We start from the raw sequence: 55,527 nt of genomic DNA on the forward strand, positions 1-55,527 counted from the left end.
CGGGCCTGCACCTGGCCGACGTGGACCAGTTGCTGGCGCTGCTCGACCGGCTGGTGGACGCCGGCAACACGGTCATCGTCATCGAGCACCACCAGGCGGTGATGGCGCACGCGGACTGGCTGATCGACCTGGGGCCGGGCGCCGGTCACGACGGCGGACGGGTCGTGTTCACCGGCACCCCCGCCGACCTGGTCGCACACGGCGACACCCTCACCGCCCGGCACCTGCGCGAGTACGTGGCCCGCTGACGGACGTGCCCCGCCCGGCACCGTCGCATCGCGCGGGTGTCGGGCGGGGCACCCCGATCAGTGTCGTCGGCGGGGTGTCAGGTCAGGCGACGCAGCCAGCGACGTTGCCAGGGAGTCTCGACCGCGCGGGGCCGGTAGGCCGCCCGGACCCAGTCCACCGCCTGCTCGGCGGGCAACCCGTCGAGGATCGCCAACGCGGCCAACGCGGTGCCGGTCCGACCCGTACCACCCCGGCAGGCCACCTCCACCCGCTCGCCCGCGTATCCCCGGCGCAACGCCTCCCGCAGGGCCTCCAGGGCGTCGGCGCGGTCCACCGGTATCCAGAAGTCGGGCCAGCGCACCCGACGGTGCGCCCATGCGGGCGTCGGGCCGGGAGCCAGCAGCAGGCTGAAGTCGGCCGGGGTGGCCGGGTCGGCGATGCGTCGCCCCCGCACCCGTACGCCGCCGGGCAGCGTGACCACCCCGGTCTGCGCGGCCCAGTCCTGCGGCTCGGCGCTCACCACCGGTGTCCCGACTGGTCCGGACGCCCCTGGTCCGGCACGGGCCGGTCGTCAGCCCAGGTGCGCTGGTCGGTCCCGGGCCGGTCGTCTGCCCACCCGGGGTGCTGGTCCGCCATGGGCCGATTATCTCCCCAGGCGTGGTGCTGGTCCATCACCGGCTGGTTCTCGGCCCACCCACGCTGCTCTGCCACCGGCCGGTCCCCCCAGACACTGTGCTGGTCCGCCGCAGGCCGGTTGTCGGCCCACCCACGCTGGTCCGCCACGGGCCCGTCGTCCGGCCGGACGCGCTGGTCGGTCACGGGCCGGTCGTCAGCCCAGGCGCTGCGGTAGATGGTGCCCCGTCCCTCCGGGTCGGGGGTCCCGGTCGGCGCGGTCTCGGCCACCGCGGACGCGGTGTCGTTGGCGCGGAGCCCGCCGGTCCGCCGGGAGCGCCGCAACCGGGTGACCACGAACCACACCAGCCCGGCGAGGCAGGCCACGATGACCACTTTCTGGAGGATGCCGGCGTACCCCTCGACCAGGTGCCAGTTGTCGCCGAGCAGGTAACCGGCCATCACGAACGTGGTGTTCCAGATCAGGCTGCCGAGCGTGGTGTAGAGCGTGAAGGTGAGCAGCGGCATCCGTTCCACGCCCGCCGGAATGGAGATCATGCTGCGGAAGATCGGGATCATGCGGCCGAAGAAGACGGCCTTGACGCCGTGCCGGAGGAACCACTCCTCGGTCCGGTCGACGTCGCTGAGCTTGACCAGCGGCAGCTTGGCCGCGATCGCCCGGGTCCGCTCCCGCCCCAGCGCCGCACCGATCCAGTAGAGCGCCAGGGCACCGACCACCGAGCCGAGCGTGGTCCAGAAGATCGCCGCGACCAGGCTCATCCGGCCCTGTGCGGCGGCGAAGCCGGCGAGCGGCAGGATCACTTCGCTGGGGATGGGCGGGAAGAGGTTCTCCAACGCCACGGCCAGCCCCGCCCCCGGGGCACCGAGTCGCTCCATCAGATCGGTGACCAGGCCGACCAGGCCGTCCTCGGGTGGTGCGGACTGGCCGACGACGTCGGCGGCAGACGGAGCGTGCGGGGCATGAATCATGGCCCACACGCTACGAACTCACGCGGGGAATCGCACAATCACCCGTCGATCCAGGACCGAGCGACCTCGGAGAGCGATCGGCACCAGGGCCGCCTCGTCCCCCACGCCCTGTCACCGGTCGCTCTAAGCTACTCGGCATGAGTGGCACTCCAGCGCGCAGCCCGCTGCGGATCGCCGTCGCCCAGCCGCCGTGCGTGGCCTATGACGTCGAGGCGAACGTGTCGGCACACGCCGCGCTGGTCCGGGCCGCGGCCTCCCGGGTGGTGGTCTTCCCCGAACTCTCGCTGACCGGGTACGAACTGGACGCGCCGGCGCTCGACCCGACCGACCCACGGCTGACACCGCTCGTCGAGGCGTGCACCCAGACGGGGACGCTGGCGCTGGCCGGCGCGCCGGTGGCCGGTGAGCACATCGCCACCCTCGCGGTGGACCACACCGGCGCGCGTGTGGCGTACCGGAAGATGTCGCTCGGCACGGTGGAGGCCCGGCGGTTCGCGCCCGGCCCGGAGCCGGTCGTGCTGACCGTCGACGGCTGGCGGCTGGGCCTGGCGATCTGCAAGGACACCGGCGTGCCGGAACACGCCGCCCGGACCTGCGCCTTCGGCGTCGACGTCTACGTCGCGTCGGTCGTCGACCACGCGGCCGACACGGCGGTCCAGGACGAGCGGGCGCTACGGATCTCCACCACGCACCGGGTGGTGGTCGCGACGGCGAGCTTCGCCGGCTCGACCGGCGGTGGCTTTGTGGAGACCGCCGGGCGCTCGGCGATCTGGGCGTCCGACGGCGCGGTGCTGGCCCGCGCGGGCACGACGCCGGGCGAGTTCGCCCGGGTCACGCTCACCTGAGGCCGGTCAGTCGTCGTCCTCGTCGTCGAGTGAGTCCTCGACCTGGTCGAGCAGCCGCTCCAGGCGGTCGGCGAAGTCGGCCGGGACGCGGCCGCGTTCCACCTCGTCGTCGAGGCGGTCACGCACCTTCTCGATACGCTTCTCGCGGTCCTTGGGCTTACCGGTGGCGAGTTCGGCCAGGTCCTTGCGTAGCCGGTCGGCGACCTTGCGGTCGATGTCGCCGGTGAACTGCCCCTCGACGAGCAGCGCGATGAGTTCGCCCGCGGTCTGCCGCAGGTTGACCGGCTCGGGTCGGCTGGTCGACGGCGTGGGGCTGGGTCGTGGGGCGGCAGACGTCGGCGGGGGCGCGGAGGTCGGCGGCGGCGCGGCCGGAGCGGTGCTGGGCGTTGCCGCCGGCACTCCGTCGCCGCCGCCACTCAGGGCGACCGCCGTACCGACGCCGACCACCAGGGCCAGACCGGTCGCGACGACCGCCCCGACCGGGCGTCGGGGACGCCGTGGGCGGCCGGGAAGGCCCCGGACCGGACTGTCCGGCGTGGACCGGGCGCCGGAGGGCGGTCGGGCCGTCGCCGACCAGGTGCCGGTCCGGTCGACGAGCGTCGACGGGTGTGCGTCGGCCGCCGTGCGGGCCCCGGTGGACGGGTCCACCGGGGCGGTGGCCTTGACGATCGGCAGCACGGTCGTGGCCGACGAGGGCGCACCGCTCGCGCCGGCGGCGAACCGCGCCGCCAGTTGGCCCGCCGTGGGGCGGCGCCCCGGATCGGGATCGAGGCAGGCCAGCATCAGGTCGGCCAGCTCGGCCGGCAGGCCGGGTACGCGCGGCGGCGGCACCGGACGGCGGTTGGCGTGCACCACCAGGGCGTCCTCCCAGCTGTGCACGGGCAGCGGGGGTTCACCGGTGACGGTGCGGTAGAGCAGCGCGCCGAGGGCGTACACGTCGCTGGCCGGGTCCGGGGCCCCGGACCCGAAGCGTTCCGGCGCGGTGTACGCGGGCGTACCCATCATCGGCTCGCCGGTCGGGCCGGGACCGGGGTGCGGTGGCCCGGCCGGCGCGGCGATGCCGAAGTCGAGCACCTTGGCGCCGGTCTCGGTGAGCATCACGTTGCCCGGCTTGATGTCGCGGTGCACCACGCCGATGCGGTGCGCGGCGGCCAGGGCGGCGGCCACCTGCGCGGCCGTGCGCAGCGCCGACGGCCAGGGCAGCGGGCCGTCGGCGAGCCGGTCGGCGAGGTTCTGCCCGTCGACGAGTTCCATGACCAGGAACGGCACCACCGTGCCACCGGCGAGGGCGGCCTCGCCGTAGTCGTAGACCTGGGTGACGTGCGGGTGGGTCAGGCGTGCCGCGGCGCGGGCCTCACGCCGGAGGACGGCCCGCAGGTCCGGGTCGACGGCGAACGAACCGGCGAGGACCTTCACGGCGACGGGACGGCCGAGGATCTCGTCGTCGGCCCACCAGACCTCGGACATCCCGCCCAGGCCGATCCGGTCGCGCAGCACGTAGCGGTCGTGCAACCGCAGGCTGGAGGTGAAGGCTGACATCGGTCTCAGTCTGCCTGGTGCACCGCCCCGCACACCACCCGAGCGGCCTGGTCGGCAACGGTCCGGGGATCGCGGACCCGCCTCGCCGCTCCCGCCCCGTCGCCGGCCGCTCCTACCGGACGCAGTTCGTCGGACTGGGCAACGCGGGCGGTTGGATCTGGTCGGCGAGCCGGCGCAGCGCCGTGGCGGCGCGGCGACGACCGGCGGCGAAACGCGCGGTGCGGGGCGGATCGGGACGGATCGGCGCGTCCGGCCGGGCGGAGTTGACGTGGCGGGTGACCGCATCGATGGCGAACACGAAGCCGGTCGGCTGTTCCATGGTTCAGCTCCTCGGGGCAGGTCCGGAACTGGTCCGGACGACCAGCGTGGTGGGCAGCAGGATCTGACGCGCACGGGCGTCCCCGGGCGGGTCGAGGAGCAGTTCGGCGGCGGTGCGGCCCTTCTGCTCGGCGGGTTGGCGCACCGTGGTCAGGCCAGCCGTGGCGGCCTCGGCGATGTCGTCGAAGCCGGTGACGGAGACCTGTCGCCCCCGCCCGCCCTGCTCGCGCAGCGCGTCGAGCGCGCCGAGGGCGAGCACGTCGGAGGCGGCCAGCACCGCAGTGGGTGGTTCGGCCAGGGCGGCCAGCGCGCGGGCGGCGGTGGCCCCGGCGTCCCGGGTGTTGTCCTGGGCGGTGAGCACAGTCAGGTCGGTCCAGGGCACGTCGGCGGTCGCGAAGGCGTCGGCGAAGCCGGCGAGTCGGTCGCGGGTGGTGGGGTGCGGCACGTCGGCCACGTCGGCGACGCGTAGCAGACCGGTGTCGGCGCGCGGCAGGACGTCGTGGCCGAGCAGCGCGACCCGTCGGTGGCCGAGGTCGACCAGGTGTGCGGCGACCGAGCGAGCGGCGGCCCGCTCGTCGATGCCGACCCACCGGTCGTCCGCGCGGGGCCGCGACGAGGTGGTGACGAAGGGAAGTCCGCGACCACGGATGGTGTCGAGAATGCCTTCCTCGCCTCCGGCGCAGTAGACGCAGAACCCGTCGGCGGCGGCGTTCTCCACCGCCCGCCGGGCACCGGCCGGGTCCGGCGGCAACGGCACCAGCAACAGGCTGCTGTCGTGACGTTCGGCCGCCTCGGCGACGCCGGTGACGAACCGGACCGCGAAGGGATCGGTGAACGCGTACGACAGCCGCGAGGTGAACAGCACGCCGATGGCGCCGACGAAGCCCCGGCGCAACGATCGTGCGGTCGGGTCGGGCCCGGGATAGCCCATCTGCCGGGCGGCTTCCAGGATGCGTGCCCGCAACTCGGTGGAGAGCTGGTCGGGACGGCTGTAGGCGTTGGAGACGGTGCTGCGCGAGACACCGACCGCCTCGGCGACGGCCCGCAGGGTCGGTTTCATGCGCCACCCCGTTCTGGATCGATTCAGTAACTGGATCGATCCAGAGATTAGCCAGCAGTTCGTCAGGTGTCAATCCACGCCGCCCCGGCGCGGATCGGTCAGCCGGGGTCGAGGTCGGCGATCATCCGTTCCAGGATCTCCGCCGTACGCTCCGGCGGCTCGGCCTCGACACAGAGCCGCTCCATCGCCACCGCGTAGAAATCGAGGTCCTCGCGCTTGTCCAGATAGATCGCGCTGGTCAACTGCTCGATGTAGACGATGTCCGGCAGGTCCTGGTCGCCGAAGCGCAGGATGGTGAACGCGCCACCGGCGGCGGCGTGCCCACCGGCGGCGAACGGGATGACCTGCACCCGGACGTTCGGCGTCCGGGTGGCCTTGAGCAGGGCCTCCAACTGGCCCCGCATCACCTGCGGGCCACCGATCGGACGGCGCAGCGCCGCCTCGTCGACCACCGCCCAGAGCCGGGGCGGCTTGGCCCGGTGCAGCACCTCCTGCCGACGCATCCGCAGGTCCACCCGGCGGTCGATCTCCGCCGGCGAGGCCTGGCCGTGCCCGAGCAGCACCACGGCGCGGGCGTACTCGCGCGTCTGCAACAGGCCCGGCACGAACTGCACCTCGTAGCTGCGGATCAGCGCCGCCGCCGCCTCCAGGCCCAGGTACGACTGGAACCACGACGGCAGCACGTCGCCGTAGCGGTGCCACCAGCCCGGGTTGTTGGCGCCCCGGGCCAGCTTGAGCAGCGCGCCGCGCTCCTGTTCGGCGGTGACGCCGTAGAGCGTGAGCAGGTCGGCGACGTCGCGTTCCTTGAACCCGACCCGACCCAGCTCCATCCGACTGATCTTCGATTCGGAGGAGCGGATCTCCCAGCCGGCCTTCTCCCGGGTGACCCCGCGCGACTCACGCAACCGCCGCAGTTGGGCACCCAGCAGCATCCGCAGCACGGTGGGGCCCGCCGCCGGACCCTCCTCCGCGGAAACCATGGTCACCTGCCGCCCTCCGCACGCCGTCGTCGTCGATCGAACCGACGGACCGGTCCGACCGACGTGTAAGCATGCCATGAACCATCAGTGAGATGAACCTCCGTCCCGCGCGCGGCGAATCCCAGCCGTGGGATGGACGGTCAGTCGATCAGATGGTCGAAATCCCCGTCCCGGGCGCCGAGCAGGAACGCGGCGATCTCGTCCACGGTGTAGATCAGCGCCGGCCCCTCCGGGTGGCGGGAGTTGCGCATGGCGATCCCCGCCCCCTCGGGCAGTTCCGCCAGCTCGACGCAGTTTCCACTGGGATTGCTGCGCTGGCTCTTCTGCCAGACGAGGGGAGGCAACTGGGCGACGGGAACGCCGTTCGGGGGCTGCTGCATGGTGGCGTCGGTTCTCTCCGGTAGGCGCCGGTGCCGTGGGAGGAGCGGTAGCGGCAAAAGGGATGGAGTCAACTCATCTGCACGTGCATCTGCTATTGCATCTGCATTGGACAGCGAGCATGATAGCGCAAGTGAGCGGTGCCCATCCGCTCACTTTCTGTCACGCGATCTCGGCCGCCACCAGGGGAAACGAGGTGTCTGGCACACACCCGTCGGCCGGACGCGGGACGTGCTCGCGGCGAAGGGAGAGGTGCGTGCCGGATCCGCTCACTGTCGCGTCCGGTATCTGCGCCGTCGGTGCCCTGCTCTCCTCCTGGCAACTCGGACGTCGGGCCGTACGCGCCGAGACGGAGATCGGCCGCCTCCAGGCAGAGCTGACCGCCGAGCGGCACGCCGCCAGCCACGATCCGCTGACCGGCCTACCGAACCGGCGTGCCTTCTACCGCCTCGCCGCCACACTGCTCACCGACAGCGCGGGCCGCCCGCTGGTCGCCGTGGTGCTGGACGTGGACGACTTCAAGCAGATCAACGACCGGTACGGACACGCCGCCGGTGACCACGTGCTGATCAGCGTCGCCGAGCGGCTGGCCACCTTCGCCGGGGACAACCTGGTCGCCCGGCTCGGCGGGGACGAGTTCGCCGGGCTGCTGGCCACCCCCACGGTGGACCGCCGCTGGATCGACCACGCCACCCGACGGCTCTGCGACATGCTCGCCGCACCGATCCCCCTGGGCACCGTCACCCTCCGGGTGACCGCCTCGGTCGGCCTCGCACCGGTGCAGGGCGCGCAGCTCAACGAGGCCCTCGACCGGGCCGACGCGGCGATGTACGAGGCCAAGGGCATCGGCGCCGGCCGGGCCCGCCGGGAACTGCGCGACAGCCCCCACCTCGCCGAGTGCTGACCTCCGTCCCGGAATCGGGGCGTGACCGTGCCGAAGGCGGGTAACGGACCGGAAACGAGGGCGACGGCGACGGCTGGCCGGACATCCGGGCGAAGCTGCGAGCCGCGCAGATCCTGGTGATCGCCACGCCGATCTGGCTGGGGCAGCCGTCCAGCGTGTGCAAGATGGTGCTGGAACGGCTGGACGCCGAACTCGCCGAGACCGACGAGCAGGGCCGGTTGCTCACCTACGGCAAGGTCGGCGCGGTGGCCGTGGTCGGCAACGAGGACGGCGCACACCACACCATCGGCCAGGTGCAACAGGCGCGAAACGAGGTCGGCTTCACCTGCCCGGCGGCCGGGGCGACGTACTGGGTCGGCGAGGCGCTGCACAAGACCGACTACCTCGACGTACGCCCGAAGCCCGACACCACCGGCCGGACGACCTCGGCGCTGGCACTCAACAGCGCCCACCTCGCGCGACTGCTCGCCGAGCAGCCGTACCCGCCGCCGGACACCCGGCACGCGGCCACCCGCCCCGAATCGGGCTGAGCGCCGGCGGGAAGGTCACTGCCAGCCGTACCCGGCGCGCAACGCCTGGCCGACCCGGTCGAACCGGGCCCGGTCCAGCACGGCGCCCTCCCGGCGGATGCCGTCCTCCCGCATGGTCAGCACCCGGTCCAGCCGTACCCAACTGGGCCGCTTCTCCCGGTCCCACTCGCCGGGCCCGAGCGCCAGCCAGTGCCGTTCGCCGTCACGGTCGCTGCGGCTGGACAGCATCAGCGCGAACAGCGTCCGGCTGTGCCGTCCGACCACCAGCACCGGGCGGTCCTTGCCCTGCCGGGGATCGTCCTCGTAGGACACCCAGGTCCAGACGATCTCGCCCGGGTCGGCCTGACCGTCCGGCTCCGGGGCGTACGACAGCACGCGGCGTTGCAACGCGGTGACCTGACGCGGTCGCGCGGTCTTCGCCGGGGTCGGCCCGCTACGCCGGGGACCCGGGATCACCGCGCCGACACGGGCCGCCATACTCCTCAACAGACCTGCCACGGCGGCAGCCTATCCGCTGCCCCCGACCGCCCCACGGGCAGGGAGACACCACCGGGCCGCCCGGCCGGGCGTGCCGGGTGGCGGCAGGTCCTCCCCCGCCCCGAGGCCGGTGCCGCGTCAGGGCAGGCGTCCGCCCGGCCCGTCGAACGGACCACCCGGCGAGGTCCGCAGGCGCGCCACCAGTTGCCGGAACTCGTCCACGGTGACCGTCTCGCGCAGCGTGGCGAAGACCGCCTCCGCCCCGGCCGAGGCAGTCGGGGCGTCCACGCCGGCCCGCTGGGCCACCCGGCGCAGGAACTCCGCCGGCCGGGTCGGACCGGATCCGGCGGGCAGTTCGCCGGTCAGCTCGTCCGGCAGGTACCCGGTCGGGTCGGCGGTCGTCGCCGCGCCCGCCATCCGCTCGACGACGGTGTCCAGCACCGCACGGGCCACGGCGGCGGCCTGCTCGGACGGCAGACCCGACCGGCGCGACACCGCGGCGACGAATAGGGGAAACCGCACGGCGCCCTCCTGTCGTCGGGGCCCCGCCGATTACCCCCGGCACCCCCCGACAAACCGCCCTGGGCGGGTAAGCAGGGGTCCCCTGCTAACGCCTGGTGTATAGCAGGGGACCCCTGCTTACCCGCGGCGCGCGCCCGACGGAGTTCAGCTTGCGGGGCGTGCCGGGCCCGGTGCGGTCGACGGCACGGGTTGTTCCGGGAAGCCGCTCTCCGGTGTCCGGGGCGAGCGGGCCTCGCGCCAGCATGCCGCCCGCCGCGCGTCCACGGTGTAGCAGAGTTCCCGTGGCGCCTCCGGCCGCCCGTCCACCCGGGCGAACGGAAGTCCCCGACCCGCGTAGTCGTAGTGCGCCTTCAACAGCCGGGTCAGTCCCGCCATCGCCCCGACGATCTTCTTGCGCGGACGGCCGGTGGCCTGGGCCAGGTCCCGCACGGTGAACAGCCGGTCGGGGGCGGCGGCGAGCGCGTCGAGCACCGCGGCCACCGTCCGGTGGGTGGCGCTGCGTCCCCGGCTGAGCCGGCGCAGGTCCTCGACCGTCCAGTCGGCGACGGGCGGGCCCGGCGGCGAGTCGATCCGCGTACGCGGCGGGCCCGCCCGCTGTCCGGCGTCGAGCTCGGCCAGCAGGCGCGCGACGTGCGGCACGTACGCCAGCGGCACCGCCACCAGGACCATCCCGTCCGGTGCCGTACCCGTCGGCGGGGCCGGCGCCCACCCGGTCGTCGGCGGGTACGGCGGCGGTGCGGGGGCGGTCACGAGGTCGGACGGATGGCCGGGGCCGCGGCGGGCACGAACCGGTAGCCCAGGCCGCGTACGGTCACGATCACCGGAGGTCGGTCGCCGTCGAGGGCGAGACGCCGACGTAGTCGCTTGATGTGCACGGTCAGCGTGTTGGAGCTGTCGTCGGGAAGCCCGCCCCACACGGCGGTGAGCAACTGCTCGCGGGTGACCGTACGCTCGGCGTGGCTCATGAAGAAGTAGAGCAGCTTGAACTCCTTCAACGGCAGGGCGATCGCCCGACCGTCCAGGCTTACCTCGAACGTCGCCGGATCCACCCGCAGCCCACCGAGTTCGATCGGCGGGTCGAGCGCGCCGGAGGTGTCCGGGCGGATGGCCCGCAGGATCGGCAGGACCTCCTCGGCCCGGTACGGACGCCGGACACCGGCGGTGGCACCCGCCTTGAGCGCGGCCACGGCCACGCCCCCGTCGTCGTCGCCCACCCCGACCACGGTCGGGATACCGGCCCGACCGGCCAGCAGCCGTACCAGGTCTGCGCTGCTCATGGTGGCCAGTCCGGCGGCGACCACGGCCGCGTCCGGTTGCAGGGCGCCGGTGGCCAGCAGCGCCTCCGCGGCATGCGGGAAGTGGTGCCCGCGTACCCGGTGGTCGGCCAACTGCGCGACCAGCGCGGCGCCGACGCTCTCGTCGTCGTCCACCACGAGCAGCACGAATCGCCCGTCGGCTCGGTGGTCACCCCTGGTGGCCTCGACGAGGATGTTCATCGCACACCGGCTCCGGTTCAGGTTCGGGCCCGGCGCGACGTCGACACGCCGCGCAGGACGGTCCGCCGCACGGCAGGACGGCGTGCGGCCCGCCGTTGCACCGTCGCTCCGGCTCAGCCGAAGCGGCCGGTGATGTAGTCCTCCGTACGCTTGTCGGCGGGGTTGGTGAACAGCTTGCCGGTCTGGCTGAACTCGACCAGGCGGCCGTGCCGCACCTGCTTGTCGTCCACCTCGGCGGTGAAGAACGCGGTGTAGTGGCTGACCCGGGCGGCCTGCTGCATGTTGTGCGTGACGATGACGATGGTGTAGTCGCTCGCCAGCTCGAACATCAGGTCCTCGATCTTGGCGGTGGCGATCGGGTCGAGTGCCGAGCAGGGCTCGTCCATGAGGATCACCTCGGGCTTGACCGCGATGGTCCGGGCGATGCAGAGCCGCTGCTGCTGGCCGCCGGAGAGCGCCAGGGCGCTCTTGCGCAGCTTGTCCTTGACCTCGTCCCAGAGCGCGGCACGGGTCAGCGCCTCCTCGACGTGGTCGTCGAGCCGGCCCTTGATGCCGTTGATCCGCAGCCCGTACGCGACGTTGTCGAAGATGGACTTGGGGAACGGGTTCGGCTTCTGGAAGACCATGCCGATGCGGCGGCGGACCTGGATCGGGTCGACCTCCTTGGCGTACAGGTTCTGGCCGTGGAAGAGGACCTCGCCTCCCACCCGGGCGCCGGGGATCGGGTCGTTCATCCGGTTGAGCGCCCGCAGCACCGTCGACTTGCCGCAGCCCGACGGCCCGATCATCGCGGTGACCTGGTTCTGCTGGATCGGCATCGAGGTGCCCCGCACGGCCTCGTAGCTGCCGTAGAAGACGCTGACGTCGTGGAGCTGCATCACCGGTGCGGTCGACGACACGGTACCCGCGGCGGTGGTGCCGGGGGCGTGCACCGCGACGGACGGCCGGGTGGTGAGGTCGGTGTCGTTACTGGCCATGTCAGCGCTCCTTGATGGCGAACCGGCTTGCGATGAGTCGGGCGATGATCGTGAAGCCGAGCACGATCACGATGAGCGTCAGGGCGGCACCCCAGGCCCGGGACTGGGCCGCCTCGAAGGGTTGGCTGGCGTTGCGGAAGATCTGCGCGGGCAGCGCGGTGTTGGTGCCGTCGAAGAGGTTCCAGTTCGGCGCGAACACGATGCCGGTGACGATGACGATCGGGGCGGTCTCACCGGCGGCCCGGGCCACCGCCAGCAGCGAGCCGCTGGTGATGCCGGAGATCGCCGCCGGCAGCACGACGGTGAGCGTGGTACGCCACTTGCGCGCGCCCAGCGCCATGCTCGCCTGCCGCAGCTCCTCGGGGACCAGCCGGAGCATCTCCTCGCTGCTGCGGATCACCACCGGCAGCATCAGGCAGGCAAGCGCCAACGAACCGGCGAAGCCGGTCTGCTTGCCGACCATCAGCACCCAGGCGATGTAGATGAACACGCCCATCACGATCGACGGCACGCCGGTCATCACGTCGGCCATCAGCCGGATGATCCGGGCCAGCGGCTTCTGCTTGCCGTACTCGTTGAGGTAGATCGCGCCGAAGACGCCGAGCGGGATGGCCATCAGTGCGGCCATGCCGGTGATGGTGAGCGTGCCGACGATCGCCGCCGACATGCCACCGCCGTCGCGGCGGTAGGAGTTCGGGATGTCCTCGGTCAGGAAGGACAGGCTCATCACCCCGGAGCCCTTGGCGACGACCTCGTAGGTCACCAGGGCCAGCGGGACGACGGCGAGCAGCACGGCGGTCCAGATGGCCCCCGTCGCGAGGTGGTTGCGAAACCGCCGACGGCCGGAGAGGGCCGCCCTGGTCAGGTCGGGCCCGCCGGCTGCGGCCCGCTGGGCCGGTGGTGCGGTGACGGTCATTACCTGCTTCCCTTCATCCGCGCCTCGGCCCGGCGGACGACCACCTGGGCGAGCACGTTGATCAGTACCGTCATCGCGAACAGCACGACACCGAGGCCGATCAGGGCGGCGGTGAAGGTGCCGGTGGACTCGCCGAACTGCTGCACGATGACCGCGGCCATGGTGTTGCCGGAGGCGAACAGGTTGGCGGTGATCTGGGTCGAACCGCCGATGACGAGGGCCACCGCGATGGTCTCCCCCATCGCCCGGCCCAGGCCGAGCATCACCGCGCCGACGATGCCGCCGAAGCTGTGCGGGAAGACCGCGCCCCGGATCATCTCCCAGCGGGTCGCGCCGAGCGCCAGGGCCGCGTCCTTGTCGGCGCGGGGAACGGTGCCGAACACCTCGCGGGTGATCGAGGTGATGATCGGCGTCACCATGATCGCCAGGATGATGCCGGCGGTCATGAAGTTCCGACCGCTGCTCACCGGGCCGAAGAGGCTGCCGAGCACCGGCACGCCGCCGAGCACGTCGTGGATCGCCTGATAGATCGGGACCAGCGCCGGTGCGACGACCAGGATGCCCCACAGGCCGAAGACCACCGACGGCACGGCGGCCAGCAGGTCGATCACGGTCACCGCCGGGGCGCGCAGCCGCCGGGGCGCCAACTCGGTGAGGAACAGCGCGATGCCGATCGAGACCGGCACCGCGAACAACAGGGCGATCAGCGACGAGACAGCCGTGCCGAACGCGAACGACAGCGCGCCGAAGATGGCGTCGCCGGTCGCCGGATTCGGGTCCCAGACCCGCTCGGTGATGAAGCGCAGCCCCATCGCGTCGAACGCCGGCCACGCCTCGGTCACGGTGGTGACGAGGATCAGCCCGAGCACGGCCAGCACGAGCAGGCCGGTGCCCAGGGTCCACCAGGAGAAGACCCGGTCGCCGAGGGCGCTGGAACCGCTTTGGGCCAGCGTCGGCCGGGGGTCGGGGGACTTGGTTGTCACGGTCATCTTCACTCCAGCTCAGGTACCCCTGGTGGGGACGGGATCGTGTCGATCCCGTCCCCGGATGGAACGCCCAGCGATCTTGATCTGATCAGCCCTGGATCTTCTCGACCTGGGCCAGCGCCTTCTCCTTGAGGGAGTCCGGCAGCGGCGCGAAGTCGATCTCCGGAGCCAGGTCCTGGCCCTCGTTGAGCAGGTAGGTGAGGAAGCCCTTGACCAGCTCGGCCTTTGCGGCGTCGCCGTACGAGGTCTTGACGATGATGAAGGTCGGTGCGGTGATCGGGTACGAGCTGGCCCCGGCGGCGTCGAGCGGGTTGTAGCTCAGGTCCGCCTCGACCGCCGCGCCCTCCAGGCCGGCGGTGGTGCCCTCGATCGACGGCGCGACGAACTGGCCGTCCTTGTTCTTGATGGCGGCGAAGGTGAGCTGGGTGGCCTTGGCGTCGCTCAGGTCGACGTAGCCCACCGCGCCGTTGGTCTGCTTGACGATCTGCGCGACACCGGTGTTCTTCTCACCGCCCTGGGTGCTGGCCGGCCAGGCCACCGTGTCACCGCTGCCGAGCTTCCAGGTGGAGCCGGCGGCAGCCGCCAGGTACTTGGTGAAGTTGTTGGTGGTGCCGGAGCCGTCCGAGCGGTGCGCGACGACGATCGGCGTGCTGGGCAGCTCGACGCCCGGGTTGTCGGCCTTGATGGCGGCGTCGTCCCAGGTCTTGATGTCGGTCTGGAAGATCTTGGCAAGCGTCTCCGGGCTGAGCTGGAGCTTCTCGACGCCCTGGAGGTTGTAGGAGATCGTGATCGGCGCCGCCACGGTCGGCACGTAGAGGAACGAGTCGGCGGCCACGCCGTCGGTCTCCTTCACCAGGCTGTCGGTGCCGGCGAAGTCGACCAGGCCCTCACCGAACTGCTTCTTGCCGGTGCCGGAGCCGGTCGCGTTGTAGGTGACCGTGACGTTGGAGGCAACGCCCTTGAACTCTTCGATGACCTCTTGGTAATACGCGTCCGGGAAGCTGGCGCCGGAGGCGTTCAACGCGCCGGAGAGGTTCGCGTAGGCGCTGTCGCCGCCGCTTCCGCCCGGCTCCGTGCCGTTGTCATTGCTTCCACAGCCGGTAAGCGCGAGCGCGGCAAGCGCGACGCCGGCGAGGACGCGCCGCGAGAGCACGTTGCGGTTCACCAGGTAAGCCTTCCTATCGGGGTGCATCAGCCCGTCCGGGCCGTACGCGAGTCAAGGTAGGAGGCGCAGGTAGCCGGACTCCCGGACCCAGGTGAACGAAAAGTGAACTTGACGGCTCGACCGGTGGCCGGACCGGAGTCGGGATGTGACGTTCCGGGGGCGACGTGCCGGATGCCCGGAATGGGACCCCGGTCAGAGCCGGATGGTGCCCGTGGCCAGGTAGACGACCTGTCGCGCCACGTTGACCGCCTGGTCGGCGTACCGCTCGTAGTAGCGGCCGACCAGCGCCAGGTCGATGGCGGACTCCACCCCGTACGGCCAGCCGGCCACGAGCTGCGACAGCAACCGCTGCTGGGCGGCGTCGACCTCGTCGTCGTCGAGCCCGAGCTGCATCGCGTCCAACCGGTCGCGGGTGGCCAGCACGACGGCGGTCTTGTCGGCGATCCGGGCCGCCGCGTCGGCCATCTCGGTCATCACCGGGACCGCCGGTGCCGGAACCACACCCACCGGATACCGCATCAGGACCACCTTGGCGACATGCACCGCGAGGTCACCCATCCGTTCCAGGGCGCCGGCGATCCGCAGGGCGCACACCACCAGCCGCAGGTCGGACGCGACCGGCTGGTGCCGGACCAGCACCTGCGGGATCATCGCCTCGACCTCGGCCCGCCGCTGGTCGAGCACCGTGTCGGCGGTGATCACCGCGTCGGCGGCGCCCCGGTCGATGTCCAGCAGGGCGGTGCTGGCACCCCGGATCGCCGCGCTGGCGTCGCGACTCATCGCGGCCAGCACGCCGGTGAGTCGGTCGAGCTGCTCGTCGTAGCTGTCCCGGCTCATCGCGCCCCTCCGTCCGTCCAGGCCGTCCCACCCGCCGGTGGCACGTCACCGCCGCGCGGGGGGCAAGGCCCGGCCCGCAAAGCTACCTGCCACGCGCATCCGTGGTGCCCGGCCCCGGCGGCGGTCAGTCGGCCAGCACGTCCAGCAGCAGTGCCGCCGTCCACCCGAAACCCGCCGAGCCGAGACCCGCGCCGGTCTCCGGGTGGAAGTACTCGTGACAACCGGCGGTCTCGACCAGCCCGATCATCGACGCCCGCAGGCCGGCGGCGAGTCGGTCCTGCCCGTGCGCCAGCAGGCCGTGCCGCACCAGCCAGTTCACGTTCATCCAGCTCGGACCGCGCCAGTAGCGCAGCGGCTCGAAGTCGGTCGCGGTGCGGTCGTGGCTGGGCAGCGGCCGATCCATCCCGGCGGCCAGACCGAAGCGCGCCGAGGTGGCCTCCGCCAGCACCGCCTCGACCTGCCGTGCCGGCAGGTCGGGCAGGATCAGCGGGGTCAGCCCGAGCACCGTCCGGGCCGGGGTCAACCGACCGGTGCGCAGGTCGCGGGCGTGGAACGTACCGGTGGCCGGGTCGTACAGCCGGTCCACCAGCGCCGCGGTGATGCGGGTCGCGTTCTCCCGGTGCGGTCCGGGGTCGGCGTCGACCTCCCCGGCGATGCGCGCCAACGCGTGCTCGGCGACGCCCATCGCGGCGTTGAACAGCGGACACTCCACCAGGAACGGATGCCGCTCGGCAAGCCCCTCGTCGCGGTAACCCGCCGCCCGGTAGGCGGTGACGACGGCGACGTACCGCGCGTAGTCCAGGTCCGTCGGCCGGTGCGCGGCGGCGGCGTGCACGGTGTCGCGCCGCCGGTACGCCCGCATGACCGACGCCTCGGCGGGTACCGCAGCCAGCGGTTCGTCCCAGGCCGGGCTGTTGTCCAGGCCGGACTCCCACGGGTGCACCACGGCGGCCAGCCCGGCCCCACCGACGTCGCGGTGGGTGGCGAGGTACCGCTGCTGCGCCACCAGCCGGGGATAGAGCCGCCGCAACGCGTCCCGGGCCTGCGGGGACGGCGCCCGCTCGTAGGCGTGCCAGGCGGCCAGCGCGTGCACCGGCGGCTGGACCAGACCCGAGGTGGCGACCGCAGGGGCACCCTCGACCTCGGTCGAGGCCCAGAAGACCGGCCCCGGGAAGTACGCGGTGGCGGGCACCGCCGGGTTGAACACGATGTGCGGCACCCGGCCGTCACGCCACTGGGCGTCGAAGAGGCTGGACAGCTCCGACCAGGCGCGCTCGGGCCGGACGTGGGCCCAGCCGATCGCGATGAACGCCGAGTCCCAACTCCACTGGTGCGGATAGAGGCTGCGCGACGGCACGGTGTGGTCGTGTTCCCAGTTGCCGTCCAGAGTGGCCCACGCCGACTGCCGGAGCGCGGCGTACCGCCCACTGGCCAGGTCGGCCGGGGCAGGGCTCGGCCCGCTCGACGGAACAGTCCGGTTAACCATGAGTCACATCCAGGTAGCGCTACGCTCCTCGCTAGGCTAGACGATCGTGGCACCAGTCACTGCGCACGGGGGCGCGCGAACGATCGACGCGAAGGAGCCCATCGATGCACCAGGGTCCCACGGGAACCGAGGGCGAGGACTACACCCACCGGTTGCAGCAGCTCAGTGGCGCCCGGTGGAAGAGACTCCTGGACGTGCAGGCGCCGTACCGGTGGAACCTGCGACGGCTCGGCCTCGGCCGTACCCTCGATGTCGGGTCCGGGTTGGGCCGCAACCTGGTCAACCTGGGCGCCGGCGCGGTCGGCGTCGACCACAACCCGACCTCGGTGGCGCACACCCGCTCGCTCGGGCTGGAGGCGTACACCACCGATGAGTTCTTCGGCAGCGCGCACGCCCGCCCGGACGCGTTCGACGCCATGCTCGCCGCGCACCTGCTCGAACACATGCCGGCCGAGCAGGCCCGCGAGGTGGTCGCGTCGTACCTGCCGTTCGTCCGTTCCGGCGGCCGGGCGGTCTTCATCACCCCGCAGGAGCGCGGGTACGACAGCGACGCGTCGCACGTCCGGTTCGTCGGCTTCGCCGAGGCGGCCGAGACCTGCCGCGAACTCGGGCTGACCGTGCTACGGCAGTACTCCTTCCCGTTCCCCCGCATCGCCGGGCGGGCGTTCACGTACAACGAGTTCGTGACCGTCGCCCGGCTGCCCTGAGGCCCGCCGGTTACGGTGGGCCCATGGGCAACCCGACCCGGTGGGCCACCGACACCGGCCCCGAGCACTCCCAGTGGTACGTCGACCGGTTCCGCCGCATGGCGGCCGACGGGATCGACCTGGCCGGGGAGGCGCGGCTGTTGGACGCGCTGGTGCCGCCGGGCTCCCGGATCCTCGACGCCGGCTGCGGCACCGGCCGGGTCGGTGCCGAGCTGGCCGCCCGGGGGCACACCGTGGTCGGCGTGGACGCCGATCCGGTCCTGGTCGAGGCGGCCCGCGCCGACCATCCGGGACCACGCTGGCTGATCGCCGACCTGACCGAGCTGGACCTCGCGGCGGCCGGCGAACCCGAGCCCTTCGACGCGGCCGTGCTGGCCGGCAACGTGATGGCCTTCGTGGCGGCCGGCACCGAGGTCGCCGTGCTGCGGCGCGTCGCCGCGCACCTGCGCCCGGACGGGGTGGCGGCGATCGGATTCGGCACCGACCGGGGCTATCCGCTGCCCGACTTCGACGCCGACGTGGTCGCCGCCGGGCTACGCCTGGAGCACCGCTTCGCGACCTGGGACCTGCGTCCGTGGCGGGACGACGCCGACTTCGCCGTCACCATCCTGCGCCGCCCCACCCCACAACTGCCCTGAGGTGTAAGGAGGGGACCCTTCCTATACACCAGGCGTTAGTAGGGGGCCCTTCCTTGCACCGGACCGGGCTCAGTCGGGGATGGCGGCCTGGCGGGCCGTCTCGGGGTCCAGGGAGGCTCCGGCGGGGACCAGGTCGACCACGCCCGCAGGCAACCGGACCGGTCGCACGTCGCCGTAGCCGAGCATGGCCGGTACGGCGGCGTCGGCTAGGACGTACCGCCGTCCGAGGTCGGTGACCAGCGAGACCGCCCCGCCGGTGGCACCGGGTGCGGCGACGGACTCGACCACCGCGCCACGTCCCGGCTCCACCACCACCTGCTCGGCCACCTGACCGGTCGGTCGGTGCGGGGCGGCGGCCGGCTCCGGCAGGGCCACGCCCAGGCGTACGTCGACGGGGCCGGTGTCGTCGCCGACCCGCGCGCAGAGCGTCGACGCGTCCTCGGTGGCCAGCGGGGGCGGCAGTTCGGGTGGCGCGCCGGCTCCGTTCGGGGCGAGGTCGTCGAGTTGCGGCAGGGCGGCGAAGCGACCGAGGCTGACCTGGTCCGGCTCGCGCTGGCCGGTCCGGGCCAGCAGCAGCGCGGCCTGCAACTCGGTGATGCCGGCCAGACCGTCGCGGAGCACCACCGCGTACTGCCGTCCGCCACCGGGGTTGCGCACCACCAGCGCGTCGCCGACCCGCGCACCGGCGACGCCGACGGAGCGGTCACCGAGGCCGGGTATCTCCAGCGGCTTCAGGTCCGTCCCGGCCGGGACGGCGTTGAGCAGGGCCGCAGCCACCGGAACGGCCCGCGCCCGGGTGACCGCCAACGCGGCCAGCACCCGTTCGGTGTCCCGGACCAGGTGCCGTCGCTGCTGCCAGAGCAGGTGCAGCGCGCCGTCGGGGGCGCGCAGCAGCAGGGCGTACGCGCCGAGCGGCCGACCGTCGTCGGCCCCGGCGCCGATCAGCAGCACCGAGCGGGGCCGCTCGGTTCCGGCCGGGGTCGCCACCGACGAGCAGACCGTCCACGGCGCGGTGGTGAGCCGCCGGGTGTCCGGTAGCGAGTCGGGTGCGTCGCCGATGCCCAGTGGTACGCCACGCGGCACCCCGTCGAGCGAGCGGCGTGACACCACCACGGTTCTCGGCTGCTCCGCACCGACGATGAGCAGCGCCGACGCGTAGTTGCGCACCGGGTGCAGGCGTTGTTCGCGATAGACGAACCGGGCACCGGACTCCTTCTCGACGATGACGGCGGCGGTGTCCCGCCACGTCGCGCCGCCCCCGGTGAACAGGCCGTAGAGGGCGAACGCGCCCAGCCCGACGACCGCCACCAGGACGCTGGCCAGCGCGGCACCGGCGAGCCGACGCATCGGTGACTGCACCGGGTCGGTCTCGCGCATCACCAGCGCCGCCACCACCCGCTGGAGGGTGAACTGGTACGAGTGGAGCTGGTCCTGCCGCGACGGCATGCGATCTCCTCCGCGCGAGACGGTCGGCGCACAGGATATGCGGCGTGTCGATGTCGCGTGGACCGTGCGTCACCACCCGTCGGCAACCGCGTAGCATCCGGCCGGTGAGCGTACGTTTCGAGGAACTGGCCTGGCGTCCGACCCCGATCGGTGAGATCAGCCTGCGCCGACGCCGGGACCTCCGTCTCGACCTCGACGTGTACGAGGTCAAACTCGACGACGAGTTCCTGATGTCGAGCCTCTTCACCGCCGGTGAGGTCGAGCTGGCCCGGTTGGGGCTGGCGCCGCTCGCCGGGACCGGTCTGGACGTGGCGGTCGGCGGTCTCGGGCTCGGGTACACGGCGCGGACCGTGCTGGCCGACGAACGGGTGGGCGCGTTGCTGGTGGTGGAGGCGCTCGAGGACGTCATCGACTGGCACCGGCGCGAGTTGTTGCCGTTCGCCGCCGGGCTGGCCACCGATCCGCGTACCCGGTTGGCCCGGGCCGACTTCTTCGCCCGGGTGGCCGGCGGGGAGGGCCTCGACCCCGACGCGCCGGGGCGTCGTTTCGACGCCATCATCCTGGACGTCGACCACTCCCCCCAGCATGTGCTGCACCCGAGCCACGCCGACTTCTACACTCCGGCGGGGCTGGGTCGCCTGGCGCGGTTGCTGCGGCCGGGCGGGGTGTTCGCGCTCTGGTCGGACGACCCGCCCGAGCCGGGGTTCGAGCGGGTGCTCGCCGAGGTCTTCCCGACCCACCACAGCCACGTGGTGCGCTTCGCGAACCCGCTGACCGGCGGCGAATCGGCCAACACGGTCTATGTGGCGCAGACCACGACCGGCCCCGACCTGGTCGGGCAGGCATGAGGCCGGGCCGGACGGGGTAGCTGACGAGGCAGGCCGCCCGGATCGTCCGGGCGACCTGTCCAGGAGGTGGAGATGCGTGCCCTGCTCTGGGTGGTCGGCGTGGTGGCCGGTGTGCTCGTCCTGCTCGGGCTGCTTCTCGAAGCGGTCCGTTGGCTGCTCATCATCGGTGTCATCGCGCTCGTCGCGGTGATCGTGCTGGCTTTCGTCAAGGGGCGGCGGTCGGCCCAGAACTATCCGAGCCGCCGTTGACCGGCGGCTCGGAAGTCGGCGGTGTCAGACGCCGGCGGCGGCCAGCGCGGGCGTCGCCGGTCGGTCGTCCGAGGTCGTCTCGGTGCGGCGGCGGCGGTTCGGCAGGGCGAGGCGGAAGACCTTGCCCCACGCGGAGAGCACCTGTCGCGGCAGGGAGCCGGTGACGTACTTCAGGCCGTACTTGTCGAAGAGCGCCCGCACCTCGGGGGCGATCTCCTGGTAGCGGTTGCTGGGCAGGTCGGGGAAGAGGTGGTGCTCGATCTGGAACGACAGGTTGCCGGTCATGATGTGCATCAGCTTGCTACCGCTGATGTTGCCCGAGCCGAGCATCTGCCGCAGGTACCACTCGCCCCGGGTCTCCCCCTCGATCGAGGTCTTCTCGAAGGTCTCCACGCCCTTCGGGAAGTGCCCGCACATGATCACCGAGTGGCTCCACACGTTGCGGACCAGGTTGGCGGTGAAGGTCGCGGCCATGGTGTGGAAGAACGACGGGCCGGACAGCAGCGGATGGACCACGTAGTCCTTGAGCGCCTGGCGGCGGATCTTGCGGCCGACCGCGCGGAGCCGGGCCCGGAACTCCGGGCTCTTGTGCTTGCCGTCCTTGAGGTTGTTGGCCAGGTCGAGGTCGTACGCGGCGACGCCGTACTCGAAGAAGCAGGCGTTGACGAAGTTGTAGACCGGCTGGCCCAGGTAGGCCGGGTGCCAGGGCTGGTCCTCGTCCACCCGCATGATGCCGTACCCGAGGTCGTTGTCCTTGCCGACCACGTTCGTGTAGCGGTGGTGCAGCTCGTTGTGCGATTCCTTCCACTGCGAGGCGGGGGTGGCGTGGTCCCACTCCCAGCTCGTCGAGTGGATCTTCGGGTCGCGCATCCAGTCCCACTGACCGTGCAGGACGTTGTGCCCGATCTCCATGTTCTCCAGGATCTTGGCCACCGACAGACCCGCGGTGCCGATGATCCAGGCCGGCGGGAACAGCGAGAACAGCAGCACCACCCGGCTGCCGACCTCCAGCTTGCGCTGCGTCGAGATGACCTTGCGGATGTACGCGGCGTCCCGCTCACCCCGGGAGTTAATCACCCGCTCCCGCAGGGCGTCGAGCTCCCGGCCGAGGTTCTCGATGTCCTCGGCGGTGAGGTGCGCGATCGGGTTGTTGGCCTTCTTCTGGATCACGGTCACGGCGGCGGTTCTCCGATTCAGATCTCGAGTTCGCAGGGCCCGGCCGCGGCCGACACGCAGGTCTGCACGCGTACGCCGTCGCCCGGCAGGGCGGTGGTGAGCTGTCCGTTGCGCAGGTCGCGGACAGCGCCCTGGCGAAGTGGCAGCACGCAGCCGAAGCAGATGCCCATCCGGCAGCCGGAGGGCATCAGCACGCCGGCGTTCTCACCGGCGTCGAGCAGCGGGGTGGTGCCGTCGGCCGCCACCGTCACCGACGAGTTGGTGAAGGTGACCGTGCCGCCGTCACCGGCGGTGATGATCGTGGGTCGGAAGCGTTCGGTGTGCAGGCGCTCGACCTGCCCACGGGCCTCCCAGTGTGCCTCGGCCGCGTCGAGCAGACCGAGCGGGCCGCACGCCCAGGTCCGGCGCTCCAGGTGGTCGGGGACGAGCGTGTCGAGTTCGGCGACGTCCAGCAGGCCCTCGACGGAGGTGTGGCGCTCCACCAGCCGCAGGGCGCCGCGTGCGGCGAGGGCACGCAGTTCCGGGCCGAAGACCACGTCGTCGGCGGTCGGCGCCGAGTGGACGAGCACCACGTCGCTGCCGTCCAGCGCGCCCGAGCGCAGCATCCCGGCGACCGGGGTGATGCCGCTACCTGCGGTGAGGAACAGCACCCGCTCCGGCGCCGGCGAGGGCAGCACGAAGTCGCCGCGTGCCTGGTCGAGCTGCACCAGCGTGCCGGGGCGCGCCCGCCGCACCAGGTGGTTGCTGACCACGCCGTCGGGGATCGCCTTGACGGTCACCGAGATCGGGTCGGTGCGGCGGCCGGGTGCCGAGGTCACCGAATAGGCCCGCCATTGGCGTACGCCGTCCACGTCGACGCCGAGGCGCACGTACTGGCCGGGGACGTGGCCACGCCAACTGCGGCCCGGCTGGATCAGCACGGTCGCCGCGTCCGCCGTCTCAGGGCGCACCTCGACGATCCGCCCGCGCAGGTCGGCGCTGGCCCGCAGCGGGGCGACCAGGTCGAGGTAGTCCCCGGGCAGTACCGGTGTGGTCACCGACTCGGCGAGTCGCCACAGACGGCGTCGAAGGGATACCTTGGCGCCGGGTCGCGGAACGGTGGCGGTCATAGAACGATGGTCGCCGTGTGCTGGGCATAAAATCTTGGCCGGCGAAGGTAAAGCGACCCATCCGTTTTGTGCGGGGAGAACAACGTGGCGGAAAGTTCCGGCACCAGCCACCGGGCGGCTCGCATCGAGTTGGACCAGCGGGTAGCCCGTGAGCTGCGCGAGCGCCTGCCGCTGGTCGCCGAACGGACCGTCACCGCGATCACGGCGGAGGTGCCCAGTTACTCCGGCACCCTGACCGGACAGATGCGGGACAAGATCGAGAACGCGGTGCAGATCGCGTTGGGCACCTTCCTGCAACTGCTCGAACGGTCCCACGGCGGCGATCCCAGCACACCGCTGGTCCCGGCGCTGGAGGCCGCGTACGCGCTGGGCAGCGGCGAGGCCCGGTCGGGTCGCAGCGTGGACGCGCTGCTGGCCGCGTACCGGATCGGCGCCCGGGTCTCCTGGCGGGAACTGGCCGCCACCACGGTGGCGATCGGGTCACCCGCCGCTGCGGTCGCCGAGTTCGCCGAGCTGATGTTCGCCTACATCGACGAACTCTCCGCGGCCAGCGTGGCCGGGCACGCCGACGAGCTGGCCAGCGTCGGGCGGGCCCGGCGGCGGAACCTGGAACGACTCACCCAGCAGTTGCTCCTCGGCGAGCCGGAGGACGTGCTGGTGCGCAGCGCGGAGCGGGCCGACTGGCCGCTGCCGCAGACGCTGACCGTCGTGCTGCTGCCGCAGACGAAGCTGCGCGGCGCACTGGCCCTGCTCGACGAGCACACCCTGGAGAGCAACGAGGAACTGCCCGCCGGGGAGTCGGGCGCGGAGACCGCCGTGCTGCTCGTACCGGACATGCACGGCGACCGGCGACGGCAGCTCGCCCGGGTGTTGCAGGGCCGACGCGCCGTGCTGGGCCCGGCCCGCTCGTGGGCCCGGGCCAGTTCGTCCTACGAGCGGGTGCTGCGGCTCAACGCCCTGGGCATCGCGCCGCCCGACGACGGGGAGCCGGTGGACACCGAGCAGCATCTGGCCGAACTGCTGCTCAGCGCCGACCTGGAGGCTCTGGCCGACCTGCGTGCCCGGGTGCTGCAACCACTGGCCGCGCTGCCCCCGGCCAGTGCCGAGCGGCTCGCCGAGACACTGCGCTCCTGGCTGCTGCACCAGGGGCGACGCGACGACGTCGCCGCCGACCTCTTCGTCCACCCGCAGACCGTCCGGTACCGGATGGGTCAGCTCCGCCAGCTCTACGGCGAGCGGCTCACCGACCCGCACTGCCTGCTGGACCTCACCGTGGCACTGGCGCTGCCGGCACCCGTCCCGCCCGACGCGACCCCCTGAGCGGCGCACCGACCCTCGCGGCGCGGTCGTGGTGATGTGTGTCGTGGTGATGTGTTAGGAAGGGTCCCCTGCTATGCACCAGGCGTTAGCAGGGGACCCTTCCTTGCATCCCTGCGTGCGTACGTGGGGCTGGTCATTCGAGCGTGCGCGGCCCGAGCAGGCGGATCTCCTCGACGTCCAGGTGCGCCTGCAACTCGCGCAGCACCACGTCGTCGATCTCCCGGGAGTCGCGCATCCGGGTGATCTCACGGCGCTTGTGGTCCAGCGCGGCCAGCCGTAGCTGACGCTCCGCCTCCTGGACGGCAGCCGTATCGTCCTCCGGCTCGGCCTGGGCCGCGTCCAGGTGCCCGGAGTACTCGTCCTGGATCCGCCGCAGAATGTCCGCGTCGGCACCGATCCGCTCGGCGATGTCCGGCAGCGCGTCGAGGGTGACCTGGGTGGCGCGGACCCGCGCCTGCCGGCTCTCGTCCTCGCGTTCCGGGTCACCGGTGAGCCCCGCCCAGGTCAGCAGGAACGGCAGCGTGGTGCCCTGCACCAGCATGGTCAGCAGGATCACCGTCGCCACGCAGAAGATGATCAGGTCCCGTTCCGGGACCCGGTCCCCGTCGATGCTGAGCGGCACGGCGAGCGCCGCCGCCAGCGAGACCGCGCCCCGGAACCCGGCCCACCCGGCGACGGTACGGACCCGCCAGTTCACCCGACGGCTGACCGCGACCGCGCGTCGGTCCACCAGCCGGGCGACGATCGCGGTGAGGTGCAGCCAGAGCATCCGCACCGCCACCAGCACCACGGCCACCACCACCGCGATGGCGAGCGCACGCAGCAGCGACACACTGGTGACGCTGCGTACCGCCCGGGGAATCTGCATGCCGACCAGCACGAAGAGTCCACCGTTGATGAGGAAGGTGGTCAGGTCCCAGAACGACAGCGCCAGCACCCGCGACCGGGCCCGGACCACCCGGGGACTGGCCGCGGTCAGCATCAACCCGGAGACCACCACCGCGAGTACGCCGCTCTCGTGCACGACGTCGGCGAGGAAGAACGCGGCGAACGGGGTGAGCACGCTGATCGCGCCCTCCCGCAACGGGTCGTCCAGGCGCTTGCGGATGAGGATCACCACGGTGCCGACCAGCAGACCGGCGGCGATGCCACCGAGGAACGACAGGCCGACCCGCTCGACGAGTTCGAAGACGGTCGGCGCGGCACCGCCACCGAGCAGCCCGAGCGCCACGGCGAACAGCACCAGGGCGGTGCCGTCGTTGATCAGGCTCTCGGTGTGCAGCGTGGTGAGCAGCCGTCGGGGCATCCGCTTGGCCAGACCGGCCACGGCTGCGGCGTCGGTCGGGGCGAGCACCGCGCCGAGCACCCAGGCCACCGCCGGGTCGACGCCGAAGCGCTGCACGGCCAGCGACACCACCACCATCGTGACGCCGACCAGCCCGACCGCCAGCAGCGTGATCACCACGATGTTCGCCCGGACTTCGCGCAGGCTGGTGGTCAGGCTCTCCCGGTAGAGGATGGCCGGCAGGAACAGCAGCAGCACCACCTCGGGGGGCAGGATGACGTGCGACAACGGCGGTAGCAGCGCCAGCAGCGCGCCCATGCAGATGAGCAGGACCGGTGGCGCGACCCGGTAGCGACCGCCGAGGGTGGTGCCGACCAGCACGGTGACGCCCAACGTGATGATCAGCAACAGCTCGCTCACGTCGCCCCCGTTCGTCGTCCACCACATGGTGGTACGCCGACCGGGCGTTCCGGGCGGATTCAGCCGACCCGCAGACGAGGGAGCCTGCCTAGCGGAGCGCTCCCCCGGCCAGGTCCTCCTCGATGCGCCGGGCGGCGGCGAGCAGCGGCGGCAGCAGTTCCCTGCGGATCGCGTCGAACGTGCCGCGGCTGGCGTGGGCGGAGACGTTGACCGCCGCGATCACGGTGCCGTCGTCGGCGCGTACCGGGGCGGCCAGCGACCGCAGCCCCTCCTCCAGTTCCTGGTCGACCAGGGCGTATCCCTGGGCGGCGATCCTGGTGAGGATGGTGCGCAGCTTGGCCGGGTCGGTGACGGTGCGACGGGTGAGCGGGCGCAGCGTCGCGGTGGCGAGGTAGTCGTCCAGCCACTGCGCGGGCTGTGCGGCGAGCAGCACCCGGCCCATCGAGGTGGCGTACGCGGGGAAGCGGGTGCCGACGCTGATCCCCACCGTCATGATCCGTTTGGTGGGCACCCGGGCCACGTAGACCACCTCGTCGCCGTCGAGGACCGAGGCGGAGCAGGACTCGTGGACCTGCGCGACCAGGGCCGCCATGTGCGGCCGGGCCACCTCCGGCAGACCCAGGCCGGAGAGGTACGCGTAGCCGAGGTCCAGGATGCGTGGGCGCAGCGAGAACAACCGCCCGTCGGTGTGCACGTAGCCCAACTCGACCAGGGTGAGCAGGAACCGTCGGGCGGCGGCGCGGGTCAGCCCGGTGGCGCGGGCGACCTCGCTGAGGGTGAGTTGCGGGTGCTCCGCGTCGAACGCCCTGATCACGGCGAGACCGCGTTCCAGCGACTGGACGAACTCGCCGGATCGCGTGGTCGCCGCGTCGGTCACTGGGCCTCCTGCCGCAGGGTCTCCTGGGCCACCTTGAACGCCCGGTTCGCCGCCGGTACGCCAGCGTAGACGGCCACCTGCAACAGGACCTCACCGACCTCCTGCGGGGTCAGGCCGTTGCGCAGCGCGGCGCGTACGTGCATCGCCAGTTCCGCGTCGTGGTGCTGGGTGGCGAGGACGGCGAGGGTGATGCAACTGCGGGTACGCCGGTCCAGCCCGTCCCGGGTCCAGATCTCACCCCACGCGTACCGGGTGATCAGGTCCTGGAAGTCGGCGGTGAACTCGTCGGTGTCGGCGACCGCCCGGTCCACGTGGGCGTCGCCGAGCACCTGCCGGCGTACCGCCATCCCGGCCTCGTGTCGTTGCGCGTCGGTCACGGCGTCGCCCTGCCTTCCGGGTCGAGGTGGCTCGTCAGCAGGCGGGTGACGGCCTCGGGTCGTTCGACGTTGGCCAGGTGGGCGGCGTCGGCCAGCACGACCAGCCGGGCACCGTCGATCCGCGCGGCGATGTCGGCGGCGTGCGCGGGCGGGGTCGCCGGGTCGTCGGCGGCGGCGACCACGAGCGTGGGGGCGCGTACCGACGCGAGGGCGGGACGCAGATCCATGGCGGCGATCGCCTCGCAGCAGGCGGCGTACCCGGCGGGCGGGGTGAGGGCCAGCATGTCCTGGTAGGCGGCGACGGTGTCGGGGTGCGCGGCGGCGAACGCGGGGGTGAACCAGCGGGACACGATCGCGTCGGTGACCGTGTGCAGCAGACCGGCGCGGACGGTCGCGGCGCGGGCCCGCCATCCGTCGGCCGGGCCGAGCGCCGCCGAGGTGCAGAGCAGGGCCAGGCGGTCGATGCGCTCGGGCGCGTACGCGGCCAGCCACATGCCGACCATGCCGCCGAGGGAGAGCCCCGCGTAGTGGACCCGCTCGACGTCCAGGTCGTCGAGCAGCCCGAGCACCTTCCGGCCCAGCAGGTCGATCGTGTACGGCCCGGGGGGCGCGGGTGAGGCGCCGTGACCGAGATGGTCGTACCGGAGCACCCGGAACCGGGTGGCGAGCGCCGCCACCTGCGGCTGCCACATGGCGCCGGTGGTCCCCAGCGAGCTGCCCAGCACCAGCACCGGCGCGTCCGGCGGACCGTCCACGGTGGCGTGCAGCACGTCGGTCACGAGCCGGACCTCCCGTATGCGAGCGCCCGGTCGACCAGGTGGCCGGCGGACCCGAGCCAGGCGCGCGGGTCCAGGGCGGCGTCGAGGTCGGCCTCGGACAGGTGGGCCCGCACCTGTGCGTCGGCGAGCAGGGCGTCCCGGAAACGTGGGCCGGTGGTGGCCCGGCGGACCAGGTCGTGGGCGGCGGCGCGGCCCAGCGCCGGGGCGAGTCGGGCAGCGACGGCCTCGGCCATCGGCAGGCCGCCGGTGGCGTCCAGGTTGGCCCGCATCCGTTGCGGGTCCACCCGAAGGTGGGTCAGCATCCGGGCGGTCCGGGCGGCGGCCCCGCCGGCAAGGTGCACCAGGTCCAGCAGCGGCTCCCACTCGGCGTGCCAGCCACCGGCGGCGCGCTCGTGTTCCTGCCCGGCAGCGGCGAACAGGGTGCCGACCAGCCCGGGACCCCGTCGGGCGGCGGCGCCGACCAGGATCGAGTCGACCGGGTTGCGCTTGTGCGGCATCGCCGAGGAGCCGCCGCGTCCCGCACCGCCCTCGGACACCTCACCGACCTCGGTCTGGGCGAGCAGACCGACGTCGAGCGCGACCTTGCCGGCGGCGGCGAGCAGCCCACCGAGCGCGGCGGCCAGGTCGAGGACGGGTTGCCGGCGGGTGTGCCAGGGCAGCGGAGCCGCCGCCAGGCCCAGCCGGGCGGCGAAGCGCTCGACCACCGCCGGGCCGGCCGGACCGTACCCGGCGAGCGTGCCGACCGCGCCGCCGAGCTGCGCGGGCAGGCTGTCGCGCACCTGGAGTACGCGGCGGCGCGCCTCGACGAGGCCGAGCAGCCAACCGGCCGCCTTGAGCCCGAAGGTGGTGGGCGCGGCCTGCTGGCCCAGGGTCCGCCCGATCATCGGGGTGTCCCGGTGGGCACGGGCGAGACCGGCGACGGCGTCGACGGCCGCGTCGAGGTGCCGCAGCAGCGGCGTCAGCGCCCGCGAGAGCACCAGCGCCAGCGCGCTGTCGAGCACGTCCTGGCTGGTGGCGCCGTAGTGCACCCAGGGGCGGGCCGACTCGGCGACGGCGGCGGTCAGTTCCCGCACCAGCGGTACGACCGGATTGCCGGCGTCCTCCGCCGCCGCGCCCAGGACCACCGGATCGTACGCGTCGGCGCGGCACCCGGCGGCGATCGCCTCGGCGGCCGGGGCGGGCACCAGTCCGGCGTCGGCGGCGGCCCGGACCAGCGCGGCCTCCACGTCCAGCAGCGCCCGCAGCAGGGCGGTGTCGCCGAGCTCGGCATCGACGTCCGGTGTGCCGGACAGGCCCCGCAGCAGGGTGTCAGAGGGCGAAGAAGACGGTCTCATGCTCCCCCTGCAGACGGATGTCGAACCGGTAGCCGTCCGGGGCCGGGCGGGCCAGCAGCGTGTCCCGACGGTCGGGGTCGACGGTACGCAGCACCGGGTCGGTGGCGTTGGTCGGCTCGCCGGGGAAGTAGATCCGGGTGACCAGGCGGTGCAGCAGCCCGCGCCCGAGGACGGAGACGGTCAGGTGCGGTGCCTCGGTCCCGCCCTCCGGGGCGGGCAGCGGTCCCGGCTTGACGGTGAGCAGCGCGTACTCCCCCTGCGGGTCGGTCTCGGCGCGGCCGAAGCCACGGAAGCCGGCGACCGACGGCGGCCGGGCGCCGCGCGGGTCGTCGGGGTGGTCGAAGCGACCGTCCGGGTCGGCCTGCCAGCTCTCCACCAGGGCGTCGGGCACCGGGGCGCCGGTGCCGTCGACGATGCGGCCCCGGATCCAGAACGCCTCCGGCGTGCCCTCGGGCACCACGTACGCCCCGTCCGCCCAGCGCAGGCCGATGTGCAGGTACGGACCGACGGTCTGGGCGGGCGTGACACCGAGACGTTCAGTCATCGTGGTCGTCCTCGTCCTCGAAGGGGGTGGCCTCCCGGCCGCGCAGCACGATGTCGAACGCGTACGCCAGCGCCCACTCGGGTCGGGTCGCGTCGTGGTCGTACCGGGCGACCATGCGCTCCCGGGCCTGCGGGTCGCGGACCGAGTTGAAGATCGGGTCCTGGAAGAACAGCGGGTCGCCGGGAAAATACATCTGGGTCACCAGGCGCTGGGTGAAGGCGCGCCCGAACAGCGAGAAGTGGATGTGCGCGGGTCGCCAGGCGTTGTCGTGGTTGCGCCACGGGTACGCGCCGGGCAGCACGGTGACGAACTCGTAGCGCCCGTCGGCGTCGGTGCGGGCCCGCCCGACGCCGGTGAAGTGCGGGTCGATCGGGGCCGGCCAGGTGTCGGCGGCGTGCCGGTAGCGACCGGCGGCGTTGGCCTGCCAGATCTCCACCAGGGTGTGCGGCACGGCGCGCCCGTCGCCGTCGCGTACCCGGCCGTGCACGATGATCCGCTGCCCCTGCGGTTCGCCGTCGTGCTGGCGGGTCAGGTCGTGGTCGAGGTCGCCGATGCGTCCGTCACCGAGCAGCGGGCCGGTGATCTCGGTGAGTCGCTGCGGCAGGTGGACCAGGGGCTGGGCGGGGGCACGGGCCACCGTGGAGCGGTAACCGGGGCTGAGCAGGGGCGGATGGGCCTCGACGTCGTCACGTCGGTAGCTCGGCAGCACCAGCCGGGCGCCGCTGTCTCGGGTCATGGCGTGGGTTCTCCCCTCGGTGTCGGCGGGTCCCCGCCGGGGCCGCCCGCTCACCGGGTCGACCGGACGGTCGCCTCGAGAGCGCGCAGCGCGGTGAGTTCGGTGGCGCTGGGCGGCGTCCCGGTGGCCAGGTCGTCGGCGACGGCGAGGGGCCAGCCGGTGGCCGCCCTCGCCTGTGCCACGGTGACCCCCGGGTGCAGTCGGGTCAGGGTGAGTTCGCAGGTGGCCGGGTCGGCTTCGAGCACACCGAGGTCGGTGATGACGGTCTTCGGGCCGCCGCCACGCAGGCCCAGCCGGGCCCGGGCGCCGGGCCCGTCGCCGTAGCCGACGGAGGTGACGAAGTCGACGCGGTCGGTGAACGTCCGGCGGCTCTGCCGCACCACGACCACCACCTCCCGGCAGGAGGCGGCGATCTCCGGTGCGCCCCCGGCGCCGGGCAGTCGCACGGCAGGGTCGCGGTAGTCGCCGCCGATGACGGTGGTGTTGATGTTGCCGTACCGGTCGAGCTGCGCGGCGCCGAGGAACCCGACGTCGATGCGGCCGGGCTGCAACCAGTAGTTGAAGACCTCGGGCACCGAGACCACCGCGTCGGCGGTGTCGGCGAGCACGCCGTCGCCGATGGACAGCGGGAGCCGGTCGGGCTTGGCGCCGAGGCAGCCCGACTCGTAGACGAGCACCAGATCGGGGGCGTGGGTCGCCCGGGCCAGGTTCGCCGCGGTGCTGGGCAGCCCGATGCCGACGAAGCAGGCGGTGCCGTCGCGCAGTTGCCGGGCGGCGGCGACCGTCATCATCTCGTCGGCGGTGTACCCGTCGGTCATGCCGGCACCTCCACGTCGCGTACGTGCCGCTCGATCCACTCCTGGAAGGTGTCGCGGTCCCGGCTGACCGCGTCCCAGGCGCGGTAGAAGTCGTTGTCGCGGACCGAGTAGTCCTGGGTGTAGGAGGGGTGGGCGCCGCCGGGCACCCGGGCCACCGCGTCCACGACCCAGCCGGGCAGCACCACCTGCCCCGGCACCGGGGTCAGCTCGTCGACGATCTCCTCCACGGTGACCAGCGACCGGTCGGCGGCGAGCACCGCCTCCTTCTGCACGCCGGTGATGCCCCACATCTGCACGTTGCCGGCGCGGTCGGCGCGCTGGGCGTGCACCACGGTCACGTCGGGGCGCAGGGCGGGCACGGCGGTGAGCGTCTCGCCGGTGAACGGGCAGTCCACGGTGCGGATGTTGTCGGTGTGCCGGGGCAGGTCGGTGCCGGTGTAGCCGCGCATCACCGCGAACGGCAGCCCGGAGGCCCCGGCGACGTACCGGTTGGCCATCCCGGCGTGGCTGTGCTCCTCCAGTTCCAGCGGGACCGGCCAGGAGTTCTGCACCGCGTCGCGGAAGCGGTGCAGCGAGCCGACGCCGGGGTTGCCGCCCCAGGAGAAGACCAGCCGTCGGGCGCAGCCGGCGCCGATGAGCTGGTCGTAGATGACGTCCGGGGTCATCCGGACCAGGGTCAGGTCACGCCGCCCCTGCCGGATGATCTCGTGGCCGGCGGCGAACGGGATCAGGTGGGTGAATCCTTCCAGCGCCACCGTGTCACCGTCGCGGACCAGGTCCGCGACGCCGTCGGCCAGCGAGACGAGCTTCGCCATGGGCCTCTCCGCCTCCCGATCTCCGCGGCCCGTCAACCTGTTCGGCATACGGACGCGCGTACTTATCTCGAACGTAGCGGTCCGCTGTCGACCCCGTCAACGCACCCGACCGGCGGCGCGGCGCGGCCGGGAAATGGTGCGGCACGCCCGTTGACTCGGCCCCGACCCGCGTGCCAACGTTCCTGATGAGAACGGACGTTCGGCTTGCGAACAGCCGGTGACCCCTCCCCCCGCGACGGGACGGGGTGTCCTCCGGAACGCCGTGACGCCCGGCCGTCGCGCGTACGCGCACGGCACGCCAGACAGGTCGAGGAGGCACGGATGCGTACCCAGGTCGGCATCGTCGGGGCGGGACCGGCCGGTCTCATGCTGTCGCACCTGCTGCACCGGCACGGCATCGACTCGGTGGTGCTGGAGAGCCGCAGCCGGGAGTACGTGGAGCACCGGGTCCGCGCGGGAGTGCTCGAACAGGGCTCGGTCGACCTGTTGCGCCGGACCGGCCTGGGGGCGCGGCTGGACCGGGAGGGAATGCGGCACGAGGGCATCGAGCTGCGCTTCGACGGCGAGTCGCACCGGGTGCCGATGACCGAGCTGACCGGCCGGGCGATCACCGTGTACGGGCAGCAGGAGGTGGTCAAGGACCTGATCGCCGCCCGACTCGCCGCCGACGCGACGATCCTCTTCGAGGCCGAGGCGGTACGCCTGTCCGGCCTGGACTCCGCGCCGGTGGTGCACTACCGGCACGAGGGCGTCGAGGCGGAACTGCACTGCGACTTCGTGGTGGGCTGCGACGGCTTCCACGGGATCAGTCGCGCGGCCGTGCCCGACGGGGTGCTGCACACGTACGAGCGGACGTACCCGTTCGCCTGGCTGGGGGTGCTGGCCGCCGCCCCGCCCGCGGTGGACGAACTGATCTACGCCCACCACGAGCGGGGTTTCGCGCTGTACAGCCTGCGCTCGCCGGAGATCTCCCGGCTCTATCTCCAGGTGCCCGCCGACTCGGACATCGCCGACTGGCCGGACGAACGGATCTGGGCCGAGCTGCGTACCCGGCTGGAGACCGTGCCCGGGTGGCGCCTCAACGAGGGACCGGTCCTGGAGAAGTCGATCACGCCGTTGCGCAGCCTGGTGGTGGAGCCGATGCGCTGGCAGCGACTCTTCCTGGCCGGTGACGCCGTACACATCGTGCCGCCCACCGGCGCGAAGGGCATGAACCTGGCGCTGGCCGACGTCGCGCTGCTCGGCGACGCCTTCGCCGCCTGGTACGCCGACGGGAGCACCGACCTGCTCGACGGGTACTCGGCCACCGCGCTGCGGCGGGTGTGGCGGGCCCAGCAGTTCTCCTGGTGGATGACCTCGATGCTGCACCGGCTCGACGCGAACGACCCGTACGAGGCGAAGATCCAGTCGGCGACCCTGCGGTACGTGACCACCTCCGACGCGTACGCGACCAGCCTGGCGGAGAACTACGTGGGCCTGCCGCAGGTCTGAGCCCTACCGCAGGGCGCCGAAGAAGGTGCGCAAGTCGGCGACGAAGACCTGCGGCTGCTCCAGGGCGAAGAAGTGCCCGCCGGTGTCGTACTCGGCCCAGTGCACCACGTGGTGGTCGCGTTCGGCGAGCCGCCGCACGGTGACGTCACGGGACCGGGACACCAGCACCCCGGTCGGCACGGTGGACGGCTCCCCCACGCCCCAGTCGCCCGCCGCGTCGTCGCCGCACGCCTCGTCGGACCAGGTGGCGGCGGTGATGTCCTCGTAGTAGACCTGGGCTGCGGAGCCGGCCGTGCCGGTCAGCCAGTACAGGGTGACGTTGGTCAGCAGTCGGTCCCGGTCGACCACGTCGTCGAGGTTCCCGTCGGCGGGCAGGTCGGTCAGCCGGTGGAACATCTCGACGATCCAGGCGAGCTGGCCCACCGGCGAGTCGTGCAGCCCGTAGGCGAGCGTGTGCGGTGACTTCGCCTGGATCTGGAGGTACCCGTCGTTGTAGGCGGTCAACGCGTCCAGCCTGGCCTGCTCGACGTCGGTGAGTCCGTCGAGTTCGCCCTCGACCCCGGACGGGAAGGTGAGCAGCGCGTTGACGTGCACGCCGACCACCCGCTCCGGTGCCTGCCGACCGATCGCCGGGGCGACGTACGAGCCGGTGTCGCCGCCCTGCACGCCGTAGCGGGCGTAACCGAGCCGGCGCATCAGCTCGACCAGCGCGCCGGCCATCCGTTCGCTGCCCCAGCCGGGCCCGGACAGCGGTGCGGAGAAGCCGAATCCGGGTAGCGACGGGATCACCAGGTGGAAGGCTTCCGCCGGGTCGCCGCCGTGCGCGCGGGGGTCGGTCAGCGGCCCGACGGTGTCCAGGAACTCCAGGAACGAGCCCGGCCAGCCGTGCAGCAGGAGCAACGGGAGCGCGTCCGGCTCGGGCGAGCGTACGTGGAGGAAGTGCAGCGGTTGCCCGTCGATCTCGGTGCGGTGGTGCGGGAGGGTGTTCAGCTCCGCCTCGTGGCCGCGCCAGTCGTAGCGGGTACGCCAGTACTCGGCCAGGTCCCGGAGCTGGTCCACCGGTACGCCCCGGGTCCAGCCGACGTCGGGCAGCGCGGGCCAGCGGGTGGTGGCCAGCCGGGCGTGCAGGTCGTCGAGCTGGGACTGCGGGACGTCCAGGTGGAACGGGACGATGTCGTCGGTCATGCGGTCGACGCTAGGAGCCGGTTAGGTCAGTTCCGGTCCTAAGCCGGTGGCATCCTCGATCACATGTCGACGCCCTCCGCACGCCTGCTCCGGTTGCTGTCGCTGTTGCAGACGTACCGTCAGTGGTCCGGCGCGGAACTGGCGGCGCGGCTCGGGGTCACCGCGCGGACCGTGCGCCGGGACGTCGACCGACTCCGCGAGCTGGGCTACCCGGTGCACGCCACCCAGGGCACCGGCGGCTATCGGCTCGGTGCCGGCGCGGCGCTGCCACCGCTGCTGCTCGACGACGACGAGGCGGTGGCCGTGACGATCGGGCTGCGGACCGCCACCGCCAGTGCGGTCAGCGGCATCGGCGAGACCGCCCTGCGCGCCCTGCACAAGGTGGAGCAGGTGCTGCCGTCCCGGTTGCGGCACCGGGTCAGCGGGCTGCACCGCGCCACGGTACGCGCCGAGAGTCCCGGCCCGACGGTCTCCCCGGACGTGCTGGTGGCAGTCTCCGACGCGTGTCACCGTCGGGAGGGGCTGCGGTTCGACTACACCAGCCATCACGGCGACCGGTCGCGGCGCACCGTCGAGCCGCACGCGCTGGTGAGCTGGGGCCGGTACTGGTACCTCGTCGCCTGGGACGTCGACCGCGAGGACTGGCGCTCGTTCCGGGTCGACCGGCTACGTCCGCGTACGCCCACCGGGCCCCGGTTCGTCGCCCGTGAGCTGCCCGACCCGGACGCGAGCGCCTACCTGGCACGGGCGCTGTCGACCGGCCCGTACCCGGTCCGGACCACCGTCACGATGCACGCGCCCGCCGCCGTGGTGGCCGAGCGGGTCTGGCCGGGCATGGGTGCGGTGGAGGCGGTCGACGACCACCGCTGCCTGCTGCACCTCGGCGCGGCGACGGCCGCAGACCTGGCCTGGATGATCGCGGTCCTCGGCGTCGACTTCACCGTGCCCGGCCCGCCCGAGCTGGTGACGGCGCTGCGCGACCTGGGCGAGCGCTGCCACCGGGGCGTCTCGGGCGGGGACGGCGAGAGTGGCGGGAACTGCGACGGCCCGGCGGCCGACTAGAGGGCAGAGCGGCGGGCGACCGGGCGACGGCAGCAACAGCGACCCGAAGGGCACGGGCGCGTCCGCGGAAAGACCTTCTAGTCCGATCGGAAAAGTCATGTCTCTGACCGAAGTCTCCGGTGCCTCCACACCGGACTCCACGCCCGGCCCGGAACGGCCCGCCGCCGAACCGTCGCCCGCCCGCGCACCACGCCGCCCCTCGCCGCTGGCCGCACTCCTGGTCCGCCTGCACTTCTATGCGGGCGTCCTGGTCGCGCCCTTCCTGGTCGTCGCCGCCCTGACCGGCCTGGCGTACACCGTCACCCCGCAACTGGACCGGATCCTCTACGCCGACGAGCTGACCGTCGCCTCCGTCGGTGAGCCGAGGCCGCTGGCCGAGCAGATCACCGCCGCGCGGGCGTTCCATCCCGAGGGCAGCCTGTTCGGCGTCTCCCCCGGCACCGGCGAGCACACCACCCGGGTGGTGTTCGCGCTGCCCGAGCTGGGCGACAAGCAGCACACCGTCTACGTCGACCCGTACACCGCCGAGGTACGCGGACAGTTGACCACCTGGTTCGGCTCCACGCCCGCCACCACCTGGCTGGACGACCTGCACCGCCACCTGCACCTCGGTGACCTGGGACGGCACTACTCCGAGATCGCCGCGAGCTGGCTGTGGGTGCTGGCGCTGGGCGGGATCGCCCTGTGGTGGCGTCGGCGCGGCGGACGCGCTCGGGTGAGGCACCTGCTGGTGCCGGACGTCTCCGCCGGCAAGGGGGTCCGGCGTACCCGGAGCTGGCACGCCACCACCGGCGTCTGGCTCGCGGTGGGTCTGCTCGTGCTCTCCGCCACCGGGCTGACCTGGTCCCGGTTCGCCGGGGGGAACTTCGCCGCCGGCCTGGACGCCATGGACGCCGGCCGGCCCGCGCTGTCGACCGGCCTGTCCGGTGTACCGGCCGACTCCGGCGGCGCACACGACCACGGCGGGGCACCCGTGGGGGCCGCCGACCCGGCCGCCTTCGACCGGGTGGAGGCCGCCGCCCGCACCGCCGGTCTGGACGGGCCGATCGAGATCACCCCGGGCGAGCCGGGCAGCGCGTGGGCGGTCGCCCAGACCGACAACACCTGGCCGGTGGGCCGGGACCAGGTGGCCGTCGACCCGGCCGACGGCACGGTGACCGCCCGCCTGGACTTCGCCGACTGGCCGTTGCTGGCCCAGGTGAGCGCGCTCGGCGTACAGGCGCACATGGGTCTGCTCTTCGGGGTGGTCAACCAGGTCCTGCTCGCCGCGCTCGCCGTCGGCCTGCTCTGCGTCATCGTCTGGGGCTACCGGATGTGGTGGCAGCGCCGCCCCACCCGCACCGACCGACGGGCGTATGCCGGGGCGCCACCCGCCCGTGGCGGTCTACGCGGGCTGCCGCCGTGGGTGCTGCTGGTCGGCGTACCGGTGACGGTCGCGCTGGGCTGGGCGCTGCCGTGGTTCGGCGTCCCGCTGCTCGGCTTCCTGGTCGTCGACGCCGCCCTGGGGCTGGCCGCCCGGCGGCGCGGCCGGACCGCGACGCCCGCCACCCGGTGAGGCGTGCCGTCCCGGCCGGGTGTCGTGATCCGGCCGGGACGGCGCCGTCGGCTCTCTGCCGGGCCCACGTGGTGGACCCCCACGGAAATCGATGCGTCCCGACCATGGCGCGTGGCGCGGTTACGGGGTAGAAACATCTCGACCCCGATTTCTTCACACCGTGATACAAGTCCGCCCCAGTGAGAGAGCGCTCTCACGCAACGGGGTCCACCGCGTCGTCGGGCCGGAGATCACGCCGTCCCGACGGGAAGGACGAACGCATGCCGACTCGACCACACCGCCGGCGGCTCGGTAGCGCGCTGGCCTTCGGCCTCGTGCTGACCACCGCCGCCGTCTCCACCACCACCCCGGCCGGCGCGGGACCGCCCCGCCCGGTCACCCCGAACTTCGGGCCGAACGTCACGATCTTCGACCCGAGCATGCCGGTCAGCCGGATCCAGGCCACCCTCGACGCGGCCCACGCCGCGCAGGTCGACAACGAGATGGGCACCACCCGGCACGCGTACCTGTTCCGGCCGGGCAGCTACGGCACGGCCGCGCAGCCGCTCCAGATCAAGGTCGGCTACTACACCGAGATCTCCGGGCTCGGCGCCTCCCCCACCGACGTGGTCATCAACGGCAAGATCGAGGCGTACAACCGGTGCCTGACCGAGGGGGGCACCGGCAACTGCATCGCGCTGGTCAACTTCTGGCGCACGCTGTCCAACCTGTCGCTGCGCGTCAACGCCACCGGTCAGGACGACTGCCGTGCCTCGGCCAACTTCTGGGCGGTCTCCCAGGCGGTGTCGATGCGCCGACTGGACATCAGCGGCGGCGGGCTGTCGCTGATGGACTACTGCACCAACGGGCCGCAGTACGCCAGCGGCGGCTTCATCGCCGACTCCCGGCTGCCGGCCACCACCAACGGCTCCCAGCAGCAGTGGCTGACCCGCAACAGCGAGGTCGAGAGCTGGTCCAACGGGGTGTGGAACCAGGTCTTCGCCGGAGTGGTGGGCGCCCCCGACGACGCCGGGTTCCCCGACCCGCCGTACACCACCCTGGACACCACACCGGTCAGCCGGGAGAAGCCGTACCTGTTCGTCGACGCCAAGGGCAAGTACCAGGTCCGGGTGCCCGCCGCCCGCCGGGACACCCGGGGTGTCACCTGGGCGAACGGGCTGACGCCGGGACGCACCATCCCGATCGGTGACTTCTTCGTCGCCAAGCCGTCCGACTCGGTGCAGACGATCAACTCGCAGCTCGCCCGAGGCAGGCACCTGCTGCTCACCCCGGGCGTGTACGACGTGGCCCGCAGCATCGAGGTACGCCGGCCCGACACCGTCGTGCTCGGCATCGGACACGCCACGCTCACCGCCGTCAAGGGAGCCGTACCGCTCGACGTCGCCGGGGTGCCCGGCGTGGTGGTCGCCGGAGTCACCATCGACGCCGGCCTCACCGAGTCGCCGGTGCTGCTGCGGGTCGGCCGCAAGCACGGCCGCGACCACAGCACGCCGAAGAACCCGACGACGCTCTCCGACGTGTACTTCCGGATCGGCGGACCGCACATCGGCAAGACCGACACCGCGCTGGAGGTCAACAGCGACCATGTCCTGATCGACCACACCTGGGTGTGGCGCGGCGACCACGGTGTGGAGGGCTTCACCGAGGGGGTCAACGGCGACACCGACCGCTGGCGGACCAACACCGGACGGTACGGCGCGGTCATCAACGGCGACCACGTCACCGCCACCGGCCTGTTCGTGGAGCACTTCCAGCGGTACAACACCGTCTGGAACGGCGAGCACGGCACCACGGTCCTCTACCAGAACGAGCTGCCGTACGACCCGCCCACGCAGGCGGACTGGATGAACGGCACGGTCAACGGGTGGGCCGGTTACAAGGTCGCCGACCGGGTGCGGCACCACACCCTGTACGGCGGCGGCGTGTACGTGTTCAACCAGAACAACCCGTCGATCCGTACCGAGAACGGATTCGAGGTGCCGGTGCGGCCCGGTGTCCGGCTGCACCACATCATGACGGTGAACCTGAGCGCCGGCACCATCGACCACGTGGTCAACGGGGTGGGCGAGGCCGCCGACATGGACCGGGTCGGCGCACCCGTCTACCTGCGCCAGTACCCGTAGGAGTGAAAGGAGGGGTCCCCTGCTAACGCCTGGTGCATAGCAGGGGACCCCTCCTTACGTCACGACCGGGCTGCGGCGTTCCAGGAGGACGACGTCGCGCCAGCGGCCGTGGTGCCGGCCCACCCGTTCCCGGGTGCCGACGACGCGGAAGCCGGCCCGCCGGTGCAGCGCCAGACTGGCGACGTTCTCCGGGAAGACGCCGGACTGGATGGTCCAGACACCGGCCGCCTCGGTCGAGGCGATCAACCCGTCCAGCAGCAGCCCGGCCACGCCACGACCCTGGGCTGCCGGATCCACGTAGACGGAGTGCTCCACCACCCCGGCGTACACCGCCCGGGTCGAGGTCGGCGACACCGCGATCCAGCCGAGCAGCACGCCGTCGGCGTCCACCGCGACCAGCCGGTGTGCCGGCAGCCGACCGGCGTCGAAGGCGGCCCAGGTCGGCGCGACGGTCTCGAAACTGGCCTGCCCGCCGTCCAACCCGGCCTGATAGATCGCCAACACCCGCTCGGCGTCCCCACCCCGCATCGGTCGAAGCCTGACGTCGGCCATGAGACTCCCATCCCCGTCATGCACAACGAGCCGGCACCCACGCCCGCCCCGATCATCGTGGCAGTGTGGCTGTCCGACACGCCGACCCGGCAACAGCCACACCGCCACGCTGACGCCGGATCACCCGCGCACCGCCACGATCACCCGCGCACCGCCACGACGGTGTCAGCGGTCGGCCAGGAAGCTCTCCACCGCCTCCGCCGCGTGCCGCACCCCGCCGTTCGCCCGCACCTCGGACCGGAGCGTGTCCAGCCGTCGCCGCAGCTCCGGGTCGTCGGCGACCGCGTCGACGGCCGTCCGCAGGGTCTGCGCGGTGACCTCGTCCGCCGGCAGCAGCCGGCCGACCCCGGCCGCCACCAGCCGGTCGGCGTTGGCGAACTGGTCCACCGCCTGTGGGATCGCCACCGTGGGTACGCCGCACCAGAGCGCCTCGGTGCAGCCGCCCATCCCGGCGTGGGTGACGAACGCCGAGGCGTGCCCCAGCACCATCACCTGCGGCACCCGGCGGTGCACCTCGACGTTGGCCGGCAGTGGACCCAGCTCGGCCGGGTCCACCTTGTCGCCGACCGCGAGCACCACGTGCCAGCGGGAGTCGGCGAACCCGCTCAGGCACGCGCGGTAGACAGGCATCTGGTCGTTGTACGCGGTGCCGAAGGAGACCAGCAGCACCGGCAGTCCGTCGGCCGGTGGCGTCCAGCCCGGTTCGTCGAGCCGGGCGGGGTCGAGGCACGGGCCGACGAACCGCACGCGCTGGCGCGACACCCGGTCGGCGTGCGGCTGCATCGCCTCGGGGATCAGGGCGAGGACGTGCGGCGGACGGCTCAGGAAGGCGTGCCCGTCCTGGTGGACGCCGTTCTCGGCGAGCCACCGGTCCAGCGTGGCGTAGTAGTCGCGCCCGGACTCCGAGGCACGCAGGGCGGTGAAGAACTCCGCCATGTCCTCGTCGTAGCCGTCCCAGGCGACCATCGCGGGCGACAGTTGCACGGCCGGTACGCCGTACCTGGTGCCGAGCAGCGGTCCCGCCAGCCCGCCGATGTCGTACAGCACGAGGTCCGGCCGGTCCTCGTCGTAGCGGGCGGTCAGCCGGGGCAGCACCGCCACGGCCTCGTCGAGGAAGATCCGCATCGCCGCACCCGGGTCCTCCGGCCAGGCCGTGTCGCCCAGCGGCAGGATCGTCGGGTGGGCGAGCGGCTCCGCGCCGGTCGACGCGACCAGGTCGGTCAACGGTGCGCCGATCGCGTACGTGACGCGGTGGCCCCGGTCCACGAGTTCGCGGATCAGGGCCAGCGAGGGATAGACGTGACTCGGCGCGGTGCTGCCGATCATGGCGATGTGGCGAGCGGACATGACGACGATTCTGACGACTACCCGGCCAGATGCCCGCCGATTTTCGTGTACCCCCGCAGCAGGTCGCGGGCGATGATCAGCCGCTGCATCTCGTCGGTGCCCTCGAAGATGCGATAGAGCCGCACCTGCCGGTACCAGCGTTCGATCGGCAGCTCCCGGGTGTAGCCCATGCCGCCGTGGATCTGGAGCACCCGGTCCACCACCCGGTTGACCATGCCGGCGCCGTAGAGCTTCGCCATCGAGGAGGCGTGTCGCGGGTCCAGGCCCGCGTCGACCGTCCAGGCGGCACGCAGGATCAGCCACCGGGCCGCCTCCAGCTCGGTCTCCGAGTCGGCGATCATCCACTGGATGGCCTGGTTGGTGCCGATCTTCTTGCCGAAGGTCTCGCGCGTGTTGGCGTGCTCGATCGCCATCCGCAGCGCCCGTTCGGCGATACCGACGGCGTGCGAGGGGATGGTGTACCGCCCCTTGCCGATCCACTCCATGCCGAGGGCGAAGCCCTGGCCGATCTCGCCGAGGATGTTGCGGTGCGGCACGCGTACGTCGTCGAAGACCAGCGACGCCGGCCCGCCCTCGCCCATCGTCGGGATGAACTCCGACCGCCAGCCCATCGCCCGGTCCACCAGGAACGCGGTCGCCCCGCCGTTGCGGGCGCCCCGCTCGGGATCGGTGACGGCGATGACGATGGCGAAGTCGGCCTCGTTGCCGCCGGTGATGAAGGTCTTCTCGCCGTTGAGGATCCAGTCGTCACCGTCGCGGCGGGCGCTGAACCGGATGTTGGCCGCGTCCGAGCCGGCGCCCGGTTCGGTGATGGCGAAGCAGGAGAGCCGCTCCCCCTCGATGGTGGGCAGCAGGAACTCCTTCTGCTGCTCGTCGGTGGCGTGGAAGAGGATGTTGTCGGCCTCGCCGCCGAACCGGAACGGCACGAACGTACGGCCGATCTCGGTCCAGATCAGCGACTGGACGACGGCGGGCAGTTCCATGCCGCCGTACCGCTGCGGGGTGGCCAGGCCCCAGAAGCCGAAGGCACGCGCCTTGAGCTGCAACTCGCGCAGCTCGGCGCGTTCCAGGCCGGGCTGGTGGGCCCGTTCCCGGCGCAGCAGCTCCTGTTCCAGCGGCATGACCTCGCGGGCGATGAAGTCGCGGGCGGTGTCGCGGATGGCCCGTTCCTCGTCGGACAGTCCGAAGTCCATGTGCTCACCCGTCCTTTCGGTTGGGCTGGTGACGTCTCTGCGTTTAAACTAGCGCTGCAAGTTTTCGGCTGTCCAGACCTGCGGTGTGGCAGAGTTCCGCCACAGAGCACCCACCCGAGGAGGAAGCCCATGCCCCGGCCACGACAGGCGCTGCTCAGCCGGGAGCGGATCGTCGAGGCCGCCGTGGCGCTGATCGACGCCGACGGGCTGGCCGGGTTCTCCACCCGCCGGCTCGCCGCCGAACTCGGCGTCCGGGGACCGTCGCTCTACAACCACTTCGCCACGAAGGACGCGATCCTCGACGCGGTGGCGGACAGCATCACCGGCCGGGTGGACGTGTCGTACTTCGGCGCGGTCGACTGGCGGGTGGCGCTGCGCCGGTGGGGACACACCTATCGGGCGGCCCTGGCCGCCCACCCGAACATCGTGCCGCACCTGGCGCAGGGTCCCGGGCGGCGACCGGCGGCGCTGGCGATGGCCGACGCCGTCTACGGCGGGCTCGTCACGGCGGGCTGGCCACCGGCGCGGGCCACCCACATCGGCGCGCTGATGCGCTACTTCGTGACCGGCTCGGCGCTCGGCTCGTTCGCCCGGGGCTTCGTCGAGGACCCGAGCGTCTACGCCGACCAGTACCCGCACCTGAGCCAGGCGCACCGGCTCGCCGAGCACCAGCAACAGGTCGACGAGGGCGCCTTCACGCTCGGCCTGGACGCCCTGATCGAGGGCTTGTCCCACAGCTACGAACGCGCCGTCGGCCCGCTGCCACCCCTCCCGTCGACCGACGAGGCGTACTAGGGTCAAAACTTCCACTGCTAGGCGAGGTGAGGGCCGCATGGATCTCGCACGGACGGACTTCTACCTGGACGGGCGCTGGGTGCCCCCGAGCGGCGCGGAGTCGTTGGAGGTGCACGACCCGACGACCGAGGAGGTCGTCGCGACCGTCCCGGCCGGCACCGCCGAGGACGTGGACCGGGCGGTGGCCGCCGCCCGTGCGGCGTTCGGGAGCTGGTCCGCGACCGACCCGGCGGACCGGGCCGCCCACCTCGACCGACTGCACGCCGAGCTGACCGCGCGCGCCTACGACATCGCCCGCACCGTCGTGCGGGAGCTCGGCACTCCGCTCAAGGTCGCCACCCGGGTGCAGACCGGCCTGCCGCTGACCGTGCTGCGCAGCTACGTCGACCTGGCCGCCCGGCCGCCGGCACCGGAGACGGTCGGCAACTCACTGGTGGTCCGCGAGCCGGTGGGTGTGGTCGGCGCGATCACCCCGTGGAACTACCCGCTGCACCAGATCGTGGCCAAACTCGCGCCGGCGCTGGCCGTCGGGTGCACGGTGGTGCTGAAGCCGAGCGAGCTGACGCCGCTGACGGCGTACCTCCTCTTCGACGCCGTGCACGCGGCGGGCCTGCCGCCGGGCGTGGTCAACCTGGTCACCGGCACCGGTCCGGTGGTGGGCGAGGCCATCGCCGCCCACCCCGACGTGGACCTGGTCTCCTTCACCGGCTCCACCGCCACCGGTCGACGCGTCGCGCACCTCGCCGCCGACCGGATCGCCCGGGTCGCGCTGGAACTCGGCGGCAAGTCGGCCAACGTGATCCTGGACGACGCCGACCTGACCACCGCGGTCAAGGTCGGTGTCGGCAACGCCTTCCTCAACTCGGGGCAGACCTGCACCGCGTGGACGCGGATGCTGGTGCAGCGGGCCCGTTACGACGAGGCCCTCGACCTGGTGGCCAAGGCCGCCGAGGGCTACCAGGTCGGCGACCCCCTCGAACCGGCCACCCGGCTCGGTCCGCTGGTCTCGGCGCAGCAGCGGGACCGGGTCTGCGCGCACGTCGCCCGGGGCCTGGCCGACGGCGGCCGGCTGGTCGTCGGTGGGCCCGACGCCCCGGTGCCGGACCGGGGCTTCTTCGTCGCCCCGACGGTGATCGCCGACGTCGACCCAGACAGCGCCCTCGCGCAGGAGGAGGTCTTCGGGCCGGTGCTGGCGGTGATCCCGGTCGACGACGACGACCACGCCGTGGCGGTCGCCAACAACTCCCGCTACGGTCTGGCCGGCGCGGTCTGGTCCGCCGACGAGGAACGGGCGCTGCGGGTGGCCCGGCGGCTGCGGACCGGTGCCGTCGACATCAACGGGGCGCCGTTCAACCCGATGGCCCCGTTCGGCGGCTACAAGCAGTCCGGTCTCGGGCGCGAGCTGGGCAGCCACGGGCTGGCGGAGTTCTGCGAGATCAAGGCGATCCAGCGGTGAGAGGTCTGGTGGCCAGGGCCGCCGACGCACCGCTGCGGGTGGAGCCGGTCGAGCTGCCGGAGACCGGCCCCGGCCAGGTACGCGTCCGCATCCGGGCCTCCGGTGTGTGCCACTCCGACCTGTCCATGGCGGACGGCACCCTGACCGCGCCGTACCCGCTGCTGCTCGGACACGAGGCGGCCGGCGTGGTGGCGGAGGTCGGTGACGGCGTGGACCGGGTGGCCCCCGGCGACCACGTGGTGCTCAACTGGGCGCCGGCCTGCCGGTCCTGCTGGTTCTGCCGGCGCGACGAGCCCTGGCTGTGCCGGCGCAACGGGGCACCGGCCGTGGCGCGCGGACACACCGTGGACGGCCGGCCGCTGCACGTCACGCTCGGGCTGGGCGCGCTCGCCGAGCAGGTGCTGGTGCCGCAGGAGGCCGCCGTGGCAGTGCCGTCCGCGCTGCCGTTCCCGGCCGCCGCGCTGCTCGGCTGTGCGGTGCTCACCGGGGTCGGCGCGGTGCGGCGTACCGCGCGGGTGGCGGCCGGCGACTCGGTCGCGGTGGTCGGTCTCGGCGGGGTCGGCCTGTCGGCGGTGGCCGCCGCGCGTGCGGCCGGTGCGGCTGTGGTGATCGGGGTGGACGTCGCCCCCGGCAAGGCCGAGTTGGCCGCCGCCGCGGGCGCCACCGACTTCCTGCTCGCGGACGACTCGCTGGTCCGCGCGGTCCGGGGACTGACCGGCGGCCGGGGCGTCGACCACGCGGTGGAGTGCGTCGGGCGGTCCGCCACGATCCGCAGCGCCTGGCAGAGCACCCGCCGGGGTGGCCAGGTCGTCGTGGTGGGGATGGGCGGCAAGGACGACATCGTCGGCCTGAGCGCGTTGGACATCTTCCACTCCGCGCGGACGCTGCGTTCCTCGGTCTACGGCTCCTCGGACCCCGACCGGGACGTGCCCGAGCTGGCGCGGGCGGTGCTCGACGGCACGCTCGACCTGAGCTACCTGGTCACCGACCGGGCCACCCTCGACGAGGCGCCGGCGGCGTTCGCCCGGATGGCGCGGGGCGAGGGCGCCCGGACGGTGGTCGAGTTCGACTGAGCGCCTGCGGGCCGGTGGACGACGACGGTCCGTGATGACATCCCTCGAAGGAGTGCCACCACGGACCGGTCGGGTGCGTCGGGTCAGCCGGCCTGGGCCGGGCTGCTCTGCGCGGTGTTGTAGAGGCTGTCACCCTGGTAGCGGGCGGTCACCGGCTCGGTCAGCGGGCCGCTGACGTTGCCCTTGAACTCGGCGACGCCGTTGCGCACGGTCGCCGAACCGAGGCGCTTGTCGCCGGCGTAGAAGTCGACCTTGCCGGAGGGCTTGCGGTCGCTGGTGGTCACCGAGGCCACCTCGGCGGTGGCGATGACGCGGTACCGGTGCGAGTTGCCGGCCCGGATCGACTCGACGTCCAGGTCGACGGTGGTGCTCCGGAACGCGACGGTCCGCAGGTAGTCGTTGAGCATCTGCCGCCACACGTCCCAGACGTGCACACCGTCGATGTTGAACTCGGTCACCTCGACACCGGCCGCACGCCAGTTCTCGGTGCGGGCGACCGAGTCGGGCGCGATGTTGATCAGCCAGTCCTGCAGGCCGGTGCCGACGTGGATGCCGCCGGACACGGCCTTCATCCGCGCCACCTGCTCCGCGGAGGGGTTCACCGCACCGCCGGCCGCACCCCACGCGCCGTGGTAGCCGACCAGGTCGGTGTTGTCGTACAGCAGCGTGATGGCACGGGCACCACCGGCGGAGAGACCCCCGAAGGCGCGGTCCTGGGCCTGGGTGGAGACGTGGTAGTTCTTCTCCACGAACGGGATGACGTTGTTCCGCAGCTCGTCGACGTAGCCCTGGTTGCCGTCGGGCAGGCCGTTGAAGTCGGTCGAGACGATCACCATCGGCAGCGCCTTACGGTCCCGGATCGCGTTCTCCAGGATCTCGTGGGCCACGCCCTCCATGGTCCAGTCGGTGGCGTTGCCGCCGCCGCCGTGGCTGAGGTAGAGCGTCGGGTACGGGGTGGCGCGCGTAGCGTCGTAGCCGTGCGGCAGGTAGACGACCACGTCGTGCTTGCCCGCCGGGTCGGTGGACAGCGGCGAGTCGTACCAGCGCTGCTCCAGCTTGCCCGCCTTCTTGCGGTCGACCGGCGCCTGGTAGCTGTTGTCGTAGGTGGGGAAGCGCTTGCTGTTCGGCACGTAGACCCGGCTGAGCAGCGCACCCGGCGCGGTCGCGTGCGGCGTGACCTCCAGCGGGTTGGCCGGGTCCGGGTGCAGGGTGCAGCCGCTGGCCGTCGGGCTGTCACAGTCGTGGGTGAACGCGTACCGGAAGGTGCCGGAGGGCAGCGGCGTGGTGAACGTCCACACCCCGTCGCGTCCCTGCTGCATCGGCAGCGGACGCCATGGGTCGGCGAGGATGTCGCCGGGCTGCCACTGCGCGCCGGTGCGGGCGTCACCGCAGCCCACGCAGGTCACGCTCGCGGGCTGGGAGAACCACCACTCGCCGTAGATCTGGACCGACTGCACACCGGCGGGGGCCCGGTAGCGGAAGGTGACCGAGTGACCGGTGGGTGCCTGGTTGGTCTGCACGACCTTCGGTCCGAGGGCGGCGGCCGGGGCAGCGGACGCTGCGGGAGCCGCGAGGGCTCCGGAGGCGACCGTCAGGCCGGCGACGGCCGAGACGGCCAACGCGCGGCGGAGCCGGCGGGTCGGCGCGGGGTGAGGATGAGCAACGGGCATGTGTGCGTTTCCCTTCATCGGCTGGTCGACCGGTTCGTCCCGGGGATGCCGTACGGGCGACCAGTGGTGGCGTGTCGACGAGTCGGTTCTCCCCTGGTGTTCGTGGCCGGTCCGTGACGGTCCGGAGTGGACCGACGGGGACCGGACGGCGGCCAGGGCGCTCCGATCCCGGTGCGGTGCGGGGTCGCACCGGGCCCGTCGTGCGGCGCCAACTGCTGATTAACGTGATCGTCACACAAAGGTGATATCTTTGTAAACACATTGGTGACACCTTTCGCCGCCATTCCGCGCCGCACCGGACGGCCAGCGGTGCCCGGCGCGCTAGTCTCTCCGGAAGCGAGTGATCGGGGATCCTTGATGGGTGAGGCGACACGCGACGCGGCGCGGCCCGCAGCGCCCGTGCTGCACGACGCCGTGCTCGACGCGCTCGGGCTGGAGATCACCAGCGGTCGGCACGTCGCCGGAGAGGCGCTCACCCTGGAGCAGTTGCAGAACCGCTTCGGCGTCTCGCGCACCGTGATGCGGGAGGCGATGCGGATCCTGGAGTCGTTGCACCTGGTGGCCTCGCGCCGCCGGGTCGGCCTGGTGGTCCAGCCGATGCACCGGTGGCGGGTGCTCGATCCACGCGTGATCCGCTGGCGGCTCGAAGGTCCCGGCCGCGCCGCGCAGCTACGGACGCTCACCGAGCTGCGGGTGGCGGTCGAACCACTCGCCGCCGCCGGGGCCGCCCGGCACGCCACCGCCGAGGAGCGACAGCGACTCCGCGCGCTGGCCGCCCAGATGCGTCAGCTCGGCGAGGCCGGGGAGCTCGACGCGTTCCTCGCCGCCGACGTCGAGTTCCACGCACTGCTGCTCCATGCCTGCCTCAACGAGATGTTCACCGCGCTGACCGGGGTGATCGCCGAGGTGCTCGCCGGCCGGACCGAGCACGGGCTGATGCCCAAGTGCCCGCGACCGGTCGCCCTGGACCTGCACGAGCAGGTCGCCAACACGGTCGCCGCCGAGGACGCCCGGGGCGCCGAGACCGCCATGCGGGCACTCGTCGAGGAGGTACGCGACGCGATCGGCACCGCCGACGCGGACCGCCCCGACTTTCACTGAGTGAGAACGCGGCTCCCGGCCGAGGGGGTGGGCCCGGGACCATCCGACTGACCGTCGTACGTCGACAGGAGGCCCGGATGACGTTCGCACGTGACCAGTGGTACGTGGCCGCGTTCAGCAACGAGGTCGGGCGGGACCTGCTCGCCCGTACCGTGCTGGGCGAGCCGCTCGTGTTCTACCGCACCGAGTCCGGCGCGGCGGTGGCGCTCGCCGACCGGTGTGTGCACCGGCGGTACCCGCTGTCGGAGAGCCGCCTCGACGGGGACACCGTGGTCTGCGGATACCACGGCTTCACCTACGATCCGAGCGGCGCCTGCGTCTTCGTACCCGGGCAGCAGCGCATCCCCCGGACGGCGCGGGTGGCCGCGTACCCGGTGGTGGAGCAGGACACCCTGGTCTGGGTCTGGATCGGCGACCGGGACCGGGCCGACGCCTCCACCATCCCCCGGGCACCCTGGCTCGGGGACCCCCGCTACACGACGGTGCGTGGCATGGCGCCGCTGGACGCCCGGTACAGCCTGCTGGTGGACAACCTGATGGACCTGTCCCACGAGACGTACCTGCACGGCGGCTACATCGGTACGCCCGAGGTGGCGAACACGCCGATCACCACCGAGGTGGACGAGGACCGGGGCGTCGTCTACGTCAGCCGGCACATGGACGACGCGGAGTGCCCACCGTTCTATGCCCGCTCGACCGGCATCCAGGGCCGGATCACCCGCTGGCAGGACATCGAGTACCACCCGCCCTGCCTGTACGTGTTGCACAGCCGGATCGCCCCGCAGGGCGTCTACCCGCCGGCCGAGGGCGACGACGACCAGGCGTTCCACGCCGAGATCGTGTACGCCATCACCCCGTCGACCGCGCACACCACGTACGACTTCTGGGCGGTGGCGCGGGACTTCGCCGTCGACGACGAGTCGGTCAGCGAGTACCTGTACCAGAGCAACCACACCGTGGTCATGCAGGACGTCACCGCCCTGAACATCCTGGAGCGGGTGATCACAGGCGAGCCGGAGCGCTGCCAGGAACTGAGCATCAACATCGACACCGGCGGGCTGGCCGCCCGACGGCTGCTCGCCCGGATGGTCGAGTCGTCCACGGTGGAGGCGCCCCGGTGACCGCGCCGGCCGGCGGGCTCACCGGCGACCGGGTCTATCGGATCCACTGGCTGCCGGGCACCGACACGCTGCGCGGCATCTGCCACTGCGGTGCCGAGCGGATCGCCGAGGAGCCGGTGCAGTTGTGGGAGTGGCTGCTCGCCCATCCCCGGGACCACCGGCCACCGGCAGCACCCGCACCGGCACCGACGCAGCGGGTGGTGGTGCCGGCATGACCGCGACGGAGACGACGCTGGTGGTCGCCGGCCGGGAGGCGGTGGCCACCGGCGTGGTGGTGCTGACCCTGCGCCGCCCGGATGGTGGCGAGGTGCCGGGCTGGACCCCGGGCGCGCACGTCGACCTGGACCTGGGCCCCGGGCTGGTGCGCCAGTACTCGCTCTGCGGCGACCCGGCCGACCGCACCGCGCTCCAGGTGGCGGTGCACCTGGCGCCGCATGGGCGTGGCGGTTCCCGGCACGTGCACGAACGCCTGCCGCCCGGCGCGACGGTGCGGGTGGTCGGGCCGCGCAACGCCTTCCGGCTGGTCGAGGCCGACCGGTACCTCTTCGTCGCCGGGGGCATCGGCATCACGCCGATCCGGCCGATGGTCGCCGCCGCCGACGCCGCCGGTGCCGACTGGCGACTGGTGTACGGCGGACGCAGCCGCAGCTCCATGGCCTTCGCCGCCGATCTGCGGCAGGCGTACGGCGAGCGGGTGCGCCTCTGTCCGCAGGACGAGACGGGCCTGCTCGACCTGGACACGCTGATCGGTGACCCGGCCGACGCGGTCGTCTACTGCTGCGGGCCGGAGGGGCTGATCGACGCCGTGCAGCAGCGCTGCCGGACGTGGCCACCCGGTCGGCTGCACGTCGAGCGGTTCGCCCCGGCGGCCGGGGCCGGCACGGGCGAACACGCCGTGGAGGTCGACCTCGCGCTCTCCGGCCGGACGGTGCACGTACCGCCGGGCACCTCGATCCTGGCGGCGCTGGAGCAGGCCGGTACGCAGGTGCTCTCCTCCTGCCGCGAGGGCACCTGCGGCACCTGCGAGACCACCGTGCTCGACGGCACGCCGGAGCACCGCGACAGCCTGCTCACCGAGGCGGAACGGGCTGCCGGGGACACCATGCTGATCTGCGTGTCCCGGGCGCGTACCCGGCGGCTCGTGCTGGAGCTGTGACCGGTCGGCGGGGATGATGGCGGGGTGCAGGCACGGCCCGGACGCTCGGTCACCAGCAAGGTGCTGGCGCTGCTCGACGCGTTCAGCCCCGGCGAGCCGGCGCTGACCCTGAGCGAGCTGGCCCGGCGGGCCGAGCTGCCGCTGCCCACCGCGTACCGCCGGGTCGCCGAACTGGTGGCCTGGGGCGCGCTGGAACGCGGTGACGACGCGCGCTACCGGGTCGGCCTGCGCCTGTGGGAGGTCGGTTCGCTGGCGCCGCGCGGGCTGGGGCTGCGCGAGCTGGCGCTGCCGGTGCTGGAGGACCTGTACGAGGTGACCCACGAGAACGTCCAGCTCGCCGTCCGGCAGGACCTCGAACTCGTCTTCATCGAGCGGATCGCCGGACGGCACGCGGTGCCGGTGCTCACCCGGGTCGGCGGTCGCTTCGCGCTGCACGCCACCGGTGTGGGGCTGGTGCTGCTGGCGCACGCACCGGCGCAGGTGCAGGAGCGGGTCCTCGCCGCGCCGTTGGAGCGGTACACCGAGCTGACCGTCACCGATCCGGTGCGGTTGCGCCGCCAGCTCGCCGAGGTGCGCCGCGCCGGGTACGCGATCAGCGACCGGCAGGTCACCATGGACGCCCTCTCCGTCGCCGCGCCGATCGCCGGGCCGGACGGGGTGGTGGCGGCGATCTCGCTGGTGGTGGCGTACGACCGGGCCGATCCGCTGGCGCTGGCGCCGCTGGTGCAGGCGGCCGGTCGGGTGGTCTCCCGGTCGCTGGGTCGCCCGTCCGCGTCGACCCGGCCGGCGCCGTTACCCCGACGCCCCCGTGGGCAGTAGTTTGTCCGGATGCGTGTTGTCCCCTGTGCGGCCCGTCGGACCGGCCCGACCGGGTCACCCGGCGCACCGTGTTGACCGAGGGCCGGGTGTGGCAGCCGGAGCCGGCCACGCCGTCGGATCGGGCGGCGGTGGGTCGGGCCCGCGCGCAGCGGCTGCTGGTGACGCTCCTCGGTGACCACTGGCACGCCGGCCGGTCCCCGCTGCCCTCCGGTGGGCTGGTCGCGGTGCTGGCCGAGTTCGGCATCGCCCCGGCCAACGCCCGGGCGACGCTGGCCCGCCTGACCCAGCGCGGCATGCTGGAACGCACCAAGGAGGGCCGGCGGACCAGCTACCGGCTGACCGAGTCGGCGTCGCAGACCCTGCGCCGGGGTGCCCGGCGCATCTTCGCCAGCAGCGACTCAGACGACTGGGACGGGGTCTGGACGCTGCTCGCCTTCACCCTGCCGCTCGACGACGCGCACCAGCGCCGGCTGCTGCGGGCCCGGCTGCGCTGGCTGACGTTCTGGCCGTTGTACGACGCGACCTGGGTGACCCCGCACGACCGGTTCGACGAGGTACACGAGCAGCTCGGCGAGCTGGGTGTCACCGACGCGGTGGTGTTGCGGTCGCGGGACTTCGAGCTGCTGCCGAGCACCCGCGCCCGGCTGGAGGCCGCCTGGCGCATCGACGTGCTCGCCGACGGGTACCAGCGGTTCCTGGAGCGCCACCGGACGGTGGCGCGGCGGGCCGACGCCGGTGCGGTGGGCCCGTCGGCGGCGCTGGTCGCGCGGACCGAGCTGGTCAACGACTGGCGGGCACTGGTGGGCGACGATCCGGACCTGCCGGCCCGGTTCCTGCCGGCGTCCTTTCCCCGGGCACAGGCGCGGGTGATGTTCCTGCGGACCGCGACGGCGCTGGCCGAGCCGGCGCAGCAGCGCTTCGAGGAACTGGTCCGGACTCCCGAGCGGGGCTGAGCAGAGGCGACTACGCCGCCGATCTTCGCCATCCATAGATACGATGCAGAATCGTTGACGCGCGATCAGATTTCGCATTATGTTCGCCACACGTGCCTGACCAGCAGGTCCAGCCGTCCGTCTCCGGCTGAAAGGGGTCCCGTCATGCCCACCGATCGACCTCAGGAGCGCACCAGACCACGATCATGGAAGGGAGCGCTGGCCGTGGCCGCCACGGCGGCGCTGCTCGCCGGCTCCACCGCACCGGCCCTCGCCGCGCCGCCACCCCACGCCGGTCCCGCCGAGCGTGCCTTCGAGGTGACCGTCCTGTCCGGACGGGCCGACACCGTCAGCGGCGGTGACGCGCTGGTGCGCGTCGCCGTGCCGCGCACCGTACCCCCACACCACGTGAAGGTCCGGCTCGACGGCCGGGACGTCACCGACCGGTTCCGGGCCACCGACGACAAGCGCACGCTGCTCGGTCTCGTGGACGGGCTGGCGCTGGGCGCCAACGAGCTCGAGGTCCGCGCGAACGGGCAGGGCCACGGCCGCCCCCGCGCCACGCTGACCCTGCGCAACCATCCGGCCGCCGGACCGGTCATCTCCGGCCCGCACATCCCGCTGTTCTGCACCGCGTCGGGCAACCCGTGGAACCTGGGCCCGGTGGACGCGGACTGCCACGTGGCGCAACCCCGGGTCACCTACCAGTACCGCACCACCGCCGGGAGCTTCGTCGCGCTGCCGGACGGCCCGCTCCCGGCCGACGTGGCCACCACCACGACCAGCGACGGCCGCACCGTGCCGTACGTGGTCCGGGTCGAGCGCGGCACCATCAACCGCGCGGTCTACGAGATCGCCCTGCTGCACCGGCCGGGCACCGCGCCGCCGGACCCGTGGACGACCACCGACGGATGGAACGACCGGCTGGTCTACACCTTCGGCGGCGCCTGCGGCATCGGGTACACCCAGGCCACCAGCACCGGCGGGGTGATGAACCACAGCCTGCTCAGCAGGGGTTACGCGGTGGCCAGCGCGACGTTCAACGTCTTCGCCAACAACTGCAACGACGTCACCTCCGCCGAGACCGCGATGATGGTCAAGGAACACTTCGTCGAGTCGTACGGCGTACCGCTGTTCACCATGGGCTGGGGCGGCTCGGCCGGCACCATGCAGCAGTTGCTGATCGCCAACGCGTACCCGGGGATCCTGGACGGGGTCATCGGCCAGATCGGCTACCCGGACGAGCGCTCGGTGACCCTCACCGGGCACGAGTGCCGGTTCATCTCCCAGGCGGCCCCGGCGGCCGGGCTCTCCACCGCCCAGCGGACCGCGGTGACCGGCTTCGCCAGCCCGAACACCTGCGGCGGCTACCAGAACTTCGACAGCGTCGACTGGCCCGCCAGCTGCCCGAGCCACGTTCCCGCCGGGCTGCGCTACCACCCGGTGACCAACCCGGACGGCATCCGCTGCGCGATGGCGGACTTCATCTCCAACGTGTACGGCGTCGACCCGACCACCGGCGCCGGGCGGCCGATCGTCCCGGACACCGTCGGCGTGCAGTACGGGCTGCGCACCCTGGACGCCGGGGTGATCAGCCCGGAGCAGTTCGTCCGGCTCAACGAGGGCATCGGTGGTCTGGACGTCGAGGGCACCCGCACCCCGCACCGCACCTCGGCGAACGTCGACGCGATCGAGGTGGCGTACGCGACCGGACGCGTCAACCAGTTCGACGGTGGTCTGCGGTGGACGCCGATCATCGAGACCCGTGGTTACACCGACCCGAGCGGTGACTTCCACGACCGCTTCCGCTCCTGGACCATGCGGGAGCGACTGCTCGCGGCCAACGGTCACGCGGACAACCACATCAGTGTCACAGGCGCGTCCGGGGCGCCCGCGTCGACGAGTCAGACGCAGGCACTGGTGGACATGGACGCCTGGTTGACCGCCCGGACGGCGTTGGCGGCGAGCCGACCCCATCTGGACGAGACGGCACTGACCCGGCTGTCCCGGCCGGCCGGGCTGGCGGACCACTGCGTCGCGGCGGACGGGGAGCGGATCGTGGAGACGTTGACCCTCGACCCGGCGGCCCGGTGCAACCAGCTCTTCCCGTTCCACCGCAACCCGCGCGTGGAGGCGGGCGGGCCGACCACTTCCGCCGTGCTCAAGTGCCGG

Annotated in this window: 55 protein-coding genes and 2 pseudogenes (2 of these 57 cut by a window edge); 23 read left to right on the forward strand and 34 right to left on the reverse strand. The window is 72.7% G+C overall.

Going from position 1 to position 55,527, the window contains the following annotated elements:
* A protein-coding gene (locus ABZ738_RS15515; protein WP_131054943.1) for an excinuclease ABC subunit UvrA crosses the window boundary here: on the forward strand, positions 1–248 show its final stretch. 2,026 nt of this gene lie to the left of the window's left edge; the window shows 248 of its 2,274 coding nt (coding positions 2,027–2,274); the start codon falls outside the window, past its left edge; its stop codon occupies positions 246–248.
* A gap of 77 nt (positions 249–325) precedes the next feature.
* Here the strand turns inward: ABZ738_RS15515 and ABZ738_RS15520 are convergent, their stop codons facing one another.
* Both ABZ738_RS15520 and ABZ738_RS15525 read right to left on the reverse strand, forming a co-directional pair.
* Positions 326–748 (reverse strand): protein-tyrosine phosphatase family protein, encoded by a 423-nt coding sequence (locus tag ABZ738_RS15520; protein WP_131054944.1) that lies wholly within the window; start codon positions 746–748, stop codon positions 326–328.
* Between the two features lie 305 nt (positions 749–1,053).
* Positions 1,054–1,830 (reverse strand): annotated as a pseudogene (locus ABZ738_RS15525) (DedA family protein); the annotation flags it as partial.
* A 137-nt stretch (positions 1,831–1,967) separates the two neighbouring features.
* On the opposite strand from ABZ738_RS15525, the gene ABZ738_RS15530 reads away from it, so the two are divergent.
* On the forward strand, positions 1,968–2,675 hold the full coding sequence (locus ABZ738_RS15530; protein ID WP_131054945.1) for a carbon-nitrogen hydrolase family protein: 708 nt from the start codon (positions 1,968–1,970) through the stop codon (positions 2,673–2,675).
* Positions 2,676–2,681: 6 nt separating this feature from the next.
* On the opposite strand, the gene ABZ738_RS15535 is transcribed toward ABZ738_RS15530, so the two are convergent.
* The 5 genes from ABZ738_RS15535 to ABZ738_RS15555 form a co-directional block, all read right to left on the reverse strand.
* Entirely contained in the window at positions 2,682–4,214 is a 1,533-nt protein-coding gene (locus tag ABZ738_RS15535) for a serine/threonine-protein kinase (RefSeq protein WP_357213702.1), read from the reverse strand.
* Between the two features lie 112 nt (positions 4,215–4,326).
* Complete coding sequence (locus ABZ738_RS15540; protein ID WP_176094062.1) at positions 4,327–4,533, reverse strand: hypothetical protein; 207 nt, start codon at positions 4,531–4,533, stop codon at positions 4,327–4,329.
* A 3-nt stretch (positions 4,534–4,536) separates the two neighbouring features.
* Positions 4,537–5,592 (reverse strand): LacI family DNA-binding transcriptional regulator, encoded by a 1,056-nt coding sequence (locus tag ABZ738_RS15545; protein WP_131055946.1) that lies wholly within the window; start codon positions 5,590–5,592, stop codon positions 4,537–4,539.
* Between the two features lie 98 nt (positions 5,593–5,690).
* Positions 5,691–6,578 carry a helix-turn-helix transcriptional regulator gene (locus ABZ738_RS15550; RefSeq protein ID WP_357213705.1) on the reverse strand — a complete coding sequence of 296 codons (888 nt, stop codon included), beginning with the start codon at positions 6,576–6,578 and terminating at the stop codon, positions 5,691–5,693.
* 134 nt (positions 6,579–6,712) lie between these two features.
* A complete protein-coding gene (locus ABZ738_RS15555; protein WP_357213708.1) occupies positions 6,713–6,952 on the reverse strand; it encodes a DUF397 domain-containing protein in 240 nt (79 codons plus the stop codon).
* A gap of 254 nt (positions 6,953–7,206) precedes the next feature.
* Here ABZ738_RS15555 and ABZ738_RS15560 point away from each other — a divergent pair, with 254 nt between their 5' ends.
* Positions 7,207–7,854: a GGDEF domain-containing protein gene (locus tag ABZ738_RS15560; protein ID WP_131055940.1), complete on the forward strand. Its 648-nt coding sequence runs from the start codon at positions 7,207–7,209 to the stop codon at positions 7,852–7,854.
* 68 nt (positions 7,855–7,922) lie between these two features.
* Positions 7,923–8,384: pseudogene (locus ABZ738_RS15565) on the forward strand (NAD(P)H-dependent oxidoreductase); the annotation flags it as partial.
* 15 nt (positions 8,385–8,399) lie between these two features.
* Here the strand turns inward: ABZ738_RS15565 and ABZ738_RS15570 are convergent.
* From ABZ738_RS15570 to ABZ738_RS15615, 10 genes are all read right to left on the reverse strand, one after another.
* Positions 8,400–8,882, reverse strand: coding sequence for a type II toxin-antitoxin system PemK/MazF family toxin (locus tag ABZ738_RS15570; protein WP_131055938.1), 483 nt, complete (start codon positions 8,880–8,882; stop codon positions 8,400–8,402).
* A 117-nt stretch (positions 8,883–8,999) separates the two neighbouring features.
* Positions 9,000–9,383 carry a DUF2267 domain-containing protein gene (locus ABZ738_RS15575; RefSeq protein ID WP_131055936.1) on the reverse strand — a complete coding sequence of 128 codons (384 nt, stop codon included), beginning with the start codon at positions 9,381–9,383 and terminating at the stop codon, positions 9,000–9,002.
* 144 nt (positions 9,384–9,527) lie between these two features.
* The gene (locus ABZ738_RS15580) at positions 9,528–10,133 is read right to left on the reverse strand and encodes a hypothetical protein (RefSeq protein WP_357213713.1); all 606 of its coding nucleotides are present in this window, start codon (positions 10,131–10,133) and stop codon (positions 9,528–9,530) included.
* The gene (locus ABZ738_RS15585; protein ID WP_131052805.1) at positions 10,130–10,879 is read right to left on the reverse strand and encodes a response regulator transcription factor; all 750 of its coding nucleotides are present in this window, start codon (positions 10,877–10,879) and stop codon (positions 10,130–10,132) included. The genes ABZ738_RS15580 and ABZ738_RS15585 overlap by 4 nt, the downstream gene beginning before the upstream one ends.
* A 113-nt stretch (positions 10,880–10,992) precedes the next feature.
* Entirely contained in the window at positions 10,993–11,856 is an 864-nt protein-coding gene (pstB, locus tag ABZ738_RS15590) for a phosphate ABC transporter ATP-binding protein PstB (RefSeq protein ID WP_131052806.1), read from the reverse strand.
* Between the two features lies 1 nt (position 11,857).
* Positions 11,858–12,772, reverse strand: a complete 915-nt coding sequence (gene pstA / locus ABZ738_RS15595; protein ID WP_131052807.1) for a phosphate ABC transporter permease PstA — start codon at positions 12,770–12,772, stop codon at positions 11,858–11,860.
* Complete coding sequence (pstC, locus tag ABZ738_RS15600) at positions 12,772–13,761, reverse strand: phosphate ABC transporter permease subunit PstC (RefSeq protein ID WP_236145691.1); 990 nt, start codon at positions 13,759–13,761, stop codon at positions 12,772–12,774. The genes pstA and pstC overlap by 1 nt, the downstream gene beginning before the upstream one ends.
* A gap of 85 nt (positions 13,762–13,846) precedes the next feature.
* Positions 13,847–14,923, reverse strand: coding sequence for a phosphate ABC transporter substrate-binding protein PstS (pstS, locus tag ABZ738_RS15605; RefSeq protein WP_131052809.1), 1,077 nt, complete (start codon positions 14,921–14,923; stop codon positions 13,847–13,849).
* A 192-nt stretch (positions 14,924–15,115) separates the two neighbouring features.
* Positions 15,116–15,760 (reverse strand): phosphate signaling complex protein PhoU, encoded by a 645-nt coding sequence (gene phoU, locus ABZ738_RS15610; protein ID WP_131052810.1) that lies wholly within the window; start codon positions 15,758–15,760, stop codon positions 15,116–15,118.
* A gap of 124 nt (positions 15,761–15,884) precedes the next feature.
* Positions 15,885–17,246: a hypothetical protein gene (locus tag ABZ738_RS15615; RefSeq protein ID WP_254876861.1), complete on the reverse strand. Its 1,362-nt coding sequence runs from the start codon at positions 17,244–17,246 to the stop codon at positions 15,885–15,887.
* 104 nt (positions 17,247–17,350) lie between these two features.
* Here ABZ738_RS15615 and ABZ738_RS15620 point away from each other — a divergent pair, with 104 nt between their 5' ends.
* Together ABZ738_RS15620 and ABZ738_RS15625 are read left to right on the forward strand one after the other, a co-directional pair.
* On the forward strand, positions 17,351–17,953 hold the full coding sequence (locus tag ABZ738_RS15620; protein ID WP_357213721.1) for a class I SAM-dependent methyltransferase: 603 nt from the start codon (positions 17,351–17,353) through the stop codon (positions 17,951–17,953).
* A 23-nt stretch (positions 17,954–17,976) separates the two neighbouring features.
* The gene (locus ABZ738_RS15625; RefSeq protein WP_357213724.1) at positions 17,977–18,591 is read left to right on the forward strand and encodes a methyltransferase domain-containing protein; all 615 of its coding nucleotides are present in this window, start codon (positions 17,977–17,979) and stop codon (positions 18,589–18,591) included.
* A 69-nt stretch (positions 18,592–18,660) separates the two neighbouring features.
* On the opposite strand, the gene eccB is transcribed toward ABZ738_RS15625, so the two are convergent.
* A complete protein-coding gene (gene eccB, locus ABZ738_RS15630; protein ID WP_357213727.1) occupies positions 18,661–20,037 on the reverse strand; it encodes a type VII secretion protein EccB in 1,377 nt (458 codons plus the stop codon).
* 104 nt (positions 20,038–20,141) lie between these two features.
* On the opposite strand from eccB, the gene ABZ738_RS15635 reads away from it, so the two are divergent.
* Both ABZ738_RS15635 and ABZ738_RS15640 read left to right on the forward strand, forming a co-directional pair.
* The gene (locus ABZ738_RS15635; protein WP_131052814.1) at positions 20,142–20,885 is read left to right on the forward strand and encodes a spermidine synthase; all 744 of its coding nucleotides are present in this window, start codon (positions 20,142–20,144) and stop codon (positions 20,883–20,885) included.
* Positions 20,886–20,957: 72 nt separating this feature from the next.
* Entirely contained in the window at positions 20,958–21,134 is a 177-nt protein-coding gene (locus ABZ738_RS15640) for a hypothetical protein (protein ID WP_162854349.1), read from the forward strand.
* A 24-nt stretch (positions 21,135–21,158) separates the two neighbouring features.
* On the opposite strand, the gene ABZ738_RS15645 is transcribed toward ABZ738_RS15640, so the two are convergent.
* Together ABZ738_RS15645 and ABZ738_RS15650 are read right to left on the reverse strand one after the other, a co-directional pair.
* Positions 21,159–22,310: an acyl-CoA desaturase gene (locus tag ABZ738_RS15645; protein WP_131052815.1), complete on the reverse strand. Its 1,152-nt coding sequence runs from the start codon at positions 22,308–22,310 to the stop codon at positions 21,159–21,161.
* A gap of 17 nt (positions 22,311–22,327) precedes the next feature.
* Complete coding sequence (locus ABZ738_RS15650; RefSeq protein WP_131052816.1) at positions 22,328–23,419, reverse strand: ferredoxin reductase; 1,092 nt, start codon at positions 23,417–23,419, stop codon at positions 22,328–22,330.
* A gap of 84 nt (positions 23,420–23,503) precedes the next feature.
* Here ABZ738_RS15650 and ABZ738_RS15655 point away from each other — a divergent pair, with 84 nt between their 5' ends.
* Positions 23,504–24,739 carry a helix-turn-helix domain-containing protein gene (locus tag ABZ738_RS15655; protein ID WP_357213733.1) on the forward strand — a complete coding sequence of 412 codons (1,236 nt, stop codon included), beginning with the start codon at positions 23,504–23,506 and terminating at the stop codon, positions 24,737–24,739.
* 133 nt (positions 24,740–24,872) lie between these two features.
* On the opposite strand, the gene ABZ738_RS15660 is transcribed toward ABZ738_RS15655, so the two are convergent.
* From ABZ738_RS15660 to ABZ738_RS15700, 9 genes are all read right to left on the reverse strand, one after another.
* Positions 24,873–26,444, reverse strand: coding sequence for a Na+/H+ antiporter (locus ABZ738_RS15660; protein WP_357213736.1), 1,572 nt, complete (start codon positions 26,442–26,444; stop codon positions 24,873–24,875).
* Between the two features lie 88 nt (positions 26,445–26,532).
* The gene (locus tag ABZ738_RS15665; RefSeq protein ID WP_357213739.1) at positions 26,533–27,321 is read right to left on the reverse strand and encodes an IclR family transcriptional regulator; all 789 of its coding nucleotides are present in this window, start codon (positions 27,319–27,321) and stop codon (positions 26,533–26,535) included.
* The gene (gene pcaC / locus ABZ738_RS15670) at positions 27,318–27,698 is read right to left on the reverse strand and encodes a 4-carboxymuconolactone decarboxylase (protein ID WP_176094049.1); all 381 of its coding nucleotides are present in this window, start codon (positions 27,696–27,698) and stop codon (positions 27,318–27,320) included. The genes ABZ738_RS15665 and pcaC overlap by 4 nt, the downstream gene beginning before the upstream one ends.
* A complete protein-coding gene (pcaD, locus tag ABZ738_RS15675) occupies positions 27,695–28,477 on the reverse strand; it encodes a 3-oxoadipate enol-lactonase (RefSeq protein ID WP_357213743.1) in 783 nt (260 codons plus the stop codon). Before pcaD ends, pcaC begins: the two co-directional genes overlap by 4 nt.
* A complete protein-coding gene (gene pcaB, locus ABZ738_RS15680) occupies positions 28,474–29,811 on the reverse strand; it encodes a 3-carboxy-cis,cis-muconate cycloisomerase (protein WP_357213746.1) in 1,338 nt (445 codons plus the stop codon). The genes pcaD and pcaB overlap by 4 nt, the downstream gene beginning before the upstream one ends.
* Positions 29,786–30,355, reverse strand: coding sequence for a protocatechuate 3,4-dioxygenase subunit alpha (gene pcaG, locus ABZ738_RS15685; protein WP_131054909.1), 570 nt, complete (start codon positions 30,353–30,355; stop codon positions 29,786–29,788). The genes pcaB and pcaG overlap by 26 nt, the downstream gene beginning before the upstream one ends.
* A complete protein-coding gene (gene pcaH / locus ABZ738_RS15690) occupies positions 30,348–31,091 on the reverse strand; it encodes a protocatechuate 3,4-dioxygenase subunit beta (RefSeq protein ID WP_131054908.1) in 744 nt (247 codons plus the stop codon). The genes pcaG and pcaH overlap by 8 nt, the downstream gene beginning before the upstream one ends.
* A gap of 50 nt (positions 31,092–31,141) precedes the next feature.
* Positions 31,142–31,909: a CoA-transferase gene (locus ABZ738_RS15695; RefSeq protein ID WP_131054907.1), complete on the reverse strand. Its 768-nt coding sequence runs from the start codon at positions 31,907–31,909 to the stop codon at positions 31,142–31,144.
* A complete protein-coding gene (locus ABZ738_RS15700) occupies positions 31,906–32,724 on the reverse strand; it encodes a CoA transferase subunit A (RefSeq protein ID WP_131054906.1) in 819 nt (272 codons plus the stop codon). The genes ABZ738_RS15695 and ABZ738_RS15700 overlap by 4 nt, the downstream gene beginning before the upstream one ends.
* Positions 32,725–33,045: 321 nt before the next feature.
* On the opposite strand from ABZ738_RS15700, the gene pobA reads away from it, so the two are divergent.
* Entirely contained in the window at positions 33,046–34,215 is a 1,170-nt protein-coding gene (gene pobA / locus ABZ738_RS15705; protein ID WP_131054905.1) for a 4-hydroxybenzoate 3-monooxygenase, read from the forward strand.
* Positions 34,216–34,218: 3 nt separating this feature from the next.
* Here the strand turns inward: pobA and ABZ738_RS15710 are convergent, their stop codons facing one another.
* A complete protein-coding gene (locus tag ABZ738_RS15710) occupies positions 34,219–35,400 on the reverse strand; it encodes an epoxide hydrolase family protein (RefSeq protein WP_131054904.1) in 1,182 nt (393 codons plus the stop codon).
* Positions 35,401–35,463: 63 nt separating this feature from the next.
* On the opposite strand from ABZ738_RS15710, the gene ABZ738_RS15715 reads away from it, so the two are divergent.
* The 3 genes from ABZ738_RS15715 (at position 35,464) to ABZ738_RS15725 (ending at position 40,140) form a co-directional block, all read left to right on the forward strand.
* Complete coding sequence (locus ABZ738_RS15715; RefSeq protein ID WP_357213753.1) at positions 35,464–36,462, forward strand: YafY family protein; 999 nt, start codon at positions 35,464–35,466, stop codon at positions 36,460–36,462.
* A 97-nt stretch (positions 36,463–36,559) separates the two neighbouring features.
* A complete protein-coding gene (locus ABZ738_RS15720) occupies positions 36,560–38,017 on the forward strand; it encodes a PepSY-associated TM helix domain-containing protein (RefSeq protein ID WP_357213756.1) in 1,458 nt (485 codons plus the stop codon).
* Between the two features lie 260 nt (positions 38,018–38,277).
* Complete coding sequence (locus tag ABZ738_RS15725; RefSeq protein WP_357213759.1) at positions 38,278–40,140, forward strand: adenylyl cyclase; 1,863 nt, start codon at positions 38,278–38,280, stop codon at positions 40,138–40,140.
* A gap of 54 nt (positions 40,141–40,194) precedes the next feature.
* On the opposite strand, the gene ABZ738_RS15730 is transcribed toward ABZ738_RS15725, so the two are convergent.
* The 3 genes from ABZ738_RS15730 to ABZ738_RS15740 form a co-directional block, all read right to left on the reverse strand.
* Positions 40,195–40,692, reverse strand: a complete 498-nt coding sequence (locus ABZ738_RS15730) for an N-acetyltransferase family protein (RefSeq protein WP_357213762.1) — start codon at positions 40,690–40,692, stop codon at positions 40,195–40,197.
* Between the two features lie 165 nt (positions 40,693–40,857).
* Positions 40,858–42,039, reverse strand: coding sequence for a macrolide family glycosyltransferase (locus ABZ738_RS15735; protein WP_357213765.1), 1,182 nt, complete (start codon positions 42,037–42,039; stop codon positions 40,858–40,860).
* Positions 42,040–42,056: 17 nt separating this feature from the next.
* Complete coding sequence (locus ABZ738_RS15740) at positions 42,057–43,232, reverse strand: acyl-CoA dehydrogenase family protein (RefSeq protein WP_131052771.1); 1,176 nt, start codon at positions 43,230–43,232, stop codon at positions 42,057–42,059.
* A 129-nt stretch (positions 43,233–43,361) separates the two neighbouring features.
* Between ABZ738_RS15740 and ABZ738_RS15745 the strand changes: the two genes are divergently transcribed.
* The 3 genes from ABZ738_RS15745 to ABZ738_RS15755 are packed head-to-tail and all read left to right on the forward strand — an operon-like array spanning position 43,362 to position 46,556.
* Entirely contained in the window at positions 43,362–44,027 is a 666-nt protein-coding gene (locus ABZ738_RS15745) for a TetR/AcrR family transcriptional regulator C-terminal domain-containing protein (RefSeq protein WP_131052770.1), read from the forward strand.
* 37 nt (positions 44,028–44,064) lie between these two features.
* Entirely contained in the window at positions 44,065–45,483 is a 1,419-nt protein-coding gene (locus ABZ738_RS15750) for an aldehyde dehydrogenase family protein (RefSeq protein WP_357213770.1), read from the forward strand.
* Complete coding sequence (locus ABZ738_RS15755) at positions 45,480–46,556, forward strand: zinc-binding dehydrogenase (RefSeq protein WP_357213773.1); 1,077 nt, start codon at positions 45,480–45,482, stop codon at positions 46,554–46,556. Before ABZ738_RS15750 ends, ABZ738_RS15755 begins: the two co-directional genes overlap by 4 nt.
* Positions 46,557–46,639: 83 nt before the next feature.
* Here ABZ738_RS15755 and ABZ738_RS15760 read toward each other — a convergent pair whose 3' ends face one another.
* Positions 46,640–48,226: an alpha/beta hydrolase-fold protein gene (locus ABZ738_RS15760; RefSeq protein ID WP_357213776.1), complete on the reverse strand. Its 1,587-nt coding sequence runs from the start codon at positions 48,224–48,226 to the stop codon at positions 46,640–46,642.
* 357 nt (positions 48,227–48,583) lie between these two features.
* On the opposite strand from ABZ738_RS15760, the gene ABZ738_RS15765 reads away from it, so the two are divergent.
* The 7 genes from ABZ738_RS15765 to ABZ738_RS15795 form a co-directional block, all read left to right on the forward strand.
* Positions 48,584–49,327 (forward strand): FCD domain-containing protein, encoded by a 744-nt coding sequence (locus ABZ738_RS15765; protein WP_357213779.1) that lies wholly within the window; start codon positions 48,584–48,586, stop codon positions 49,325–49,327.
* 77 nt (positions 49,328–49,404) lie between these two features.
* Positions 49,405–50,448 (forward strand): aromatic ring-hydroxylating dioxygenase subunit alpha, encoded by a 1,044-nt coding sequence (locus ABZ738_RS15770; RefSeq protein WP_357213782.1) that lies wholly within the window; start codon positions 49,405–49,407, stop codon positions 50,446–50,448.
* Positions 50,445–50,663: a hypothetical protein gene (locus ABZ738_RS15775; protein ID WP_131052764.1), complete on the forward strand. Its 219-nt coding sequence runs from the start codon at positions 50,445–50,447 to the stop codon at positions 50,661–50,663. The genes ABZ738_RS15770 and ABZ738_RS15775 overlap by 4 nt, the downstream gene beginning before the upstream one ends.
* Entirely contained in the window at positions 50,660–51,604 is a 945-nt protein-coding gene (locus tag ABZ738_RS15780) for a PDR/VanB family oxidoreductase (protein ID WP_357213785.1), read from the forward strand. Before ABZ738_RS15775 ends, ABZ738_RS15780 begins: the two co-directional genes overlap by 4 nt.
* A 24-nt stretch (positions 51,605–51,628) precedes the next feature.
* The gene (locus tag ABZ738_RS15785) at positions 51,629–52,423 is read left to right on the forward strand and encodes an IclR family transcriptional regulator (RefSeq protein ID WP_176094036.1); all 795 of its coding nucleotides are present in this window, start codon (positions 51,629–51,631) and stop codon (positions 52,421–52,423) included.
* A gap of 68 nt (positions 52,424–52,491) precedes the next feature.
* The gene (locus ABZ738_RS15790; protein WP_161594941.1) at positions 52,492–53,376 is read left to right on the forward strand and encodes a PaaX family transcriptional regulator C-terminal domain-containing protein; all 885 of its coding nucleotides are present in this window, start codon (positions 52,492–52,494) and stop codon (positions 53,374–53,376) included.
* A 204-nt stretch (positions 53,377–53,580) separates the two neighbouring features.
* Positions 53,581–55,527, forward strand: the 5' portion of a protein-coding gene (locus ABZ738_RS15795; protein WP_357213788.1) for a DUF6351 family protein. It continues 150 nt past the right edge of the window; 1,947 of the gene's 2,097 nt are visible here — the first part of the coding sequence; its start codon is at positions 53,581–53,583; its stop codon lies beyond the right edge, outside the window.

Source organism: Micromonospora sp. NPDC047793, from assembly GCF_040642635.1.
GTDB lineage: Bacteria > Actinomycetota > Actinomycetes > Mycobacteriales > Micromonosporaceae > Micromonospora.

Coding starts and splice junctions, on each gene's coding strand:
- ABZ738_RS15530 (WP_131054945.1), top strand. CDS start 1,968: ATGAGTGGCACTCCAGCGCGCAGCCCGCTGCGGATCGCCGTCGCCCAG.
- ABZ738_RS15535 (WP_357213702.1), bottom strand. CDS start 4,214: ATGTCAGCCTTCACCTCCAGCCTGCGGTTGCACGACCGCTACGTGCTG.
- ABZ738_RS15540 (WP_176094062.1), bottom strand. CDS start 4,533: ATGGAACAGCCGACCGGCTTCGTGTTCGCCATCGATGCGGTCACCCGC.
- ABZ738_RS15545 (WP_131055946.1), bottom strand. CDS start 5,592: ATGAAACCGACCCTGCGGGCCGTCGCCGAGGCGGTCGGTGTCTCGCGC.
- ABZ738_RS15555 (WP_357213708.1), bottom strand. CDS start 6,952: ATGCAGCAGCCCCCGAACGGCGTTCCCGTCGCCCAGTTGCCTCCCCTC.
- ABZ738_RS15585 (WP_131052805.1), bottom strand. CDS start 10,879: ATGAACATCCTCGTCGAGGCCACCAGGGGTGACCACCGAGCCGACGGG.
- pstB (WP_131052806.1), bottom strand. CDS start 11,856: ATGGCCAGTAACGACACCGACCTCACCACCCGGCCGTCCGTCGCGGTG.
- pstA (WP_131052807.1), bottom strand. CDS start 12,772: ATGACCGTCACCGCACCACCGGCCCAGCGGGCCGCAGCCGGCGGGCCC.
- pstC (WP_236145691.1), bottom strand. CDS start 13,761: ATGACCGTGACAACCAAGTCCCCCGACCCCCGGCCGACGCTGGCCCAA.
- phoU (WP_131052810.1), bottom strand. CDS start 15,760: ATGAGCCGGGACAGCTACGACGAGCAGCTCGACCGACTCACCGGCGTG.
- ABZ738_RS15615 (WP_254876861.1), bottom strand. CDS start 17,246: ATGGTTAACCGGACTGTTCCGTCGAGCGGGCCGAGCCCTGCCCCGGCC.
- ABZ738_RS15620 (WP_357213721.1), top strand. CDS start 17,351: ATGCACCAGGGTCCCACGGGAACCGAGGGCGAGGACTACACCCACCGG.
- ABZ738_RS15625 (WP_357213724.1), top strand. CDS start 17,977: ATGGGCAACCCGACCCGGTGGGCCACCGACACCGGCCCCGAGCACTCC.
- eccB (WP_357213727.1), bottom strand. CDS start 20,037: ATGCCGTCGCGGCAGGACCAGCTCCACTCGTACCAGTTCACCCTCCAG.
- ABZ738_RS15640 (WP_162854349.1), top strand. CDS start 20,958: ATGCGTGCCCTGCTCTGGGTGGTCGGCGTGGTGGCCGGTGTGCTCGTC.
- ABZ738_RS15650 (WP_131052816.1), bottom strand. CDS start 23,419: ATGACCGCCACCGTTCCGCGACCCGGCGCCAAGGTATCCCTTCGACGC.
- pcaB (WP_357213746.1), bottom strand. CDS start 29,811: ATGAGACCGTCTTCTTCGCCCTCTGACACCCTGCTGCGGGGCCTGTCC.
- pcaG (WP_131054909.1), bottom strand. CDS start 30,355: ATGACTGAACGTCTCGGTGTCACGCCCGCCCAGACCGTCGGTCCGTAC.
- pcaH (WP_131054908.1), bottom strand. CDS start 31,091: ATGACCCGAGACAGCGGCGCCCGGCTGGTGCTGCCGAGCTACCGACGT.
- ABZ738_RS15695 (WP_131054907.1), bottom strand. CDS start 31,909: ATGACCGACGGGTACACCGCCGACGAGATGATGACGGTCGCCGCCGCC.
- ABZ738_RS15700 (WP_131054906.1), bottom strand. CDS start 32,724: ATGGCGAAGCTCGTCTCGCTGGCCGACGGCGTCGCGGACCTGGTCCGC.
- pobA (WP_131054905.1), top strand. CDS start 33,046: ATGCGTACCCAGGTCGGCATCGTCGGGGCGGGACCGGCCGGTCTCATG.
- ABZ738_RS15710 (WP_131054904.1), bottom strand. CDS start 35,400: ATGACCGACGACATCGTCCCGTTCCACCTGGACGTCCCGCAGTCCCAG.
- ABZ738_RS15715 (WP_357213753.1), top strand. CDS start 35,464: ATGTCGACGCCCTCCGCACGCCTGCTCCGGTTGCTGTCGCTGTTGCAG.
- ABZ738_RS15720 (WP_357213756.1), top strand. CDS start 36,560: ATGTCTCTGACCGAAGTCTCCGGTGCCTCCACACCGGACTCCACGCCC.
- ABZ738_RS15725 (WP_357213759.1), top strand. CDS start 38,278: ATGCCGACTCGACCACACCGCCGGCGGCTCGGTAGCGCGCTGGCCTTC.
- ABZ738_RS15730 (WP_357213762.1), bottom strand. CDS start 40,692: ATGGCCGACGTCAGGCTTCGACCGATGCGGGGTGGGGACGCCGAGCGG.
- ABZ738_RS15735 (WP_357213765.1), bottom strand. CDS start 42,039: ATGTCCGCTCGCCACATCGCCATGATCGGCAGCACCGCGCCGAGTCAC.
- ABZ738_RS15740 (WP_131052771.1), bottom strand. CDS start 43,232: ATGGACTTCGGACTGTCCGACGAGGAACGGGCCATCCGCGACACCGCC.
- ABZ738_RS15745 (WP_131052770.1), top strand. CDS start 43,362: ATGCCCCGGCCACGACAGGCGCTGCTCAGCCGGGAGCGGATCGTCGAG.
- ABZ738_RS15750 (WP_357213770.1), top strand. CDS start 44,065: ATGGATCTCGCACGGACGGACTTCTACCTGGACGGGCGCTGGGTGCCC.
- ABZ738_RS15760 (WP_357213776.1), bottom strand. CDS start 48,226: ATGCCCGTTGCTCATCCTCACCCCGCGCCGACCCGCCGGCTCCGCCGC.
- ABZ738_RS15765 (WP_357213779.1), top strand. CDS start 48,584: ATGGGTGAGGCGACACGCGACGCGGCGCGGCCCGCAGCGCCCGTGCTG.
- ABZ738_RS15770 (WP_357213782.1), top strand. CDS start 49,405: ATGACGTTCGCACGTGACCAGTGGTACGTGGCCGCGTTCAGCAACGAG.
- ABZ738_RS15780 (WP_357213785.1), top strand. CDS start 50,660: ATGACCGCGACGGAGACGACGCTGGTGGTCGCCGGCCGGGAGGCGGTG.